The following is a 56,670-nucleotide window of genomic DNA, read 5'->3' as shown; positions in this document are numbered from 1 at the left end:
GCCAGCAAACCGTGCCGGATCGCGGTTGGCGTTGAGCATCAGCGTGGCGACCTGCAGTGTGAGACGCGCGGCGACATGCTCGATCAGCCTGACCTTGCCCAGCGAAAGCAGCGTCTTGTCGCCGCCGCCCATGCGGCGCGACTGGCCTCCCGCCAGGATGATGCCTGCAACGCTTCGATCCATCGGGCCTATATGCCGTCCGGCGCCATGTCGGGTCCAGCGCTTTCGGCGGCAGGCTGGCGCCTGCCGACGACACGCTCGCGGTAGAGCGCGTAGAGGCCGGAGCCGATGATGATCGCGGCGCCGACGATCATCGGCAGGTCGGGGATATCGCCGAAGATGACGAGGCCGAGCACTATCGACCACAGCAGCGCCGTATAGCGGAAGGGCGCGATGAAGGAGATGTCGCCCGAGCGCATCGCCATGATGATGAACTGATAGCCGATGAGCACGAGCACGGCGGCCAGCGCCAGCAGCGCCGTCGCCTTGGCGGTCATGGGCGTCCAGCCGCCCATCGGCGGGAGCAGCAGCGCACCCAGGATCGTCATGGCCAGCGCAGTCGCGGTCGATACCAGCATGGTCGGGATCGCTTGCGGGATGCGCTTGGTGGCGAGATCGCGCACCGCGCAGCAGCCGACGCTCGCCAGCGCCAGCAACGAATAGGCGCTGAAACCCTCGAAGCCCGGCCGCACGATGATCAGCACGCCGGCAAAGCCGGCGGCAATGGCGAGCCAGCGGCGCCAGCCGACGCCCTCGCCGAAGAACAGTGCGGCGCCCATCGTCACGGCCAGCGGCAGCGCCTGCAGAACGGCGGAGACGTTGGCGATCGGCAAATGGGCAAGGGCGATCAGGAACGACACGGTCGCGCCGGCTTCGCCGGCGACACGCAGCGCGACCATCGGCTGCAGCATGGCGCGTGGATCAGCAAGCGCGCCGCGCCGCCAGGCGAGCAGACCGACGAAGAGCGAGGCGAAGGCGCCACGCACCAGCATGACCTGCGCCATATTCATCGATTCGGATGAGAATTTGGTGATCGCGTCGTTCAAGGTGAAGCCGATCATGGCCACGACCATGAACAGTGCGCCGCGAAGATTTGGCGAAAGAGGCAAGGGCGCTTCCGGGTTATGTTCTCTCGCAAGCGTCTAACAGCCGGCGGCAAGACAGCAACGTCAAAGAAATGGGCCACAGGAGGTTCCTGCGGCCCTCAATATCGGCTGCAATCCGGAGCGATCATTTCGGCGTCAGCGTCTCGGTGCCGTTGCCGTTCTGGCCGGCGATCGTCCACAGCCCGTGCAACGAGCCGTCCTTCTCCACCTTGTAGACGACGAGGCCGATTTCCTTGCCCATCACATAGCCGGCGGAAAAGGCATCATCGTTGCGCATGCAAATGCCGTCGGAGGACGAGCCGCCGGTTTCCCAATGGATCGTGCAGGTTGTGTCGCTGGTCAGCGTGATGGTTGCCTCGCCGCCATATTTCGATCCGTCGAAATTGGTGCCGGCGACAGTGTAGGTGCCACCGATCGACTGAGCGGCCGCAGGCACCAAGGCAATCCCGAGCATTGCAAGCGAAGCCAAGAATTTGCGCATGAGAATTCCCCCTGAATGCGAAAATCGCTTCATGAGGCTAGGCCGGAACAAGTCGGCGGTAAATCGGGTGGAAGTCGGCGCGGATGGTTTATTTCCAGTGCGCCGAGCGCAGCTCAAGGGCCGCGCAGGCTGGCGGCGATCGCCCCGGTCAGCGGATCGTATTTCGCCTTAAGCGAGGAAGGATACTCGATCCAGACGGTGCGGATGACACCATCCTTTCCGAACAGGCGCCGTTCGTAGAAGACCTTGTCGCCCTTGATGCCAGAAACCACCGCCCAATTCTTCCCGGACTTGCTGTAAGTGATCTTGTAGCCCGGCCCGGTGTTTGCCTTTTCGTCGGCGACGAAGCCCTTCGGAGTGTCGTTGTCGATGTTATAAATGCCCGAGCAGGTCAGGCTGGCGCCGTCGGGCGCGCTCCATTGCTGCCCATCGCCGTTTTCTGGCTCGGGCAAGCGGTCGCTGAAAATCTCGTCGGGAAAGGTGCAGGACGTGCCGAAGCGCGCATTGACGTAGGTGAACGGCTTTGCGATTGCCGCTGTCGTCGCAATCGTGAGCAACGAGAAGGCGATCACCAAAGGCGCGCCCTGGACGAGATGAACACACTTCATGATGCCCCCAAGGTCCGTGACCGAGGGTGATCCTGCACCAAATCGGAAAAAAATCAGCCGCCCGTGACGCTCATATGGCGCGATACCGAGGGTCGGCTGGTGCGGCGGTCGATGACGAAATCATGGCCCTTCGGCTTGCGCCCAATCGCCTCGTCTATGGCCTCGCCGACCAGCTCATTGCCTTCGGAGGCGCGCAGCGGCGCTCTCAGGTCGGCGGCGTCCTCCTGGCCGAGGCACATATAGAGCGTGCCGGTGCAAGTCAGCCGGACGCGGTTGCAGCTTTCGCAGAAATTATGCGTCATCGGGGTGATGAAACCGAGCCGACCGCCGGTCTCGGCGACCTGGACATAGCGGGCAGGGCCCCCGGTCTTATAAGGAATGTCGGTCAGCGTGAACTGGCGCTCAAGCGAGGCGCGCAGCAACGACAGCGGCAGATACTGGTCGGTGCGGTCGGCGTCGATCTCGCCCATCGGCATGGTCTCGATGACCGTCAGATCCATGCCGCGACCATGCGCCCAGCGCAGCATCTCCGGTATTTCAGCGTCGTTGAAGTCGCGCAGCGCCACGGCATTGAGCTTGACCTTCAGGCCTGCCGTTTGCGCGGCGTCGATGCCTTCCATGACCTTGCCGAGATTGCCCCAGCGGGTGATCTGGCGGAATTTGCCGGCATCGAGCGTGTCGAGCGAGACATTGATGCGCTTCACGCCGCAGTCGGCGAGCTCGGCGGCAAAGCGCGACAGCTGCGAGCCGTTGGTGGTGAGCGTCAGCTCTTCCAGCGCGCCGCTCTCAAGATGCCGCGACAGCTGGCGAACCAGGTGCATGATGTTCTTGCGCACCAGCGGCTCGCCGCCGGTCAGCCTCAGCTTCCTGACGCCCTTTTCGATGAAGACGCTGCAGAGCCGGTCGAGCTCCTCGAGCGAGAGCAGATCCTTCTTGGGCAGGAAGGTCATGTCCTCGGCCATGCAATAGGTGCAACGGAAATCGCAGCGGTCGGTAACCGACACGCGCAGATAGCTGATCGTGCGACCGAAAGGGTCGATCATGTCCATTGCAAGCGCTTCCGTGGCCTGAGCAGCGTCGTTATATACGGCTATGTGATACGATCCAACCGCGCATTCAAGATAGAAGCTCTCGATCTTTGGTAACATTCCCCGACCGACATTCTCTGTCGGCTGCCTTCTATCACCTTTTCGCACTGCGCGAACCGGCGTAGGGAAGGGCGCAACGCATATAGGAAGAAACATGACGGCGCCGAAGGAACTCAGGGTCTCGAAGGACCGCAAGCTGCTCACCGTGACCTTTGCCGGGCATCAGCCGTTCGAACTGCCGGCGGAGTTCTTGCGCGTTGCCTCGCCTTCTGCCGAGGTGCAGGGCCATTCGCCGGATCAGCGCGTGACTGTGCCCGGCAAGCGCAATGTCGCGATTCTTAAGATCGAGCCGGTCGGCAATTACGCGGTGCGCATCACCTTCGACGATTTCCACGACACCGGCATCTTCACCTGGAACTATCTTCACACGCTCGGGCATGAAAAGGACGAGCGCTGGAACGCCTACCTCGCCGAGCTGGCCGAGAAGGGGCTCAGCCGCGACCGCTAGCCTGGCGCCAAGACGTTCGACTGGGTGTCGTCAAAGCGTCATGGACATAAAGTAGCGCCGGCAAAAGGTCAGGAGGCGAAAAGATGTCGCTCATCACATCGGTCGAACAGCTCGAAGCCCTCTACGGCCTGCCTGGCGAGGCCTCGGTCGCCAAGGAACTCGACCATGTGATCCCGCAGTATGCAGCCTTCATCGAAGCCTCGTCTTTCGTGGCGCTGGCGACCTGCGGGCCGGAGGGGCTGGACTGTTCGCCGCGCGGCGATCTCGCCGGCTTCGTGCGCCTCCTGGACGAAAAAACGCTGATGATGCCCGACAGGCGCGGCAACAACCGCGCCGATTCGCTGAAGAACATCATTCGCGATCCGCGCGTCGGGCTGCTCTTCCTTGTGCCGGGCTCGGGCACGACGCTGCGCGTGAACGGTCGCGCCCATATCACAGCCGATGCCGAGCTTTGCGCGTCCTTCATGGTCGATGGCAAGCCGGCACGGTCGGTCACCGTCGTCGCCGTCGACGCGGTCTATTTCCAGTGCGCACGCGCCATCGTGCGCTCGGAGCTCTGGAACCCGGCAAAGCATGTCGACCCGAAGTCGCTGCCGACGCCCGGCCAGATCCTCGAGATCACCAGCCGCAGAAATATCAATGGCGCCGCATATGACAAGGAATGGCCGGAGCGGGCAAAGCAGACCATGTGGTAGCGGCCTCGAGAGCGCCCGGTCAGGCCTCCTTCAGGACATCGGCGATCTTGCGCATCTGCTCGCCGATCATGTCGCACTGCTCCGCTGTCGACTGGCTCATCGCCTTCTCGATGAGCGCCATATGCACTTTCAGCGCCCGCATCAGCAGGGCCTCGCCGGCTTCGGTGAGGTTCAACCGCAGCACGCGCTTATCCTTTTCGTCGCCTTCGCGCCGCAACAGGCCGCGGGCTTCCAGTTGCGGCAACAGCATCGTGATGTTTGAGCGGCCGACCAAGAGCTTGCGGGCAAGGTCGTGCTGCGACATCCCGGGATGACGGTAGAGGTTCATCAGCACGTCGAGCTGCGCCGGTTTGAGGTCGAGCGGCGCCAGCTTCACCGCCAGCGTGCGCTCCAGCACATGGCAGGCGCGCGCCACCGCAACCCAGTTGCGAAAGCGCGGATTGTCCCAGGGCAGCTCTTGCTTAATGTTCATGTTTGAACTATTATGTTCATGCTTGAACGAATGGTTGGACCGACACTATGGCATCATTTGTATTGAAGGTCATCCGAGGCGTCTTCGGCGCGGCCGAGCATGTCGCGCCGCGTCTCAGTGGCCGCGCCGCGTTCGAATTGTTCTGTCGCACGCCAAACGTCAAGGCCTTGAGCGATGGCGAGCGCCGCGCGGTCGAGCGCGCTGCAGGCTTCATGGCCGAGGCGCGCCATCACCGGCTGAAGACGAAGGCGGATTGCGTTGCGGTGCATGAGTTCCGGCCGGGGCCGGGCAGGGGCTCCCGCGGCACCGTGCTCGTCATCCATGGCTGGCGCTCGCGCACCGAATACATGCGAACTCTGATCGATGGGTTTCGCGACGCCGGCTACAAGGTGGTCTCGCTTGACCTGCCGGGCCACGGCCATTCGCTCGGGCGACATCTCAATATGGTGACCGCGGTCGACGCCGTGCGAGTCGCAGGCGAATGGTTCGGCCCGTTTGCCGCCGCTGTCGGCCATTCCTTCGGCGGCGCTGTCGCGGCCAATGCGGTTGCCGCTTCAGTGAAAGGCATGCCGCCGCTTGCGGCCGAGAAACTGGTTCTGATCGCGGCGCCGAGCTCGCTGCCGGCGATCTTCGACGATTTCAGCCACCGGCTCAATGTCGGGCCGCGCTCCCGGGTCGCCATGGCGGATCGGGTGAAGCATTTGTCAGGACGGCCGCTCAGCGATTTCACGGGCGACCGCCAGCTCGCCGAGGCTCCGGTGCCGACGCTGATCATTCATGCGCCTGACGACCGCGAAGTCCATGCCGATCACGCAAAACGGTATGCGGGAGCCGGCGATCATGTGAGCCTGCATTGGGCCGAAGGGCTTGGCCACCGCCGCATCCTTGCCGACAAGGTTGTGGTCGCGCGCGCCGTGCGCTTCGTCGCCGAGGAACGCCAACCGGCGCTGCATTGAGAATTAACGCGGGAGAGGCCTGCTGCCGTCTTCCGTCCGGAGTTGCGAATGGCTCAGTCGGCCTTCTTCTTCTGCCCTGGCTCGACCGGCAGGCCGGCAGCCTTCCAGGCTGTGTAGCCGCCAAGGATGTGTTTGACCGGCGCGAGACCCATGTCCTGCGCCGTCTTGGTCGCCAGCGCCGAACGCCAGCCGCCGGCGCAGAAGAAGACGAAGGTCTTGCCGGAGGCGAAGAACGGCTTGTGGTAAGGGCTTTCGGGGTCGATCCAGAATTCGAGCATACCGCGCGTTACATGCTTGGCGCCGGGAATTTTGCCGTCGCGCTCGACCTCGCGGGGGTCGCGCAAATCGACGAAGATGGTGCCGTCATCCTCCAGGAGCCCGGCCGCTTCCTCAGGCGAAACCACCTCGATCTCGGCATTCGCCTCGTCAAGAAGTTCGCGATATCCCTTCCTCACTGCGCATCCTCCAGGCCATGGCTCGCGCCCGCCGGAATTTCGATCACAAAGACCGCTGTTTGTCACGGGCCGATGTTTGTCAGGCGGGAAGGCCGGTCATGGTGGCCCAGGCCGCATGGCGCCAACGCCTGATTGTTACCGAGGCCTCTGAAACCGGGAGCCGCCCTGCCGCATTGTGTCTCACACGGATGTGAAACTGTTCTGCAACACGGTCGCGAAAATTTATGGAAGCTTAACGGAATCAGTATGAATCGGTACAGTCGCGCATTACATCCGCCATGCGGAGGGCGGGACCGTCTAGCGGCGCGGAACGGGAAACCGGTTTCAACCGGTGCGGGTGAAGCATGAAAATCCTCGGGAACAAAAAGGCCGTCATGCCGATCGCGATCGCGGCGGCACTTGCCTTCGGCCAGCAGCCGGCGAGCGCGCAGGGGCTGTTCGACATGCTGTTCGGCGGCGGCATCCGGCACAATTCCCAAGGAGAATTTCCGCCGCCGCCAAAGCCGCGCAAGGTGCAGCCTGGCACAGGCGGTAGCGTCAGGATCAGCAGCCCGACCTACAATACCTACAGGGCCGACAAGCTTGTGCGCGTCGACTTCAAGTCGCTGCTGCCCGCCCCGCCGCCCGCGACCGCGCAAGATGCTGCCTTTGTGCCCTCCGTGAGCGGAAGCGCGTTCCGCGATGCGCTGGCAGGCCTGAGCGATTATGAACTCTTTGCCGAGCCCGATATCGCCAAGGCGCTCATCGCCTACTATTCGGCCAATCCGGATTTCATCTGGGTGACAGGGGATGCACCCAACAGCAGGGCGCAGGATGCCGTGCGGGTGCTTGGCGAAGCGGCGAGCTACGGCCTGACGCCTGCCGATTACTCCGTCGATGTTCCGGCGGCGGCCACGAATGCCGCCTTGCCCGAAGCGCGGACCAAGGAACTGGTTCGCTTCGAGATGGCGCTATCGGCGCGCGTGCTGCGCTACGCCCATGACGCCCAGAGCGGCAGAGTCGATCCGAACCGCATGACCGGCTATTACGATTTTCCGGCCAAGCCGCTCGATCTCGAAGGCGTGCTGAAGACGCTGGCGCACACGCAAGAGGTGCGCACCTATCTCGAATCGCGGCACCCGCAGAACCCTGAATATCAGGCGCTGCGCGTCGAGTTGGAGTCGCTCCGGGCAAGCGAGGAGAACGAGATCGTCGTCGATCCGAAGCTGCTCCTGAAGCCCGGTGAAAGCAGCCCGGAACTGCCCAAGCTTTTGACTTTGATCGCGCGCAACCTCGATGACGAGATGGGCGGTGACTTCGGCGAGACCCTCGCCCGGCTCGGCAAGAGCGAGCTTTACGATCCTGACCTGGTGCCGGTGATCAAGGCGGTGCAGAAGCGGGCCGGCATGAAGGGCGACGGCGTCATCGGCCCGCGCACCGTCGCCTCGCTCGCCGGAACGTCCAAGGCCGACAAGGTCGAGAAGGTCATGGCGGCGCTTGAAGAGCTGCGCTGGCTCCCCTCCGATCTTGGCAGCCCGCGCGTCTTCATCAACCAGCCGGCCTTCACCGCAAGCTACATCGACAATGGCGAGGAGAAGCTGAAGACCCGCGTGGTCATCGGCAAGGTCACCAACCAGACCGCATTTTTCTACAACCAGATCAAGCAGGTCGACTTCCACCCCTATTGGGGCGTGCCGCAGTCGATCATCGTCAACGAGATGCTGCCGAGGCTGCGCAGCGATCCGGGCTATCTGGACCGTGCCGGCTATGAGGTGACGGATTCCAGCGGCAGGCGAGTTCCCTCTGCGGCGGTGGACTGGGGCGCCTACGGTGCCAAAATCCCGTTCAGCGTGCGCCAGCAGCCGAGCGAGGCCAATGCGCTTGGCGAGTTGAAGATCCTCTTCCCCAACAAGCACGCCATCTACATGCACGACACGCCGCAGAAGTCGTTCTTCGGGCGCGACATGCGCGCGCTGAGCCATGGCTGCATCCGCCTGCAGGATCCGCGCGGCATGGCGGCCGCTGTGCTCGGCACGTCGGTCGACGACATCGCCGAGAAGCTGAAGCACGGTCATTCGACCGAGAATGTCACGCGCGTCATCCCGGTCTATGTCGCCTATTTCACCGCTTGGCCGGACATGTCCGGCAAGGTCGAATATTTCGACGACGTCTACGATCGCGATTCGAAGCTGATGCAGGCGCTGGATGCGACCGAAGCGGTGCGCGCACCGTCAACCTAAGCGCTCGATGAGCGGGCGCCTGAAACCGGCGTCACGTCCGGCAATGAGCCAATAAACGAAACCGGCCACCAGCCCGGCCGCGACGATGATGCCAAGGTCGGCCCAGCGTTCCGGATCGTGCGGCGCGTCCCGAGAGAGCAGCATGAAACCGGCGGCCGCAACCACGCCGCCGGACAGCATATGCAGCCAGAAGCTCCGCAACGAGAAGACCTCGGCAATAAGCGCAAAGATCAGAGTCGGCATGCCGGTCGCCACAATCGTCAGGAAATAGACGAACATGCCAAGCGGCGGCACGACCAGCACGGCGACGGGCGTGAACTGCATCAGCTCGAAATAGCTTGGGGCGTTGGGCAGCGAGCTCAGCGCTGCATAGATCGCGACCAACGCGACCAGTCCGACGAGCACCGCGACCAGATAGCCGGCGAGCACCATCAGGATGCGCTTTAGAACGTAGCCAACCATTGCCATGCACCCCCGTGCCCGCAATCATGGCGCGCAGTCAGCCATCAAACGTGCATCGACGCAAGTCTCGGATAGGGAGGCGCGGCCCAGCTGCGGGCGGCCGTATCAGGCGTTACTTCGGTTCGCCGGTGACCGGATCGTAGGTGATTTCGACCTTGGCCTTGTCGGTCGTGTAATAGGTGACGGTATAGCCGTCGCTGCTCCAGCCGACCTCCTTGATATACTGGAAGTCGCTCCGCTTCTCGACCTTGGTCAGGATTTCCGAGAGCTTCTTGGCATTTTGCGGCGGCAGCGCTTGCGCTTCGGCCGCGAAAGCCGACCCGCCGACAAGGAAAAACGCGATACCGCTTGCCAAAAGAACACCGCGCATGACTGCCCTCAATCTCTCGTGGTGGCATGAACGCGCTGACAACTCGAATCCTGGCCCGTTGGTTCCGCCAACGGCGGGCAACGCCTTGCTCCACAGTTGGTCCGTCACGCCCGGCGCGACCTCTATGCGCGAAAGCTTAAATAAGTAAAACGGCGCGAATCCAACAAGTAAGGAGGCTTCTGCAACATCGGACTTCAGGTAACGAACGACTAACCATGGCTTGCGCCGAAACCGCCTTCCATTAGCTGTTCGTGGTAGAGCTTTTGGCCAGACCCTGTTAGAGTCCCGGACCAACAGGGTGGCAACGGCGCGCCGAGCCTGCCGGGGATCTTCCATCGGCAAACGGCGAAGTGTTTTTGGGAGCGGAAGTCGCCTGTTCTGGACCGAAAACAGGGACCGGGGGCTCAACCATGGCTGAACGGAACTATACCCGTCAGCTTGCGACAATCATTTCTATCGACGCCGTTGGTTTTTCGCGGCTGATGGGCATCGACGACGAGCGCGCCGTCGCGGCCTTCGAGGAAAGGCGCGATATCATCACCGACAGCTGCGGCGCCTTTGGCGGCCGCACGTTTGGTGTTGCCGGCGACAGCATCATGGCCGAATTCGGCAATCCAATCGAAGCCTTGCGCGCGGCGTTCGATTTCCAGGACCGGATCATGGCACTCAATGCCTCGGCCGCGGATGAGATGCGCATGCCGTTCCGGGCCGGGATCAACACCGGAGACGTCATCGTCCGCGAGGGCCGCCTCTATGGCGACGACGTCAACATTGCCGCGCGCCTCCAGGAATTCGCTCCGCATGACGGTCTAGCTATCTCAGAGACGACCTGGCACCACGTAAAGGACAAGACGGCGGCGGTTTTCACCGATCTTGGCGAGTTCATGCTCAAGAACATCGCCCTGCCTGTACGTGTGCTGATCGCCGGACGCGGCGGCAACGGCGCGGCGATGGCTGCGCCCCTGGCCGCCATCCCTACCGCTCCCGTCCATGACAGGCTCGCATCGAAGGGACCGCCGGCAATCGCGGTGCTGCCGTTTCACGGCAGCAACGGAGGCGAGCCTGACGTCGGCTACATGGCCGACGGCATTGCGGAAGACATCATCTACGGCCTGTCCAACACCCGCTGGCTCTCGGTGATCGCGAAGGGCTCCAGCTTCCAGTTTCGCGACGACCAGCTCGGAACCAGGCTCATCGGCAATGCGCTTGGCGCGCGCTACATCGTCGGCGGCACGCTGGCGCGCCACAGCGGCCAGATACGCCTCAACGCCTCGCTGACCGACACGTCGAACGGGCGCCTGGTCTGGTCGCAGCGCTTCGACCGCGACCTCATCGACATCTTTAGCCTGCGCGACCAGATCGGCAGCGAGATCGTTTCGATCCTCGACAAGGAGGTCGACCGAGCCGAGCAGGTGCGCACCTTCCAGGTGCCGTGGGAAAGCCTCGAGACCTGGCAGCTGGTGCGGCGGGGCCGCTGGCACATGAACAGGCGCACGCGCAAAGACACCGAGATCGCGCTCGAATTCTTCGAGAAGGCTTACCAGGAAGATCCGAATTCCAGCGCCGTGCTGAACGAGCTGGCATGGTGGTATTTCTGGCGGGCATGGCTGCGCTTCGGCGACAGCGACGACCTGGCCAAGGTCGAAGAATTTGCGCGCAAGTCGCTGTTGATGGACAGCCTCGACGCGCGGCCGCACGCCTATCTCGGGGCGGCCGACATCATGCGCGGCCAGCCGGCATCGGCGGCGGAGCATCTGGCCGAGGCGATCCACATCAATCCGAGCTTTGCCTTCGCCCGCTCGGCAATGGGCAGCGCGCGGCTGCTGCTTGGCGATGCCGCCGGCGCGATCCCGTTCTTCCTGGATACCGAGCGGCTGAGCCCGTTCGACCTCTACCGCTTTCACAATCTGGGCGAGCTGGCTGCCGCATACTGTTTGGTCGAGGACTGGCCGGCGGCAATTGCGGTTGCCGATCGCTCGCTCAACCTTTCGCCGGGCTATTTCTACGCCAGGTTCCTCAAAATCGGCGCCTTGATGCGGAGCGGCCGTCTTGAGGAGGCCGAACGCGAACGCGCCATTCTGGCAACCAGGCATCCCGATTTTTCCGAGCAGCGGATTCGCTGGATACCGTTCGTCGATCCTGCGAAGAACAACTTCCTGATCGCGAATTTCGGCCAGGCCAAGTCCATCGCATGATTGCTGGAACCGAACACCGATGATTGTGAAAAAAATCACATACGCCGGACCGAACCAAACCTAGGCCAGACAATAGCCGGCATCGCAGTGACGTGGACAGCCGGGGGGCTCGAACGCGCATGATCAAGTTGAAGTATTTCGCTGCTGTCCGCGCTGCCCAGAAGAGCCAGCGCCCTGTCGCCGAAATGCCGCCCTTCGATATCGACCGGCTCCGCGCCAAGGGGCTTGCGTCCCGTATCGCCGGCTTCCTTTTCAACGACCCGCGCTGGCTGCTGGCGCTGCTGCGCCGCTTCTGGCCGAACCTGGCCTTCGGCAATTTCCTGCTTGTCACCAAAGGCGTCGATGTGCGCGACATTTTGGAGCGCGGCGACGAGTTCGAGACACCGTACGGGCCGGAAATGGCAGAACTGGCCAGGGGATCGAACTTCATCCTCGGCATGCAGGACGGGGCCGCCTACCGGCAAATGAAATCGGCCGTGCTGAGCGCCTTTCCGCCGGCGGAAGTCGAAGCCGCCGTCAGGCCGATCGCCGAGCGTCATTCGCGCGACATCATGACCCGGGCCAGCCCCGGCTTCGACGCCATCGGCGGGCTGATGAAGATCGTTCCGGTACGCATCTGTCGCGACTATTTCGGCCTCGAGATCGACGATGAAACCGAATTCGCCGACTGGTCGATCGCGCTCAGCGCGCTGTTCTTTTCCGATCCGACAGCGAGCCCAACGACACGTCAGCTCGCGATCGTCGGCGGCGATCGTCTGATCAAGGTCATCGACCGCTCGATTGCCGCGATCAGGGAAAGGGGAGGGAAGGACGAACGGCCGCTGGCCCGCCTCGTCGCGCTCATGGATCAAGGGCGCCTATCGCAGCCCGATATCCATTCGATCATGCTCGGTATGATTGCCGGCTTCGTTCCGACCAATGTGCTTGCCGGCGGCAATTGCCTGGACGTCATCCTGTCGCGGTCAGATGCAAGGCAGGCTGTCGACGCAGCCATTGCAGCGGGCGATACCGGCAAACTCGATAGGGCGATCCTGGAAGCCATGCGCTTCAAGCCGATCTGGGTCGGCCCGTGGCGCTACACCGCCCGTGACGCGGTCATCGGACAGGGCACCCGGCGAGAGCGCCTTGTGAAGGCCGGAACGGTCGTCATGCCGGCGACCCTTTCCGCCATGTTCGATCCCGAAATCGTGCAAAGGCCAAACGAATTCGACACCTCGCGGCCTCATCGCGATTACATGGTGTTCGGCCACGGCATTCATCTATGCATCGGGGCCGAGATCGCCCGCATTCAGATCGGCGAATGCGTTCGCGCCCTGTTTAGCAAGCCCAAGCTCCGCCGCGCGCGTGGCAGAGCCGGCAAGATGGTCAATGTCGGCGCCTATCCGGCCAGCCTCAAGGTCGATTTCGAGCGCTCGCCGCTTTGCCGCACGGTCGACCAGTCGATGGTCACCGTGGTTTGCCCGATCAGGCGTGCAGTGCCGCTGGATGCCGTGCGCGACAAGGTCGGCGCACTTGGCAACCCGGCGATCGACGAGGTGGGCGATGCGCTCGACAATGTCGGCACGGTCCACTTCGCCAGCCTGGCTGTCGCCGCCACCGGCAGGGACGAGAAATCGGACCTCGAGACGGGCGCGCTCGTACTCGAAATCTCCGGCGACGGCAGCACCGACGATGTCATCGGTGCCATCACGCAGGCCATAGGCCACCGGCTGCGGCCGATCTTCAGGGCCGTATGCGGTCTGCCCGACGACGCTTCGCTGCAGGACTTCCTGAAGAAGCATCACATCGAGATCTCGCCGTCCTTCGGCAGCACGGCAGGGCTGGTTTTTTCCGGAACGCCTGGCCATTCGGTGCGCCGCATCCTGGCCGAGGCAGAGCTCGCCGACAGCGTGCGCGAGATCGTCGAAAAGCCGCGCGCGGGTACTGGCAACGCCCCTGCTGTGCTCACCGAGGCGCGCCGGCATGCCCAGTCGCTAGGACAGTTCGGCTGGGCCTTCGAGCCGGCTGAGAGCCTGCTGGAGCGGCCTCCGGGCCGCTGGTGGCGAGCCTTGACGACGACGCTGCTTGCGCCGGCTGTGCTCGCCACCGTCGCGATCGTCATACTTGCCTGCTGGCGCATGACCTATGTGCTCGTGTTCGGCAATCCGCACGGTGTCACCTTCACCAACGTCGCAATTGCCGGCACCGCGCTTCTGCTGGCGGTGCTGGGGCTGCTCGCGATAGCCCTGCTGTTCATCGGCTTGTGCTTCCTTAGCCTGCGGCGCCTCGAGGACAAGGACCGGCCGCAGAACACGCCGGTCGATCTCGGCGCGCTGGACAGAATCCTCGCCAATGAGGACCACTGCGCGCAAAACCATCTCACCGCGATATCGACGATGAAGGCCGGCACCTTGCGGCGACTGGCGCTGAGGCTTTCCTTCTACCTAATCTCGATATCGGCGCAGAAAGTGTTCAAGCCGGGGTTCCTCGCCACCATAAACACCATTCACTTCGCCCGCTGGGTGCTGCTGCCGGGCACCGACAAGCTGATGTTCTTCTCCAACTATGGCGGCAGCTGGGAAAGCTATCTCGAGGACTTCATCGCCAAGGCCTCAGAGGGCCTGACCGGCGTATGGAGCAACACGGAAGGCTACCCGCGCACGCGTTGGCTCTTCCTCGACGGCGCGCGCGACGGGGACCGCTTCAAGCGCTGGGCGCGGCGTCAGCAGGTGCCGACGCTGTTCTGGTACTCTGCCTATCCGCATCTCAACACCGCGCGCATCCGTATCAACTCGAAGATCCGGCGCGGCATTGCTTCCGCCACCGGCAGCGAGGCCCGCAACTGGGTGAGCCTGTTCGGCTCGCTGCAGCGGCCGCAGGCAAGGCCGGCTGCAACCGTCGGCCGTGAACCGGCGCCTTCGCCCGTGGAAGAACTGGAAGCCGGCGAGATCCAATCCATTTTCTTCGGCCCGTTCGGCGCGCTTGGCCACGCGCATATGCTGGCGATCCGGGTGCCGGAAGAACTGCCGGCCATGCAACGCAGAGCGTGGCTGGACTTCGTCATCGACAAGACCAGTTTCGGCGACGGCGTGCCGGCCGGACGCGCCATGACGGTGGCCTTCGGTCCCGACGGTTTGCGCCGTCTTGGGCTGAAGGGCGGCGTCGACGACGATCCGCTGGACACATTCCCAGCTGCCTTTCGCCACGGCATGGGCAATCCAGAGCGCAGCCGCATCCTCGACGACACCGGCCCCGATGCGCCTGACAAATGGCAGTGGGGTTCGGCCACGGCGCCGGTCGACGCAGTCGTCATCTGCTACGCCGCGGAGCCGGCGGTACTGAAGGGGGAGGTTGCGGCCGCGAAGCGAAAGACGACAGGCGCAGGGATGAAGATCGTTGCCGAATTGCCGCTTGTCGTGAACCGCGAGCCAAAGAAGGACGGTGGGACAACGCAACATGCCGGCAACGACGGCAAGCCGGAGCGCGCCCGCGCCTACGAGCATTTCGGCTTTGCCGACGGCGTCTCGCAGCCGATCGTCAGGGGTACGTCGCGCGCCAGCAAGGGTGCCGCGCCGATGCACCTGGTCGCGCCGGGCGAGTTCCTGTTCGGCTATCGCGACGAGCATGGGTTCTATCCAGCCTCGCCCTCCGTCCGGGCAGCACAGGATCGGACCGGCATCCTGTCTCAGGTGCGGCGCAACCGGCAGATCCCCGGTCAGCCCCCGCCGCCGCGCGATTTCGGCCGCAACGGCTCGTTCCTGGTCGTGCGCCAGTTCGAGCAGCATGTCGAGTTATTCGATGACTATTGCAAGCATGCCGCCGCGCGGGCTGCGCGCGAGACCGGCGACAACGCCATCACGCCGCGCTGGGTCGCGGCCAAGATGCTCGGCCGCTGGCAGGACGGCAGTTCGCTGGTGCGCAACCCCGATGGCCGCCCGGGTCGTGGCGTCGACAACGACTTCGCGCTCGGCGCCGAGGACCCGCAGGGGCATCGCTGTCCGATCGGCTCCCATATACGCCGTTCCAATCCGCGCGACTCGCTTGGCGAGGATCGCGAGACGCAGATCAGGATCGGCAAGCGCCACCGCATCCTGCGCGTCGGCCGCACCTATGTGAAGAAGGACCGCAGCGGGAAGGTCGAGAAGGGGCTTCTCTTCATGTGCCTCAACGCCGACATCGAACGCCAATACGAGTTCATTCAGCAGACCTGGGTCTCGTCGAGCTCGTTCCAAGGCCTTGTCGGCGAAAAGGATCCGACGATCGGCGCGCGCGACGGCGGCGGCCGATTCTCGATTCCGTCCTGGGAAAAGGTGACGGTGCTCAGGGACATGCCGCAATTCGTCACCACGAAAGGCGGCGGCTACTTCTTCATGCCGAGCCGGTCCGCGCTGCGCTACCTGATTTCGCGGCTCTGATTCGGGTCAGAATCGTTCAGTCGTCGTCCTGCGAAGCGGCGATGTGGTTCAGCGCGGCGGCATTGGTGATGCGCAGCCCGCCGCGTTTGATGTCGATCATGTGCCGGTTGCGCCAGTCGTTGAGCGTCTTGTTGACCGACTCGCGCGTCGCGCCGAGGAATTCGCCGAGTTCCGATTGCGAAATCGGGATCCAGCCGGCGGGGTCGGCCATGACGCCGCTGAGGAACACCAGCCGTTTCGCCAGCCGGGCCTCGATGCCGAAGAAGGCCTGGTCGCCGAGTTCGCCGCTGACCCAGCGCAGCCGCGTGCACAACAGCTCGATCATGGCGCGCGCCAGCGGTGAATTTTTTTCAATGCGATCAAAGAGTTGCGCGCGACTGAGGGAAACCAGCTCGCATGCGGTGAGGCAGATGGCGGTAGCCGTGCGCGGGCGTCCGTCGAGCGCGCCGATCTCGCCGATCAGGCTGCGCGACAGCTCGATATTGGCCACCAGCTTCTGCCCGCCCGGTGAATAGAGCGAAATCTCGACCGTGCCGCTCATCACGCCGTAGATGCGGTCGGATGCGTCCTCCTGGACGAACAGGTGCTGACCGGCGGCATAACGTTCGACCTTGCAGCCGCCGAACAGCAAATCGAACTGGCGCGGATCGATCCGCGCCAGACGCGGCAGGGTCCTCCTGTCGTCTGCGCTGGCTGTGGACATGATGCGGTTCCGCCTCTCGTTGAGCGGAAATTGTATGACAAGTGCATGCTCGATCAAGGCCTGTCTCCTTTGGTGCGATTGCGGCAACACACGACGGCCTTTGTAGATCGGGCGCCAGACGTGCGCTGCCGGCATCAAATTGTCCGGCAACTGTCCCTTGCAGCGGGAAACCGGAGCGCGCTGGCGAACGCGAACCGAACTACGAAACGCCGTTCGCGCGCGTGGTGGGAGGCGACCGACGCGCGCGAACAGCAAATCTGAAAATGGCTAGGTGATCGAAACTCCCTGCCGAGCTTTCAGGCCCGGAGGCCGTTGGAGCCCATGCATTGAAGCAGAAGCCAGTACCACCGGTGCAATATCTGTGCGCGATGCCTCCGCGGCGTATGTGAAGGCGATCACAGAAGCGTCGCTATTGTCCAGCAGCGGCTTGCCGCCACCCTGCATGGACCAGGCCGACGACCCCGACCGAACTCAGCGCCTTCGAATGCAATGTCGGCAACAAGGGCAGCGGCCCGGCTGTCGACACCGCCCGCAGCAGGCACCACACTGCGGCAGTGCTTCAAAAGGCAATTGCGGAAAATCGAAAACCGATCTATGGAGCACGCGGCTGATTGAGGGCGGCTATCCATCCTATTTGCATAGGTTCGCTGCCCCATGCCCGATAACTTCTCGCGTGTAATCGCATTTCTTGCCGTGGTTATGGCCCTGCTGTTTGCCGGGCTGCATTTCCATCAGGGCAACATCATAGCCACGCTCTACTTCATGACCGGCGCCATTCTGGTGACGGGAGTAACGCATTTGAATGTGCGCCGAGGCCTGATCTAAGCGGCCTCCCGGACGCGAGCTGCCCCACTGCACGACATTGAAGAGGTTCATCGCGGCCGGATCATCCAACTTTCGGGAAGTTGGATGGTGGGCGATGCAGGGATTGAACCTGCGACCCCACCCGTGTGAAGGGTGTGCTCTCCCGCTGAGCTAATCGCCCGCTCGTTGCCCGAAGGCCGAAGCGAGCCGCGATATAAGGGAGGCGGGTGCGCTAAGTCAAGGCAATGTGCCGACGTTATCCTGCGGATCGATCTCAGGTTCCTGCCGGTTCGATCTGGGCAGGCGCTCAGCGCGCCGCCGCGATCAGACGCTGGGCCAATTCCGGCGTCAGCGTGTCGAAATGCGAGATCACCAGCGTCGGTTCGAACTCGCGCACATGACGATCCGTATAGCCGAAATCGACCGCCACCACCGGAATGCCGGCCGCCTTGGCGGTGTCGATGTCGGTCTGCGAATCGCCGACCATTAGGGCATTGTGCGGATCGCCGCCAGCCAGTTTGATGGTTTCGGTCAGATGGCGCGGGTCGGGTTTGCGGAAGGCAAAAGTGTCCTGGCCGCAGATCGCGGCAAAGTATTTGTCGAGACCGAGCGCGCCGATCAGCGTCGCCGAATTCGCTTCATACTTGTTGGTGCAAACCGCCATCAGATAACCGGCGGCCTGGAAGTGGTCGAGAGCCGCGACCACGCCGGGATAGGGGCGGGACTTGCCTGGAATGTTGATCGTGTAGTGGTCGAGGAAAAGCTTCAGCAGCCGGTCGTGCTCTTCCGCCATCAGCGCCTTGTTTTGCGCCGCATGCGCGCGTTCGATCATCACGCGGCCGCCATGGCCGACGTAGCGCTTGAAGCCGGCTTGGTCGACCGCGGCAAGCTCCGCGGCCGCCAGGCTGTGGTTGAGGCTGTCGAGCAGATCCGGCGCAGTGTCGATGAGCGTCCCGTCGAGGTCGAACACGATGATCGGTCGGGTCATGGCCAGTCCTGAATAATTGAGGTTCCGCAGCCGATACAAGCTGGGCGGTGGTCAAGCAAGCCGCCTCCATCGGTCCACAGGCAGAGCCTTTGACGGGACAGGCAAAAATGCTAGGAGGCGCGCCAAACCATGGAAATCGGGGACAGGAGCGGCATGGACGCAAGGCAGTTGAAGGTCGAGGCCGCGCGTGCGGCGCTCGCCCATGTCAGCAGCGGCATGCGGCTCGGCATCGGCACGGGCACGACCGCCGACGAGTTCGTCCGGCTGCTCGCCGAAAAGGTCGCGACCGGCCTCAGCGTCATCGGCGTGCCCACATCCGAGCGCACCGCGGCACTCTGCCGCGAGCTTGGCGTGCCGCTGTCGACGCTCGAGGAAACGCCGGAGCTCGACCTCACAATTGACGGCGCCGACGAGATCGATCCCGCGCTAACGTTGATCAAGGGCGGCGGCGGGGCGCTGCTGCGCGAAAAGATCGTCGCGGCGGCGTCGCAGCGCATGATCGTGATTGCCGACCGGTCCAAGATGGTCGAGACGCTCGGCCGTTTCCCGCTGCCGATCGAGGTCAACAAGTTCGGCCTGCGCGCAACCGAGATCGCGGTCGGCGCGGCGGCGGCAAGCCTCGGCCTTGCCGGCCCGGTGACATTGAGGATGACGGGGGGGCAGCCATTTGTTACAGACGGCGGCCACTTTATCCTCGATGCATCTTTTGGCCGCATTCCGGATACAAGAGCGCTTTCGAATGCTCTCTTCGCCATTCCAGGCGTCGTCGAGCACGGTCTATTCATCGGGCTGGCGTCAACCGCCGTCATCGCCGGCGGCGACGGCATCCAAACCGTCCATGCCGCCCGAAAACCAGGGAGTTCTATCGACCATGATGTTGCATAAACGGGTTCGCCGCCTTTCGACCATTCTGGCGGCCTCAGCGGTGCTTGCGCTGTCCTCGCCGGCGTTTTCGCAGGATATCAGCGAATCGCATCTGAAGGCCGCACGGGCCGCAGTTGCGGCTATCCACGCCACCGACCCGTTCGACAATATCCTGCCGCAGGCAGCGGCAGCGCTTGAGAACCAGCTGATCCAGAAGAATCCCGACATGCAGGAACTGATCGGCAAGACGGTCACCGAAAAGGCCATGGGCTTGGCGGCGCGCCGCGCCGACCTGGAGAAGGAGGCGGCGCTCGCCTACGCCAAGGTGTTTTCCGAAAAGGACCTCAACGATATCGCCACTTTCTACAGCTCGGAAGCCGGCAAGAAGCTGCTCGACAGCGGCCCGGCGGTCACGCGCGACCTGGTGAAGGCGGCCGACATTTGGCAGAACGGTGTCGCCCGCGACCTGGCCCAGCAGGTCGGCGAAACGCTCGCCGCCGCCGCAAAGGCCGCGGCTCCGGCCAAGCCTGCGAAGGATGCGGCCGCTCCTGCCGACGGGTCCGCTCCTGCCGATAATTCGGCGCCTGCAGACGACCAGGCTCCCGCCGACAACTCGGCCCCTGCCGACAATTCGCAGAACTGATCCGTTTCAAGCGGCCGACGGCCGACTGGACCAGAAGAGCCCGGGTTTCCGGGCTTTTCTTTTGCCTGCTGTCCGCCTACCTGTGACACACTTCCATTGCGCAGGAGTCCTTTCGATGGCCGGTTACGACTATGATCTCTTCGTCATCGGCGGCGGCTCCGGCGGGGTGAGGGCGGCCCGTGTGGCTGCCTCGCTCGGCAAGCGCGTCGCCATTGCCGAGGAGTATCGCTATGGCGGTACTTGCGTCATCCGCGGCTGCGTGCCGAAGAAACTCTATGTCTATGCCTCGCAATTCCCCGAACATTTCGCCGATGCCGCCGGCTATGGCTGGATGGTCCCCGAGGCAAGCTTCGACTGGCCGACGCTGGTCGCCAACAAGGACAAGGAGATCGCCAGGCTGGAGGCGATCTACAAGAGGAATGTCGAAGGTGCGGGCGGCGAGGCCTTCCATTCGCGCGCCGTGCTGGTCGATCCGCATTCCGTCTATCTCACTGCCGAAGACCGCATCGTCAGCGCCGACCAGATCCTGATCGCCACGGGCGGCCGTCCGGCTCCGCACCCGGCGCTTTCCGGCCACGAATACTGCATCTTCTCCAACGAGGCCTTCGATCTCAAGGAATTGCCGAAGGCGATCATGATCGAGGGCGGCGGCTATATCGCCGTCGAATTTGCCAACATCTTTCATGGACTGGGCGTCGACACCACGCTGGTCTACCGTGGCCAAGAAATTCTTTCGCGCTTCGATATGGACCTTCGCCGCTCGCTGCACGAGACAATGGAGAAGAAGGGGATCAGGATCCTCTGCCGTTCGATCTCGGAATGGGTGCGCAAGACCGCTGAGGGCAGACTGGACGTGCTGCTCTCCAGTGGCCAGACGCTGACCGTCGACCAGGTCATGCTGGCGATCGGCCGCATCCCGAACACGGAGAATATGGGATTCGAAGGCATCGGCGTGGAGCTCGGCAAGACCGGCGCGATCATCGTCGATGAATTTTCCCGCACCAGCATCGACAATATCTGGGCGATCGGCGACGTCACCCACCGCGTGCAACTGACGCCGGTGGCCATCCACGAAGCGATGTGTTTCATCGAGACAGCCTTCAAAGGCAATCCGACAGCGCCAGACCATGATACCATTCCGACGGCCGTGTTTTCGCAGCCCGAGATCGGCACCGTTGGCCTATCCGAGGACGAGGCGGTCAAGCGCTTCCCCGACATCGAAATCTATCGCGCGTCTTTCCGTCCCATGCGGCACACGCTGTCGGGCCGTGACGAAAAGATGCTGATGAAGTTGGTGGTCGACGGCGCGTCGCGGAAAGTGCTCGGTGCCCATATCCTGGGACCTGACGCCGGCGAGATGGCGCAGCTGCTCGGCATTCCGCTGAAGGCGGGGCTGACCAAGGACGATTTCGACCGCACCATGGCCGTCCACCCGACAGCGGCGGAGGAGCTGGTCACCATGTACAAGCCGACCTATCGCGTGAAGAACGGCGAGCGCGTTTGAAGCCAGTTGGGAAGGCGCCGCCGGCCATGCCGGCGGCACGAAGTTTCTTGGCTAGAGGAGCGTGCCGCGCAGGATCACCAGAGCCACCGAGAAATAGATCACCAGCCCGGTGACATCGACCAGCGTGGCGACGAACGGCGCCGAGGCGCTTGCCGGATCGAAGCCGATCCGCTTCAGCGCGAAAGGCAGCATCGATCCCGACAGCGAGCCGAAGGTCACGATGCCGACCAGCGCCGCGCCCACCGTTGCCGCGATCAGCATCCAATGCGGGCCATAGTCGTAGAAGCCGAAATACTCCCAGAGCGCGATGCGGCAGATGCCGACTATGCCGAGGATCGAGCCGAGCACCAAACCGGTCGGCAGCTCGCGCAAGGCGACACGCCACCAGTCGCGAAGGCCGATCTCGCGCAGCGCCAGCGCGCGGATGACGAGCGAGGTCGCCTGCGAGCCGGAATTGCCGCCCGAGCTCATGATCAGCGGGATGAAGAGGGTGAGCACGATCGCCTTCTCCAACTCGCCCTCGTAGCTCTGCATGGCGTTCGCCGTGAGCATCTCGCTGAGGAACAGTGCGCATAGCCAGCCGGCCCGCTTCTGGATCATGGCGAGAAAGCCCATCTTCATATAGGGCTCGTCCAGCGCCTCCATGCCGCCGAAACGATGAACGTCTTCGGTCGTTTCCTCGACCATGGTGTCGATGATGTCGTCGATGGTGACGATGCCGAGGATCTTGCCGTGATCCACAACCGGCAGGGCGAGCAGATCGTATTTGGAGATCGTCTGCGCCAGCGTTTCGCGATCGGTCAGCGGCGTGACCGTGACCGGCATGCGATCCGGCGCCACCGACAGGATCGAGTCCTGAGGCTCGCCGGTGATCAGCCGGCGCAAGCCCGTCGCCCGCAGCAGGAGCTGCGTCTCCTTGTCGGTGATGTAAATCGCATAGACGGTCTCGCGCGTGCGCTCGACTTTGCGGATGTAGTCGAGTGTGCGGCCGACGGTCCAGTCCGAAGGCACGCTGACGAACTCGGTCGTCATGATCGAGGCGGCGCTGTCTTCGGGATAACCGAGAATCGAAAGCAGCGTCGCGCGCAGCGGTGGGGCAAGCGCGCCAAGCAGTTCCGAGCGCGCAGGCTCATCGAGCTCGCGCAGGATGTCGGCTGCGCGGTCGACCGACATGGCGGTGAGCAGCTTGCCTGCTTTCGCACGCGGCAGGGCTGCGGCGAGTTCCGGCGCGCTTTCGAGCTCCGGCTGGTCGAAGATTTCGACCAACCGCTCGAACGGCACCGCGCAGAGCAGCTCGATGGCCGTCTCGCGAGGTTCGCGGTTGAGGGCTTCGACGACGTCGGCGACGTGGTCGTTGGCAAGAACACGGGCAACGGCGACCGCTTCGTCGTCCAATACGGATGCGAATTCATTCATGGCTCACTCCTTGCCGTCCGGCAGGACGTGAGCCGTCAGGTCACGTCAAGGCGGACGGCGGTTGCGTTCGACTGTGACTGTCGCCAGGCATGGCGGGTTTGACCTTTCTGCTCGCGGGGTAGCGCATGACCCCCCGAAAATCGGCTTCGATTTTCGGAAAGGCGCATGGCGCAATTCTAAGATTCTACAGCGACCGCGTCCGAAGGACGCGTGCCGCAGGTTGGAAACCTGCGAGCGGGCGCAACATAGGAGCGCGTTTTGCCGAGTCAATCGCGACGAGCGCTGAAAATGAGCGAAGCATTGCCGGATCGCGAGACTGTGATCGACAGTGGCCGCTGCCGAGGCGACGGACCAGGGCTGGGCTGATTGCTATTTCTGCTTGAGCCGCCGGAAGCGCAACCATTTGTCCTCGGCCGGCCGGGGCTGCGCGAGGATCGTCGTGAGCTCGCGCGGCAGAGCGGGAGCGAGCGGCTTCTTGGTCGCGACGCCATCGGAGATCGCCACGACGCTATGATAGAATTCCTCTCCGGAAAGCGACCGCGGCGGAACGGCCTCGTGCATCACGCTGATCACGGTTACATCGGGGCAATTGACCTTGATCGCTTCGTGGAAGGCGATCTTGCCTTCGGGGTCGAGAGCGCCGGTCGCTTCGTCGAGGAAGAGCAGTCCCGGCTGCTGCAGGATGATGCGGGCTACCACCAGCTTCTGCTTCTGCCCGCCTGACAGGACCTGATCCCAGAGCTTGCCTTCGCGGCTCTCATCGGCCAGGTGGCCGATGAATTCGCCGAGTCCGGCCTTGTGCAGCGCGGCCGCCACCAGCACGTCGGTGTGATCGTTTTCCGAACCCGGCAGACAGACGAGCTGCTTCAGCGAGACCTGCTGCAGCTTGACCTCCTGGGCGGCATAGAAGCTCGTCACCCCTTCCGGGAACACGATGGTGCCGCGACCATAGGGCCACAGACCATTGATTGCCTTGATCAGCGAGGTCTTGCCGCAGCCGGACTCACCCTTGAGGAATGTCCACTCGCCGCGGCGGAAGCGCAGGTTGGCGGCGCTCAGGAAGGGCGTCGCATCCTCGCCCTGATGCGCCAGCTCCAGCTTCTGGATGGTCAGGCCGAAGACGGGATTTTGCGTGGCATAGCTGAAGTCCGAGCGGCCGGTCTGGCGATAGAACTCCTGCGGCTGCTGGACGTTCTCGATGGCGCTGGCGAGCTCGGTCACACGCTGGCTGTTGGCTCTAAGCGTGGCGATCGCGGGCATAACATGGATGAACCACGAACACTGGCTGATCAGCTGCGCGACCATTTCGGAGCCGGTTATGTAGCCCTTGAGATCGAAGCCGTTGTGAATGAAGGGCACGAGACCGGGTCCGTAGGAAACGATGCGGGCGCCGATGAAATTGTAGATCAGCTCGAACGACATGTAGCTGGTGTTGACGACGTTCAGCCGCCCCCAGGTCTTGTCGATGTCGACATAGAGCTTGTCGTGCATCGTCTTCTGCACATCCTCGCCGTGTGAGGCGGCGACGTGGAAGCTGCGGCGCAGGAAGGTCGTCAATTCGCTGCGATAGCTGCCCTCGGCCTGTTGCATGCGGATGTTGAGACGTTCGAGCAGGCCGCCGAGCTTCACCGCAATCCAGGTGTTGAGCGGCACGTAGGTCGCGACCGCCAGAAAGGCCAGCACGGCACTGCCGTAGCTGCCGAGGAACTCCAGCCCTTTGACCTCCACCGAGGCCCCGATCAAATTCTCGCCGACGAAGTAAAGCGAGGTCGCCACGCCCAGCACGCCCATGGCGAGGCCGATGGCGCCGCCCGTCATGTCCTTGATCGATTCCTGGATGCGCTGGTCGATGTTGTCGGGAGCGACGATACCGCCGGCAACCGAGCCATGCTGGGCATGGAAATGGGTATGGTTGCCGTCGAGCAGCGCCCGGTTGAATTGGCTGTTCAGCCAGCCCCGCCATTTGCGATGCAAGGTTGCGGAAACGAGATTTCGCACTCCGGTGAAGCCGGCGTCCTTGAGCACGACCAACAGCACCAATATGCCGGCATTGGTAAGAAGCGTCTGGAGCGGATTGATATTGGCGGCGTCGTGGAAGAAGGCGATCGAATTCACCAGCTCGCCCGATGCCATGGCAAACCACACGCCGGCCTTGCTGGAGAGCGCTGTCAGCAGCGCGATGACGAGGGTGAGGGTCCAGGCTTCCTTCCACCGGTCGGAGAACCAGTAGGCTCGCATCAGCCCCCAGAATGTGCGCATCGACGATACCGGCGTCAGGCGCGAGGGCCTTGCCGCCTCGCTGGATGTTTGCTCCGGTACTGTACGTCGCGGTCTACCGACCCGAATCACGATCCCGCCCGAACCTTTCCTGTTTTGTTACACATGGTAACACCAATTGATCATTTTCCATTAATTTTCTTCCTCCGAATGGGAACAGGGTTACCGGCCGTGGCATGAAGGCAACAGAAAAGCTTTGCCGGCTGATATCTATCGGAGGGGAATTCGTATTTTGTTTCAGCCGTTTGGGAACAGAGTTTCGGCTGGAAAGGACTTTCCCCTAGGGAAGCCAAAAACACGGTTTTGTGAAGGAATATTCAGCCCGATGCGCGGCTGGTTCACGGTTTAAGGGGCTCGAAAAGTGCCCGTAAGGAGACCTAGCTACCTCGAATCAACCGCCGTGGACCGTGTTTGGTCGGGGAATGTCTTGCTCTCAGCAGTCATCACGGGCTTCCGCGTCCGCTAGGCGGAGGGGTGATGCGAACTTGGTTTAGCCCGCCGTTTCGAGCTCACCGCGCGCCTTGGCCGCAGCGACCTGGCGGATAGCATCGGCCAGCGTGTCGGCGTCCTGCGCGCCCATAACGGCATATTTGGCTTCGAGCAGGAAACAGGGCACGCCGGTGATACCCATGCGCGAGGCGGTGGCGATTTCGTTGCGCACCGCCTCGACATCGGCATCCGTGGGCAGCAGCGTCTCGACCACGGAACCGTCCATGCCGGCTTCGCGGGCGGCGTCGGTTAGGACGGCATGGTCGCCGAGATTGGCGCCTTCCTCGAAATTCAGCTGGAAGAGGCGTCGCACCAGCCGGTTCTGCACGTCCTCGCCGGCAGGCCCCGCCCAACGGATAACGCGGTGGGCGTCCAGCGTGTTGGGAGCGACCTTGATGGCGCCGAAGGCGAAATGGATCCCTTCCGCCTCGCCGAGCGGCTCAATGCGCGCATGGATCTGCTGGATGCGTTCCTCGCTGCCGAATTTGCCCAGCATGTATTCGCGGCGATCCATGCCGCCTTGCGGAATGGTCGGATCGAGCTGGAACGGCCGCCAGCGCACGTGCACGTCCATATCGCCGGCAGCGGCGATCGCCCTGTCCAGCCGCTTCTGGCCGATGAAGCACCAGGGACAGACGACATCCGACACCACATCGATGGTGATCGAGTTCTCCGCGCTCATGCTCGTCTCCTTGCTTGGTCGGTGTCAGGCGGGGGATCGCGTCAGTTGGGCTTTCGCCACCATGTCGGCAGCTGATAGCCGAATATGGGCGTCTTTTGCGGATGTTCCAGGTAGCTCCAGTAAGCCAGCCACTGCTGCGTGTTGTATTGCATGGGCACCATGTAGTTGCCCGATATCAGCAGCCGATCGAGAACGCGCACCGCGGCGACATAGTCTTCCTTCGTGCGCGCATTCAGCATCGCGTTGATCGCCGCGTCGACCGCGGGATCGGCGACGCCGGCCAGGTTGAATGAACCCTCCTGCTTGGCGGCGACGGATCCCCAGCGTCCCATCTGCTCGCTGCCGGGCGAGAGCGAATTGTTGAAACCGCTTGTGCCGATCAGTACCTCGAAGTCGAAGCGCTGCTTGCGCGACTGGATTTGATCGCCGTCGAGGCCGCGGATGGTTACATCGATGCCGATCTTCTCCAGCGTGCGCTGATAGAGAGCCGCAAGCCGCTCCTCGTCCTGCGATGACGTCATGATCTCGAAGCCAAAGGGATTGCCTTCAGGGTCGCGCATCCGGCCGTCCTCTACGTGATAGCCAGCGCTTTTCAGGAGCTCGAAAGCCGCTCGCAGCACCTTGCGGTCCTGGCCGGAGCCGTCGGTGACCGGCGGCCGCCAGGTTCCGTCCATCACCTCGGCAGGGACGCGGCCGGGGTAGGGGGCAAGCAGCGCCTTCTCCCGCTCGTCGGCGGGATGGCCGAGCGCGGACAATTCCGAGTTCTGCCAGAAGCTCATGGTTCGATTGAACTTGCCGGCGAACAGGTTTTTGTTGGCCCATTCGAAGTCGTAGAGCATGCCGAGCGCACGCCGCACGACCGGATTGGAAAACTTCGGCAGCCTGGTGTTGAACAGGAAGCCCGTCACCACCGGCGGAATACCGGTGTCGAAATATTCCTGCTTCACATCACCCTTGCGAAAGGCCGGGAAGTCGATATCGCGGTCGCGCTTGACCGGATCGGTCTCGTCGTCGAGGGCACAGATGCCTTTCTTGAACGCTTCCGTCTTGGCGTTGGCGTTGAGGAAATACTCGATGGTGATCTGGTCGAAATTGTCGAAGCCGCGCTTCGATGGGATGTCCTTGCCCCAATAATTGGGATTGCGCTTGAACACGATGCGCTGTCCAGGCTGCACCTTGTCCACGGTATAGGGGCCGCTGCCGGTCAGCGGCTTCAGCGTGGTCTTGTCGAAAGTCTCCTTGTCGAAGGCGTGCTTGGGGATGATCGGCGTCAGCGCGACGATCAGCGGAAATTCGCGATTGGCCTTTTCGTTGAAGGTGAACTTCACGCTGTGGTCGCCGGTCTTCTCCAGCGTGGCGATCATGCTCATGCGATCGCTGTAAGGCGGGCGGCCCTTGTCCTTGAAGACATCGTAGGTGAACAGCACGTCCTCCGGCGTCACAGGCTGGCCGTCCGACCATTTGGCCTTGGGATTGAGGTGGAACTCGATGCTCTTGCGACCCGGGTCCATGTCGGCGCTGTCGGCGAGCAGGCCGTAGAGGCTGAAGGGCTCGTTGTAGTTGCGCTGCATCAACGGCTCGAAGACCAGGTTGCCGTAGACCGTGTCGATCATGCCGCGCGCGGTGGTGCGCAGGCTCTTCAGGATGAAGGGGTTGAGATTGTCGAAACTGCCGACGACGCAATAGGTGACGCTGCCGCCCTTCGGCGCATCGGGATTGACGTAGTCGAAATGCGTATAGTCCGCAGGCAGCGCCGGCTCGCCCTGCATGGCGATGCCGTGCTTCGGTTCCGACAAAGCCGGAAGCAGCGAGAGGGCCAGAAACGAGGTCGCGGCGATCAGCCGAACGAGAACGCGGTCCATGACCGTCTCCTTGCCGGGCAGCTTGGTGATTCGACATGCACCCTAGAGCATTTCGCTCCCCGATTGAATCGGCGCACGCCGGTCGCTTGGTTCAGTCGGCGCATCGCCGATGGAGGTTCGTCCAGGGCAGGAGAAGCGGCAAGAAAACGCGGAAACCGGGCTGGATTCGGCGTCGCTGGCAGTGTAACACGCGCTCCGAAGTCATGCTGTTGCCTCATTTGGGCAACAGGTAGCGGGACCACACGGCAGGAAGAAGCCGGTCCCCGGGATCATTTGAGAGGAAAGTGCACCATATGACGAGCAACGCGTATCGCCTTTCGGTGCTGGCCGCAGGCGTGGTCGGCGTTCTGGGCGCCGGGCTTTTCACCGCTTCCGCCCAGCAGCCGCCGCAGATTCCGCAGGGCTGGTTCAAGGCCTGCACCAAGCAGGAAGACGTCGATATCTGCAACGTGCAGAACATCGTCACCGCCGGCAATGGCCAGCTCGTCACCGGCGTCAGCCTGATCGAGCTCAAGGGCAAAGTGAACCGTAAGGTGTTCCAGGTGACGGTGCCGACCGGCCGTCTCGTTCCTCCGGGCATCGGCCTGCAGATCGATTCCGGCAAGGCGCAGAAGCTCGACTATGTGATCTGCTTCCCGGATCGCTGCGTGGCCGAAGTGCCGCTGACCGACCAGCTTGTCGCGTCTTTCAAGAAGGGCCAGCAGATCACGCTCACCTCGGTCAATTTCCAGAACCAGCCGAACCCGATAAAGGTTGCGCTGACGGGCTTCAGCGGCGCCTATGACGGCCCGCCGCTGCAGCAGTCGGACATCGAGGACCGCCAAAAGAAGCTGCAGGACTTCGTCGCCAAGAACAACCAGGACTTCGCCAAGAAGCTTAAGGAAGAGCAGGACAAGGCGAAGACCGCCAACTGATTGTTGGAGCGTTTCTCCAGCATGCAAAAAGCGGGGCAGGCGCCCCGCTTTTTTGTTGTCGCTTGTCCAGCCGTCAGTGTTTCGAGTGACCTTTCGGCTCGTAGCGCCCGTCGGGCAGCTTGTCGAACATCTCGCCGATCTGCGGGTGCCGCACCGGCTCGCCCGACCGATCCTCGAGCAGGTTCTGCTCCGATACATAAGCGATGTACTCTGTCTCGGAGTTCTCGGCGAGAAGGTGATAGAAAGGCTGGTCCTTGCTTGGACGCATGTCCGCCGGGATCGCTTCATACCATTCTTCGGTGTTGGCGAATTGCGGATCGACGTCGAAGATCACGCCACGGAACGGAAACAGCCGGTGGCGAACAACTTGTCCGATCGCGAATTTGGCCGTCTTCATCGCACTCACCACTTCGGTCCCGAGGCGCCGCAGCGGCTTGCGCGCACAGGGCGCCTAAGGTCTTGAATCTACACGTCACGCGCTCAAAAATCGACCCCGACTTTCGGCTTGGTACGATTTGGCGCAGACGTTGCTCCAATGCAATGCTTTACCGACGCCCTGGCCACCAAGCTACCTATCAGCAGGCGCAATCCTCGGCCGAAAGCGGTAGTTTGCAAATGTGCCTCAGCGCGCGGCCTGTTTCCTGAAGCCGCCGGCGAGCGCCCGAAACCCGCTTCCCGGCCGCAGGCCTTCGCGCATGAAGAAGGCGCGCAGCGGCGCGAAGCTGCCCAGCACGTTGAGGCCGGCGCTGCGCGCAAGCTGCGCCGGGAGCATGTCGGATAGCAGCGACATGTTGAGCAAGTTCACCGCACTGCTGCGCGCCAGGATGTCCGGACGGCGCCGCGTGTCGTAGGCGGCAAGGCTCAGCCTCGACCCGGGATCGTCGCGATTTTCGCTGGCGATTCCAATTAGATCGTCGATATCCCTGATGCCGAGATTGAGGCCTTGTGCCCCGATCGGCGGGAAGACATGAGCAGCCTCGCCGACAAGCGCCACACGGTTTTGCGCGAACCGACCGGGCGAGGCCGCCGAAAGCGGGTAGACTTGGCGGCCGGGCTCGACCGAGACCCGGCCGAGCATGGACTGCATTTGCTCTTCGACCCGAACAGACAGCGTGGCATCGTCGAGCGCGGCCAGTTCCTGTGCCGTTTCCGGCTTCACCACCCAGACGAGACTGGAGCGCTTGCCCGGCAGCGGCACCTGCGTGAACGGCCCGGTCTCGGTATGGAATTCGGTCGAGATGAAGCCATGCTCGCTGCGATGGCTGAAATTGAGAACGAGCGCCGACTGAGGATAGGGTCGGGCGGAGGCTTTGATGCCGGCGGCCTCGCGCGCCGGCGACAGGCGCCCGTCGGCGGCAACCGCCAGCGATGCCGAGACCTCACTGCCATCGGCAAGGCTCGCATGTGCGTGGTCGGCGTCGAGCCGCCAGGCATCGACCATCGACTTTCGCCACTCGATGCCGGGATTTGCGGCGACCTTCTTGGCAAGCACCGGGATCAGGATTTTGTTCGGCAGGTTGAGCCCGAACTGCTCCTCGCCGATTTCGCTGGCGCGGAAGGTGACGGTCGGGCTGCGGATCAGCCGGCGTGTTGCGTCGACGATGCGCATCATTTTCAGCGGCGCCGCCTGCGGTCTGAGTTCGGCCAGCACGCCCAGGCGGTCGAGCACCTTGAGAGCAGGGTTCATAAGGGCGGTGGTGCGGCCATCGCCGCCGGCGGCCTCGGGGCCAGCCAACGTCACGGCAAAGCCTGCCTCGGCAAAGCCGAGTGCCGCGATCAGGCCGGCCGGGCCGCTGCCGGCGATCAATATTCGGGCTTTGTCACTCTGCTCCACGCCAGGCTTCCATGTTGATGGCGGCCCGTCGGCCTGCATGCGGTATAGGGCAGATCGGCGGACTTGATCAACGCGGCGATTCGGCCCATTCGATTGGCATGAGCGCCCAGGAGCACGATTTCCGCCATCTCGACCGCGCCGGCCGCGCCACGGCGGGACTGGCGCGCAGCCCCCGCCTTGCCGTGATGCTCACTATCGGTGCGGGCGTCGTGCTTGCCTGGTGGATCCTCGCTGCCATGGCTATTCGCGGCGCCGAAAGCCGCGTTGCCGGCGGCGCTCCGGGCGATGCGCTGCTGAAGAACCTGCCGCCATTGCCGCTGCCGGATTTCCTCGACCGTTTCTTCGCTTTGTGCCTTGCGCCGGCGCCGCTTTCAGGCTCGTTGGCGGCGTCGGCGCTCGTCCTGATGTGGTTCATAATGGCGGTGGCGACGATGCTGCCCTCGGCGGCGCCGATGATCCGCACCTATTGCGAGATTGCCGATACCGCCCGGATCAAGGGCGAGCCCGTCGTCCATCCGCTGATTCTGGTGATGGGATTTCTCGCGACCTGGCTTGCCGCCTCAGTGCCCTTCGCCGCGCTGACGCTCATAATCTATGGCTTTGCCGCCGCGGGACAGGTGCTCGATCCCGTCGTCGGGATTGCCGGGGCCGCCGCCTTGGCGATCGCCGGCCTCTATCAGTTCAGCGGCTTAAAGCAGGCGTGCCTCAAGAGATGCCGCAACCCGTTCTCGATCCTGTTTGCCAACTGGAGCGCGAAGCCGGGGCGTGTCTTTCGCCTGGGAGTGGAGCAGGGCGTCTGGTGTCTCGGCTGTTGCTGGGCGCTGATGCTGGTCATGTTCGCCGTGGGCGCGATGAACATCTTCTGGATGGCGCTGATCAGCCTGTTCGCTTTGATCGAAAAACAGACCGCGGGCAGGGTGGCCAGCCAGGTTTCCGGTGCGATACTGCTTGTGTGGGCCGCCGCCCTGCTATTAGTTTCCGCGTGAGGGAGATTTCGATGGCCGATCAGAGCTGGGCGATGAAGGGAGAGCTGGTACTCTCCTGCAATTGCACGGTTTTCTGCCCCTGCGTTCTGTCGCTCGGCAGCCATCCGCCGACCGAAGGCTATTGCCAGACGTGGGCCGGGTTCCGCATCGACGCCGGCCATTTCGGCGAGGTCGATCTTTCCGGCCTTAATCTTGGTCTGGTCATGGAAATCCCGGGCTATATGAGCCGCGGCAACTGGAGCGCCGGCCTGTTCATCGACAAGCGCGCCTCCATCTATGCCGTGAAAGCCCTGACAAAAATCTTCACCGGCAAGGCGGGCGGGACCACTTCGCTGCTGTCGATTCTGGTTGGAAACTTCCTTGGCGTGGAACAGGTGCCGATCACCTATGAGACGCGTGACAGGACGCGCGTTTTCCAGATACCGCGGATTATCGACGGCGCGGTGACGCCGATACCCGGCAAGGACCGCGATAAAGACACCGTCATTACCAATTCCGAATACTGGATCGCACCGGAAATCATCGTGGCGAAGTCCGACAAGAGCAAGATGCGCGCCTTCGGCCGCAATTGGAATTTCGCCGGCCGTTCGGCCGAGATATGTAAGCTGGATTGGCGAGGCCCGTGAGCAAGAACACAGCGGCCCGGAATGCGGCCAAGAAAATCGCGGAGCGGATTCCGCGGCCGAAGAAGAAAGTGACGTGGCCGCAGGCGCGGGCGTTCTCCGTGCACCTGCTGACTGCGTCCGGCTCGTTCCTCGCCTTCCTCTCGCTGGTGGCGGCGAGCGAGGGACGCTGGACGGCAATGTTCTGGTGGCTGGGGCTGGCGCTCTTCGTCGACGGCATCGACGGCCCGATCGCTAGGAAACTCGAAGTCAAGGAGATCCTGCCGACATGGTCGGGCGAGCTGCTCGACAACATCATCGACTACGTGACCTACGTGCTTATTCCGGCCTTCGCGCTCTACCAGCGCGGCTTGATGGGCGAGAACCTGTCGTTCCTGTCGGCGGCGATCATCGTCGTCTCCAGCGCGATCTACTACGCCGACACCGGCATGAAGACGAAGGAGAACTTCTTCAAGGGGTTCCCGGTCGTCTGGAACATGGTGGTGTTCACGCTCTTTGTCATCGAGCCGGGGCAGTGGGTTTCCTTCGCCGTGGTCGTGGTCGCCGGTATTCTCACCTTCCTGCCGATCAACTTCATCCACCCGGTACGGGTGGTGCGGCTCAGGCCGGCCAATCTCGGCATGACGCTGTTATGGTGCGCCTTCGGCGCGCTTGCATTGGCACAGGCCGCACTTGCCTCGTTCTATGACAAGATCGGGGTTCTGAGCGAGCAGGTCAGTATCTTCACCAAGGCCGGCATTACGGTAACCGGCCTCTATCTCGCCTGCATCGGGGGCATCATGCAGATGTTCCCCAATCTTGGCGCCAGGAAATCCTGACTCGATATCCAGCTTCCGTCCTTTTCCGAGAAAGTTGAGCAATGTCCAAAGCGATCCGCATTCACGCCCATGGCGGCCCCGAGGTCCTGACCTATGAGGATTCGGATCCCGGCCAGCCGGGCGCCGGGCAGATTCTGATCAGGCATACCGCGATCGGCCTCAACTTCATCGACGTCTACCATCGCTCGGGCCTCTACCCGCCGCCGGGCGGGTTTCCGCTGATTCCGGGCGGCGAAGCGGCGGGTGTGGTGCTGGCCGTTGGCGTCGGCGTCGACTGGCTGAGGCCCGGTGATCGCATCGCCTATGCCGTCAATGTCGGCGCCTATTCGGAAGAACGCGTGATCGCCGCCGACCGCGTGGTCAAGGTGCCGGACGGCATCAGCGACGAGCAGGCGGCGGCCATGATGCTGAAAGGCATGACGGCCGAATATCTGCTGCGCCGCACCTATAAGGTGAAGGCGGGCGACACGATCCTCTACCATGCCGCGGCCGGCGGTGTCGGCCTGATCCTGGGCCAATGGGCAAAGCATCTCGGCGCGACGGTGATCGGCACGGCGAGCTCCGTCGACAAGGTCGAGCTCGCCAAGGCACATGGCTTCGACCATGTCATCAATTACAAGGAGCAGGATTTCGTCGCCGGCGTCGCCGCCATCACCGGCGGCAAAAAGTGCGACGTCGTCTATGATTCCGTCGGCAACGACACTTTTCCCGCTTCGCTCGACTGCCTGAGGCCGCTTGGCATGTTTGTCAGCTTCGGCCAGTCGTCCGGGCCGATCCCGCCTTTCCCGATGTCGCTTCTGGCGCAGAAAGGCTCGCTCTATGCGACCCGCCCGACAATCTTCGTCTACAACGCCAAACGCGAGGACCTTGTGGCCTCGGCGCAAGCGCTGTTCGAGGTAGTGCTGAGCGGCGCCGTCGAGGTTAAGATCAACCAGCGCTACGCGCTGAAGGACGCGGCACAAGCGCAGTCCGATCTCGAGGGCCGCAAGACGACGGGCACAACCATCCTCATCCCCTAACCCGCCTGCCTTGTTTTTCAGCGCCTTGCCGCGCCTCAAGGCAGTGGTTTCCCCGACAAGCTTACTGGTTTCCCTCTTGCCCTGAACAGGCCTATCTTACCCCTTGAGTTTCCGCTGGAATTCTTGAAGCTCTTTCAAGTTGCGTGCCGCTTTCCGACCGAAGCCGGCCGCGCATACGATACCAGCGGGAACACAGAACATATCCGGGTAACTGGATGGGAGGCACTGTGAGTGCAAATCATGACAGGGCGAACCTGCTGGAGGTTCGTGGCCTTACGAAGATTTTCGGCACGCTGGCGGCGTGCAACCATATCGACCTCAACATCGCGAAGGGCGAGATCCACGCCCTGCTCGGCGAGAACGGCGCCGGCAAGTCGACGCTGGTGAAGATGCTGTTCGGCTCGCTGGAACCGAATTCGGGTGAAATTTTCTGGAACGGCCAAGCCGTCAGGATCACCAGCCCCGGCCTCGCCAAGAAGCTTGGCATCGGCATGGTCTTCCAGCATTTCTCGCTGTTCGAAGCGCTGACGGCGGCCGAGAACATCGCGCTTTCGCTGAACGACGGCTCGCCGATCAGCGCGATTGCCGCGAAGGCGCGGGCGCTCTCCTACAGCTACGGCCTGCCGCTCGATCCGGAATCGCTGGTCGGCGATCTTTCCGTTGGCGAGCGCCAGCGCATCGAGATCATCCGTTGCCTCTTACAGACGCCCCAACTCATCATCCTCGACGAGCCGACTTCGGTGCTGACGCCTCAGGAAGCCGACAAGCTGTTCGAAACGCTGGAGCGGCTTCGCGCTGAGGGCAAGTCGATCCTTTACATCTCGCACCGGCTGGAAGAGGTCAAACGCATCTGCGATCGCGCCACGGTGCTGCGCCACGGCAAGGTCGTCGGCCACTGCAACCCGCGCCAGGAGACGGCCGCGTCGCTAGCCCGCATGATGGTCGGCAATGAGGTCAAGGCAGTGGTGCGCGCGCCGGCCAAGGGCATCGAGACCGCGCCGGCATTGCTGGAGATCCACGGGCTTACCCGCAAGCCCGCGACGCCGTTCGCCATTCCGCTCAAGAACATCAATCTTTCGGTACGCGCCGGCGAGGTGATCGGCATCGCCGGTGTCGCCGGCAACGGCCAGGGCGAGTTTTTCGAATCCGTCTCCGGCGAGGTGCTGCAGCAGGATCCCGGTTCCGTGCGCATCCGCGGCAAGGATGCGGGCGGCGTGTCGATCACCGGCCGGCGGCTGATGGGCGCCGCCTTTGTGCCGGAGGAACGGCTCGGTCACGGCGCGGCGCCGCGGATGAAGCTTTCGGAGAACCTTTTGCTGTCGCGCCATGCCACCGACGGCAAGTCCTTCGTCGGCTCCGGCGGCATGGTCAGGAACGGTTCCGTCTACAGTGCCGCCCAGCGCATCATTGCCGCGATGGACGTGCGCAAGAGCGCTCCCGATCCGGAGGCCGCGGCGCTGTCCGGCGGCAATCTGCAGAAGTTCATCGTCGGCCGCGAGCTCGACCGCAAGCCGAGCGTGATGGTCGTCAACCAGCCGACCTGGGGCGTCGACGCCGGTGCCGCCGCCCATATCCGCCAGGCGCTGATCGAGCTTGCCCGCAGCGGCTCGGCGGTTCTGGTCATCAGCCAGGACCTCGACGAATTGTTCGAGCTATCGGACGCGATCGCGGTCATGCACAACGGCGAATTGTCCGCGCCGCTGCCGATCGCCGAAGCCACCTTCGAGAGGATTGGCCTGTTGATGGGCGGGGCCGAGCCCGGCCACGCCGAACACAGGATGGAGACGGCATGATGCGCCTCGAACTGGTCAAACGCCCGCAGCGCTCGGCGCTGTTTTCGGTGCTCTCGCCCTTCATCGCCTTCGCGCTGACGATGATTGCCGGCGCCATCATGTTCGCGTTGCTCGGCGTCAATCCGCTCAATGCGTTCAAGGTCTACTTTGTTCAGCCGATCAGCGAGGTCTGGCAGCTGCATGAACTGGCCATCAAGGCGGCGCCGCTGATCCTGATCGCCGTCGGCCTGTCGGTTTGCTACAAGGCCAACATCTGGAACATCGGCGCCGAAGGCCAGTTCATTCTGGGCGGCATCTTCGGCTCGATCATCCCGGTGCTGTTCCCCGAATTCGAAGGTCCGCTGGTGCTGCCGCTGATGCTCTTGCTGGGCATGGTCGGCGGCGCCCTCTATGCGGCCATCCCGGCGCTGCTGAAAACCCGCTTCAGCACCAACGAGATCCTGACCAGCCTGATGCTGGTCTATGTGGCGCAGCTTTTCCTCGACTGGCTGGTGCGCGGACCGTGGCGCGACCCGCAGGGCCACGGCTTCCCGCAGACCATCCAGTTCGGCGACTCGGCCGTCCTGCCGGAATTGATGCCGGATGCCGGCCGCGCCAATTGGGGCTTCGTCTTCGCGCTGGTCGCCGCTGTCACGGTCTGGCTGATGATGAGCCGCATGCTGAAAGGTTTCGAGGTCCGCGTGCTGGGCTCGAGCCCGAGGGCAGGGCGCTTCGCCGGCTTCGGCCTCAGCAAGATGGTCTTCTTTACTTTCCTGCTGTCCGGTGCATTGGCTGGCCTTGCCGGTATCTCGGAAGTCTCAGGCGCCATCGGCCAGCTACAGCCGGTGATCTCGCCCGGCTATGGCTTCACCGCCATCATCGTCGCCTTCCTCGGGCGGCTCAATCCGCTCGGCATCGTCGCGGCAGGCCTGGTGCTGGCGCTGACCTATCTCGGCGGAGAGGCGGTGCAGAGCGCGCTCGGCATCTCCGACAAGGTGGCGCGCGTGTTCCAGGGCATGCTTTTGTTCTTCGTGCTCGGCTGCGACACGCTCATTCATTATCGCATTCGTCTGATCGGCTTTGCCGCGCCACAACTCGAGGCCGCGCCCAAGCTGGAGGAGGCACGCTGATGGACATCACCGTCAACATCCTTTTGACCATCGCGACCGCGGCGACGCCGCTCTTGATCGCGGCGATCGGCGAGCTGGTGGTGGAACGCTCCGGCGTGCTCAACCTCGGCGTCGAGGGCATGATGATCATGGGCGCCGTCGGCGGCTTCGGCGCGGGCTATCTTACCGGATCTCCCTGGATCGGGCTGCTTGCCGCAATCGTCGTCGGCGCGCTGTTTTCGCTGCTCTTCGCCGTCATGACGCTTTCCCTGGCGACCAACCAGGTGGCGACCGGCCTGTCGCTTACGCTGCTCGGGCTTGGCCTCTCCGGCATGATCGGCACCAGCTTCGTCGGCCAGCCTGGCGTCAGGCTGCCGAACCTCGACATCCCCGGCCTGAGCTCGATACCGGTCGTCGGCAAGCTGATCTTCGGCCAGGATCCGTTGTTCTACGTCTCGATCGGGCTCACCGCCGCCGTGATGTGGTTTCTGTTCAGGACGCGCACTGGCCTGACGCTGCGCTCGATCGGCGACAGCCACGTGTCGGCGCATGCGCTCGGCATCAAGGTCATCCGCTACCGTTACCTCGCCGTGATCTTCGGCGGCGCTTGCGCCGGGCTTGCCGGCGGCCACCTGTCGCTCGTCTACACGCCGCAATGGGTCGAGAACATGAGCGCGGGACGCGGCTGGATCGCGCTGGCGCTGGTGGTCTTTGCGTCCTGGCGTCCGTGGCGGGTGCTGGCCGGCGCTTACATCTTCGGCGCGGTGTGGATCGGCCAGCTTCATGCACAGGCTTTCGGCATTCCTGTGCCCTCGCAGTTTCTTTCTTCGCTGCCCTATCTGGCAACCATCGTGGTTCTCGTTCTAATCTCGCGGAACAAGCGGCTGACGATGATGAACACGCCGGCTTCGTTGGGGCAGCCATTTGTTCCGGATCGTTGACGACAACAAAAAGACGGGAAGCTCCAAGGCTTAACTCAGAGAGGTAACACGATGAAGAAACTGCTTATTGCGCTGATGACCACGGCCGCGGCCCTGTCGCTGGCGGCAACCGCCGAGGCGGCCGACAAGCTGAAGGCCTGCTGGGTTTACACGGGGCCGATCGGCGACTTCGGCTATTCCTATCAGCACGACCAGGGTCGCCTCGAGGTGGAGAAAGCGCTCGGCGACAAGGTCGAGACCGCCTATCTCGAGAACGTCTCGGAAGGCCCGGACGCCGACCGCGCCTTTGAGCGCCTGGCGCGGGAGAAATGCAAGATCATCTTCGGCACATCGTTCGGCTTCATGGACGCCGAGGTTAAGGTCGCCAAGAAGTTCCCGAAGGTGATGTTCGAGCACGCAACCGGCTACAAGACCGGCGACAATCTCGGCATTTACAACGCGCGCTTCTATGAAGGCCGCTATGTGCTCGGCCAGATCGCGGCCAAGGAATCGAAGAAGGGTCTTGCCGGCTATATCGTCTCCTTCCCGATCCCGGAAGTGGTGATGGGCATCAACTCCTTCATGCTCGGCGCGCAGTCGATCAATCCGAACTTCAAGGTGAAGATCGTGTGGGTCAATACCTGGTTCGATCCGGGCAAGGAAGCCGACGCCGCCAAGGCGCTGTTCGACCAGGGCGCCGACATCATCGTCCAGCACACCGACTCGACCGCCCCCCTGCAGGTCGCCGAGGAGCGGAAGCTGCATGGGTTCGGCCAGTCGTCGGACATGATCAAATTCGCGCCGAACGCGCAGCTGACCTCGCTCACCGACGAGTGGGGCCCGTATTACATCAGCCGCGTGCAGGCTGCCCTCGACGGCACATGGAAGCCGGACAATGTGTGGCTTGGCATCAAGGATGGCGCCGTCAAGCTCGCGCCCTTCACCAACATGCCTGACGACGTGAAGGCAATGGCGGAGGCGACCACCAAGAAGATCGCCGATGGCTGGAACCCCTTCACCGGCCCGGTGGCGAAGCAGGACGGCTCGCCCTGGCTGAAGGACGGCGAGGTCGCCGACGACGCCACGCTGCTCGGCATGAATTTCTACGTCAAGGGCATCGACGACAAGCTGCCGCAGTAAACAGCAGCCTGGCATCAAAACAAAAAGGGCGCCCCACCGGCGCCCTTTCATTTTCAGTCAATCCGCTTGTCAAACGGCCGAGCCGTAGAGATCGTAGGCGTCGGCGCGCTCGACCTTGACCGTGACGATCTCGCCGGCGCGCAGCGGCCGGCGCGACTGGATATGCACGGAGCCGTCGATCTCGGGGGCGTCATATTTGGTGCGGCCCTTGGCCGAGGTGCCATGCGCCTCGTCGATCAGCACCGGCAGCCGCTTGCCGACCTTCCTGGCCAGTTGCGTCGCCGAGATCTTCTGCTGGCGCTGCATGAAGCGGTGCCAGCGGGCTTCCTTGATCTCATGCGGCACTTGTTCCAGGCCGAGGTCGTTGGAGCGCGCGCCCTTGACCGGCTCATATTTGAAGCAGCCGGCGCGATCGATCTTCGCCTCGTCCAGCCAGTCGAGCAGCATCTGGAAGTCGTCTTCCGTCTCGCCGGGGAAACCGACGATGAAGGTGGAGCGGATGGCGAGATCCGGGCAGACCTCGCGCCAACCGCGGATCCGCTCCAGCGTCTTTTCGCCATGAGCGGGACGGCGCATGTTCTTCAGCACCTGCGGCGAGGCGTGCTGGAAGGGGATGTCCAGATAGGGAAGGATCTTTCCCTCGGCCATCAGCGGAATGACGTCGGCAACATGCGGGTAGGGGTACACATAGTGCATGCGAACCCAGATGCCGAGCTTGCCGAGCTCCTCTGCAAGGTCGAGGAACTTCGCTCGCACCTCGCGGTCGCCGAACATGCTCGTCTGGTATTTGATGTCGATGCCATAGGCGCTGGTGTCCTGCGAGATGACGAGGATCTCCTTGACGCCGGCCTTGGCGAGCTTTTCGGCCTCGCGCAACACGTCGGCCGCCGGGCGCGACACGAGGTCGCCGCGCAGCGCCGGGATGATGCAGAAGGTGCAGCGATTGTTGCAGCCTTCGGAAATCTTCAGATAGGCGTAATGCCGCGGCGTCAGCTTCACGCCCTGGGGCGGCAGAAGATCGATGTAGGGATCATGACTGGGGGGAGCCGCCTCATGCACCGCCGCCATCACGCTCTCATAGGCCTGCGGGCCGGTGATCGCCAGCACATTGGGATGCTTCTCGCGAATGACTTCCGGCTCGGCGCCGAGGCAGCCGGTGACGATGACGCGACCGTTTTCGGAAAGGGCGGAGCCGATCGCGTCGAGCGACTCGTCGCGCGCGGAGTCGAGAAAGCCGCATGTGTTGACGACAACGAGGTCGGCGCCATCATGCTTGCGGGCGATCTCGTAGCCTTCAGCGCGGAGCCGCGTGATGATGCGCTCGGAATCGACGAGCGCCTTCGGGCATCCAAGGCTGACGAAACTGACACGAGGGGCAGACATAAGCTTTTCCAGGTTTTTCGGGATCGGCGGCGCCATACCACACTAATTGCGGCATTGGTATGGGCTGGTCCTTGCTGCGGCAAAACGCAATGCCAGGACCCAGATCACCGGCCGGCCCAACCCGCGTCAGGTGGCGGCAGTCAACTCACCGCGTTGTTGACGTGCGGCCAGATTTCCATCGCGCCCCTGTAGACCATGTCGAGCGCGACATAGAGGATGATCAGCAGGCCGATATAGGCAATCCAGCGGTAACGGTGCAGCAGCCGCGCAATGAAGCTGGCGGCAAGGCCCATCAAGCCGATCGACAGCACGAGGCCGACGATCAGCACCCAGAAATGATCACGCGCGGCGCCGGCGACGGCCAGCACGTTGTCCAGCGACATCGACACGTCTGCGACGACGATCTGCAGCGCCGCCTGGCCAAGCGTCTTGCGCGGCGCCTTGCCGGCAACCGCCTTGTCGCTGTCGAGATCGGAATTGGCGAGCGCCTCCGTCGCCTCGTGCTCGTCGGCATGGGAGGTGCGCAGCTCGCGATACATCTTCCAGCATACCCATAACAGGAGGATGCCACCGGCGAGCAACAGTCCGACGATTGCAAGCAGCTTGACGGTAACCGCCGCGAACAGGATGCGCAGCACCGTCGCTGCCACCACGCCGATCAGAATGGCTTTTTTGCGCTGCTCCGTCGGCAGGCCGGCGGCCGCCAGTCCAATGACGATGGCATTGTCGCCCGCAAGCACCAGGTCGATCGCGATGACCTGGACAAGGGCAGTCAGGCTTGCGGCGCTGAAAATATCCATCGTCTGGAGCCTTCCTGTTTGCGGAATGTCGATCTTCGAATGTTCTAACGCCGGAGCGATTCACCGTTTGATGCGATCGCGTTCTAAGTCTTTGTTTCCACGCAATTCCAGCGGGAAAAACAGCTGCGCGCTTTTTCCTGGAATTGCTCTACGTGCATGGTTCCTGCACGTCAAGAGAACTCACGAAACAAGCGGTTGCCGCTCGTCTGGTTCCATTGGGTTCAAATGAGTTTGCACTCGAAAGGCCGGTTTGCGCGCAGCCGACCGCGGCAGTCGGTCAATCGTAAAGGTTGTATTTTGCCCAGTCGGTTTCCGGGATCTCGTCACCGATCTTGTAGAGCAACTGCAGCACCTGCATATGGTCGGGCGCGGTCTGGCACTTGAACTTCAGCCGGAACCATTGACCCTTGCTGCGAAAGGCGGCGCCGGGGCTCCTGATCGCGTCGGCGCTCATCTGGGGCGTGGCGAAGGCATAAGCCACCACACGGTCGGCCTTGAATTTGCGATCGTCGTGGCTGATCCGGTCGAGCACCTCGGCGTCGCAACGCTGTTCGAGACGAGTCTGCGGATCGAGTTTCAGCAGGCCGGCACGAAGTGCGTTGTCCATCGCCTTGGCCGGCCAGGCCAGCGCCAGAGGCGCCAGAACCATCAGGCAGAGCTTTTTCATGGGCGCGACAAGCAGCATATTCTGTCTGAGAAATCAACCAAACGCACGCGCTTGTGACATGGGTGCCGGGCCGGCCGGGCCAGCCTTGGGCTCAGGCCAATCTCGGGCGTCGGCGACTGGGCTACTGCCTTTGTTCCGGGGGTTCCGCGATGAAACGATCTCCGCTGCCGAAGAACTGTCAAGCAGCCTGTCAGACTTGCGTCGTATACAGCAGGGACTCTAGAGCCTCTTTTTCTCCTCGTCGGGCAGCACTATTGTTCCTTGAAAGTGCTGGAGCACAATCCTGCCCGGTTTCGCAGGCTCAGCCGCCGAACAGATTTGCGTGGGAATACTAAAACGAAGAACCGTCAGCGATGAGGTTTACCTGCTTGCCGGATCCGTGTGACCAATGGATGGTCTATGATGTATTTTTCGACCTTCCGGCGGAATTGTCGGGCCGACTGCTGCTTGGATTAACGCGAAAGGGCGCAGAGCATTTAACTGAGCAAGCGAACATAAAAACTGTGTCGACGTGCCTGACGATGGAAACCGGCCCCGGTGGGAAGGCCGTTAGCCCGAAAGCACTTTACCAAAAATGTTTCGCTGCAGGGTAGCGCTATAGGTTCCGTGGTTTGCAAGATGATCCCATACGGAGAAACAGGCCGTGAGCGCGGCCAGAGCAAGAATCATGCGCATTGGAACTCCCCACGGCGCCCGAAAACGTCCAATGGTAAGTTCGCGTCAGATTGGAGGCTATTGCCAATATAGTGGGTGACCCTACACCGATCGCGGTATACTACAGCAAGCGGATAGCAGGGCGAGCCACGCGGACCTTGCGCAGCCGCCGGTACTTTCCTGGTGACTTAGCGAGCGATAGCTAGCCCGATACCGATGCCAACCCCCACGGCGACTCCTAAAAAGAGCTTGCTGGCGAAGTCCAGGGCGAACGCGCGCACAGCCGTATAAATATCTGCTCGGGGCTGCCTGACAGCAGCCGCAAGGTCATCGAACATCGCTTCCATAGGTTGCCACCCGCGATTTCTTCGACCTGCAAGACTAGATCAGTTCTGGTGAGATGGGAATTCCTCCGATCCATCAAAATTTAATGATCACGAAAGCTCGTTGGTAGGCACGTGTGGTAACGGTTGATTCAACCATTGCTGGTATAAAACAAGCCAGGTGGCGGCCCCGACAGAGGGCGGGGGGTGCTGGGCCTGCCGGAGCCGCCGGCGCGGGAGTGGGCGCTACCCGCGCTGTCCCAGAATAGGACAGCGCGGGTCTACAATTAGTTAAAGCTAATAGAATTTTGCCGGCGTACCGCCGCTTTGTGTCGGCTGTCCGCCAGCGGTGTGTCCGCCCCCCGCCCGGCAACGTGCGGCTGAGGGGCGCAAGCCGCTGACCCGTGAGGTCATGAGTCTGGTGCGCTCCTGAGATCGGTCCGGACAAGAAACCTTGGACGCCATGTGCCCTGACGCGGGGCGGCCCAGCAGGCTGGCGGGGTAGGCCAGCAAACGCCGGGCCTGACCGGTGGGCTCGGGGGCGAGACACAGCACCGGCTGCCGATAAATATACGCTTGTGCTGATATGGCCGGTACATATCAAGAAGATGATGCCAAAGCAGCCTAAAGGGGCCTCAGCGCACGAAAGGATGCGGCAGAGCCGCCAACCTGCCGTAGCCAGCTAGTGAAGCTTGCCCTTCGGAGGCTTGGCGGTCAGCCACTTCAATTTGACGTTGTTAAGCTCTTGTTCGAGCTCCAGCGCGAGCCGGACGATGGGGTCCGGAATGGAAATCACGTCTCTCCCGCCCTTTGCCACCTGCGTCTTCGCCGAAAGCTCCGAGACTGGTTTGGATCCGACCGATTTCGACAGCAGTCGGGACAGGTGCTCCCGCTGCAAAGCATGAACCTCTTCCAACAGGCTCAGGAACCTCAACGCATCCACTGTCGGCAGCCTGTTGGTTCTCAAGCGGGCAATCCGCTCGTGCTGACGCGCGATGTGCCGCTCGCCATGTCGAACATGACGCTGCGCCATACTGATGTGGTCTTCGAGAGACATGGCGCACAACGCGAAAACAGGCATCTCGTTCCTTCGGCAGGATCTTGCAGGACAATCGGATGGGCACGGGACGCACCCAAGGCTCGCCGGACCAATAACGCAAAGCAGGATTGGCGCAGATGGCCGTCCACAGCGAAACGGTCGCCGCGCAGGAGATGATATGCCGATGGGGTTAGGACTGTGGCGGAGGGAGTGGGATTCGAACCCACGGTGAGCTTGCGCCCACGCCGGTTTTCAAGACCGGTGCCTTAAACCGCTCGGCCATCCCTCCATCATAGTCATTCAACCACTTACGATCGTCGCTATCGGTCAATTTTCAATGGTCGGCGCCAAATTGACGCCGAGGCATTTGCGACCGGCTCGCGCTTCATTGCTGTAGTGCGGCGGTCAGGGCTGCGTCAACCACCGCGACGTGCCTTCCTGCGGTCGGGACAGACGATGCATTGCCCGGCTGCCCGGTTGGCCGGGCATTTTTATGTCTGTGGCGAAAATGTCACGCAACCAGAATATGCGGCGGCTCAACCTTAGCGCGCTTATTATCCAGCCAAACGAGGCGTACCGTCCTTAGCGGGCAAGGGGACGACCCAGACCGCAAGCGTCTCTCACTTCCTCCCGAACTAGCGCCCGCTACGGAAAACGTGGTGGGCGTCTTCTTGTCCAGTCCGACGGCAACGCCTCCGGCTAGGCGCGAAAGCGTCTCCCAACTGATCCGTGAAACCACTGCTCATATGGATGAACCGAGTTCATCCCTTCGATCTAGGCAGGCCTTGCGGACGCCCATGCTAAACTCCTGGTTGGCGCGGGCAATTCCAGCGCTGTGAGCGCCGGTTGGAAATGGAAGTCCCCCTCCAAAAAGCTGCCCCTCCATCCGGCGCTCATCCACGCAAGGCTCACCCTCTGGCAGTTTTTTCCCCGCCATAATCTCGCCCGGTTCCGGCCGTAATCGATTAACATCGTAATAAACATTTCCTGTGCACAAAGATATTGGGGATCAAGGTGTTGCTGCATTCGGGGGCGCTTGGCTCCGATTGATGGCGGCGAGACTGTAGGGGACAATCGAAAACATGCAGACTTCGGCGCGCCCGCGTCTTCGTCGCGCTCCTGCCTTCGTGCTGTGCGCCCTCTCGGCGGTGCTGCTTGCCGGCTGTACGTCGACGCCGCAACCGAAAGGCATGGTCGACAAGCGACCGCGTTCCAAGGAGTATTTCGCCGAATCCGAATATGGCGTGAAGGCGAGCCCGCGCGTTGCCTTCATGCGGCGCGGCGGCGGCCGCGACCAACTCGGCAAGCCGTACCAGGTGCGTGGCAAGTGGTACTATCCCAAGGAGGATAAGAAATATGCCAAGGTTGGCCTGGCTTCCTGGTATGGCGATGCCTTCCACGGCCGGCTGACCGCCAACGGCGAAGTCTATGACACGATGCAACTGACGGCGGCGCACCCGACCATGCCGCTGCCGAGCTATGCCCGCGTCACCAATCTCGAGACTGGCAGTTCGATCATCGTGCGCGTCAACGACCGCGGCCCATACCATGAGGGCCGCATCATCGACGTCTCGGAACGTGCCGCGCAAATGCTCGACTATGGCAAGGTCGGCACGGCAAGGGTGAAGGTCGAATATGTCGGCCGGGCGCCTCTCGACGGCAATGACGACCAGTATCTGATGGCTTCCTACCGTCCCGGCAGCAGGCGGCCCGATCCGTCCGACGGCCTGCCGACGGGCGTGATGGTGGCCATGAACGGCCCGTCGCCCAGCCTGTCGATGAGCGATGCACCTCCAGCGGCCGTGCCGTTCCCCGGCCAGCTGACCAGTTCTGGGCAGGCTTTTGCCACGCAGTCGGGTCTGTCGGAGCAGCCTGCCGCGCAACCGGCGATGTCAGGGCAGGCGCAGGGCGCCAGCGAAGTCGTGCTGCCGGATTTCGGGCCGATCGTGCCGGAGCGGCCGCAGTTCAGGCTGCCGCCGAACTCGCCTTTTGCCATGGCGTCGCTGTCCTACGCGGATGAGCGCGTCAATAGCGCCGACGTCTTTGCCGCCCTCGACGGCAGCGGCATGTCGCCGGCCGACATCCTGCAGTCGTGGAAGAAGTCGAACGGCCAGGAACAGACGCCGGCCTCCGATTATGTGGCCGCCGGCTCCTTTGACAATGCGGCGCAGGCAAACCGCGTGGCGGCGGCGCTCGAGCCGTTTGGCAGGACTGAAATCCAGCGCACCGAGCTCGACGGCAACGACTGGTACGCGGTCAACGTCTATCCGGATGGCCATAGCAGCATCGACGACCTGCTGCAGGCGGCCTGGTCGCACGGCGCGCCGGACGCATTGGTTGTGCGAAACTGATCAATTTCGCGCGCGCCGTTGATCCGGCGGAAAGAACCCTGATAACTTGTCGACGCCAGCACGGCTAAGTGGGTCGATATTTCATGCAGTTCCGCATCTTTCAGCCTTTCGCCGGATTGCTAGGCCTGGCGGTGATACTGCTTTGGGCAGCCCCGGCCGGCGCGCAGCTTTTCGAGACCAAGGCGGCCCAGGCCTTCATGATCGACGCCGATACCGGCACGGTGCTTTTCGCCAAGGATGCCGACAAGCCGATCCCGCCGGCTTCGATGGCCAAGCTGATGACGATGGAGGTGGTCTTCAACGCCATCAAATCGAAGCGGATCACGCTCGACGATACGTTCGTGGTCAGCGAAAACGCCTGGCGCACCGGCGGCGCGCCGTCGGGCACCTCGACGATGTTCGCCAAGCTCAAATCGGCGGTCCGTGTCGAGGATCTGATCCAGGGCGTGACCGTGCAGGCCGCCAATGACGGCTGCATCGTGCTTGCCGAAGGCATGGCGGGCTCGGAGGCGAATTTCGCCGCGCAGATGACCGAGCGTGCCCGCGAGCTTGGTCTCTCGAAATCGACCTTCGTCAATTCGACCGGGCTGCCGGCAGATGGCCAGCAGACAACAGTGCGGGAGCTCACGACGCTGGCGCTGCACATCTGGCGCGACTATCCTGAGTTCTTCCACTACTACGGCCAGCCCGACTTCACCTGGAACAAGATCTCCCAGCGGAACCGCAATCCGCTTTTGGCCATGGGCATCGATGCCGACGGCTTCGTGGCCGGGGCGAGCGAGTCCGCCGGCTTCGGCATTGTCGGCACGGTCAGCCACAACGGCATTCGTGTGATCGCGGCGCTGAGCGGTCTGGCGAGCGACCGGGAACGCTCCGAGGAGGCGCGCAAGCTGCTAGACTGGGGGTCGCGCTCCTTCCAGAAGACGGAGATCTTCGCCAAGGACGAGGTCGTCGGCGAAGCCGAAGTCTTCGGCGGCGCCCAATCAGGCGTGGCCTTGAAAGCCAAGGGCCCGGTGGACATCTTTCTGCCGATAACCAACCGCGACAAGCTGACCGCCAGGATTGTCTATGACGGCCCGGTGGCGGCGCCGGTGGAGGAGGGGCAACCGGTCGGGGAGCTGCGCGTTTGGATAGGCGACACGCTCAGCCAGCGAACGCCGCTTTTCGCCGCCGAGGCGGTGAAGGTTGGGACGTTGCCGCAGCGTGCGCTTGACGCCGCCAAGGAACTGGCTGTCGGCTGGCTGCGTCAGAAACATTTGTGATCGGGCAGGCTCGTGGACCTTTTGCCGGACGGGAGCTATGACAGCGGCCAGCACGGGCGAAGGCATTCACGATTGGCGAGCGGATTTTTCATCACCTTCGAAGGCGGCGAAGGAGCCGGCAAGTCGACGCAGATCGAGCGGCTGGCACGGCGCATGCGCGCCAAGAAATACGACGTCCTGGTGACACGCGAGCCAGGCGGCTCGCCGGGTGCCGAGGCGGTGAGACATGTGCTTCTGTCCGGCGCCGCCGAGCCCTTCGGCCCGAAGATGGAGGCGATCCTCTTCGCCGCCGCACGCTCCGACCATGTCGAGCAGGTGATCCGGCCGGCGGTCGAGCGCGGCATGATCGTGCTTTGCGACCGTTTCATCGATTCCTCGCGCGTCTATCAGGGCGTCACCGGCGGGCTCGATCCGGATTTCATGGAAGCGCTAGAGGCGGTCGCCATCAATGGCATGGTCCCCGACATGACGCTGATCTTCGACATCGATCCAGCTGAAGGTCTCAAGCGCGCGGCGGCACGGCGCGGCGCCGGCGACAGCGCCGATCGCTTCGAGAAGGAGACTTTGGCCATCCACCAGCGCCGGCGGGAGGCTTTCCTGGCGATCGCCGAGGCGGAGCCGGACCGCTGCATTGTGATCGATGCGTCGGCCGATCCCGAAACGGTGGAAAACGTCGTCACCGCGGCCGTGTTCGCGGTGCTGGAAAAGCGGATGCCGGTGCAAAGGAAGCAGACGGCGCCGGCATGATCTTCGAACGCATCGCCCCCGAACAGCACGACACGCTTGACGGCGTTCCCGAGCCGTCGGAAACGTCGCGACTGATCGGCCACGCGCAGACGGCGGGCATGCTTGCCACCGCTTACCGCGCCGGCAAGCTGCCGCATGCGCTGATCCTCGCCGGGCCGCACGGCATCGGCAAGGCCACATTTGCCTTCCACCTGGCGCACCACCTTCTCAGACATCCCAATTTTGCGGCTGCGCCCGAAGCGCTGGCCGTTCCAGATCCGGCCTCGTCGCTGTTTCGCCAGATCGCTACCGGCGCGCATCCTTCGGTGCTGCATCTCACCCGTCCGGCCAACGACAAGACCAAAAGCTTCAAGACGGTGCTAACCGTCGACGAGATACGCAAGGTCAGCCGCTTCCTGTCGATGACCTCGCATGACGGCAGCTACCGCGTCGTCATCGTCGATCCGGCCGACGACATGAACACCAATGCCGCCAATGCCTTGCTCAAGAATCTTGAGGAGCCTCCGGCGCGCACCCTGTTCATCCTCATCGTCCATGCGCCGGGCAGTCTGTTGCCGACGATCCGGTCGCGGTGTCAGATGGTGCGGCTGACGCCGCTTGCGCCGGACGAATTGATGGCTGTGCTGGAAGGCATCGAGCCGCCGCCGCCGGTCGATCCGGCGGCGCGCGCCGCTTTGGCCGAGCGGGCAGGGGGCAGCGCGCGCAACGCGATCCTGCTTACCCAGTATGGCGGGCTGGAAATCGCCGGCGCGCTCGACGCGCTGGTGGCGGCGCAAAAGCCGGACATTGCCGCTGCCCACCGGCTTGCCGAAGCCGTTGCCGGCCGCGACCAGGCGATCCAGTTCGATATCTTCAACCGCCGCGCGCTCGATCTGCTGTCGGCCGCCGCCAGCGAAGCGGCTTTGACCGGCAACCTCGCCAGGGCCAAAACGCTGTCCGACGCTTGGCACGAGGCCGTGAACACGATATCTGAGGCAGAGACCTACAATCTCGACAAGAAGCAGCACGCCCTGACCATGATCGACCGCCTGAATTCTGTGATGCGAATGTGACGGTTTTCTTGGTGCATGCCGCTGCCCCGAAATCGGGCACCACTTTTGGGCGGCATGCATCGGGATGGCAATCGCCATGCCGATAGTTTATCCACCGCCACAACTCACATTCAGACCTTCATGACGGTTCATTCATGTCACGCGAAAAATCCTATCTGACCACGCCGATTTTCTATCCGAATGGCAAGCCACATATCGGCCATGCCTATACGGTCATCGCCAGCGACGCGCTGGCCCGCTTCCAGCGTCTCGACGGCAAGGATGTGTTCTTCCTCACGGGCACCGACGAGCACGGCCTCAAGATGCAGCAGACGGCCGAAAAGGAAGGCATCGCGCCGATAACGCTCGCCGACCGCAATTCGGCAATCTTCCGCTCGATGACCGAGACAGTCGGCGGCTCAAACGACGAATTCATCCGCACGACCGAACAACGTCACTACGCATCCTGCCAAGCGATCTGGAAGGCGATGGCAGCCAATGGCGACATCTATCTTGATCGCTACAGCGGCTGGTATTCGGTCCGCCAGGAAGCCTATTTCGACGAAAGCGAAACCACGCTCGGCGACGACGGCGTACGCCGCGAGCCGCTTGGCTCGCCGGTTGAATGGAACGAGGAGGAAAGCTATTTCTTCCGGCTATCCGCCTATCAGGACAAATTGCTGGCACTTTATGAGAGCCGGCCAGACTTCATCGGTCCAGCGGAGCGCCGCAACGAAGTGATCAGCTTCGTCAAGTCCGGCTTGAAGGACCTGTCGATCTCGCGCACCACGTTCAAATGGGGCGTGCCTGTACCGGGCAACGACAAGCATGTGATGTATGTCTGGGTCGACGCATTGACCAACTACATCACGGCCGCTGGCTATCCCGACACCAAATCCGAGCAATGGCACTACTGGCCGGCGACGCATATCATCGGCAAGGACATCGTGCGCTTCCACGCGGTCTACTGGCCGGCCTTCCTGATGTCGGCCGGCATCGAATTGCCGAAGCGCGTCTTCGCCCACGGCTTCCTGTTCAACCGCGGCGAGAAGATGTCCAAATCGGTCGGCAATGTCGTCGATCCGTTCGCCATGATCGAGCATTACGGCCTCGACCAGGTACGCTATTTCTTCCTGCGCGAGGTGCCGTTCGGGCAGGACGGCAGCTACAGTCACGAAGCGATCGTCAACCGCACCAATGCCGATCTCGCCAACGGCCTCGGCAATCTGGCGCAGCGCTCGCTGTCGATGATCGCCAAGAACTGCGGCGGGGCGGTGCCGAAGCGCGGCGAGCTCACCGAAGCCGACGCGGCGATCCTCGACCAGGCGGTGGAGGCGCTTGCGGTGGCACGCAGAGCGATGGCGGAGCAGGGCATCCATCTGGCGCTGGCGGCGATCTTCGGCGTGGTGGCCGACGCCGACCGCTACTTCGCGTCGCAGGAGCCCTGGGCGCTGCGCAAAACCGATCCGGAGCGCATGGAGACGGTGCTGTGGACGACGGCCGAGCTTGTCCGGCGCGTGACGGTGCTTTGCCAGCCCTTCATTCCCGGATCGGCGGCGAGGCTGCTCGACCTGCTGGCGGTGCCGGCGGACAAGCGCAATTTCACGCATGTCCACGCAGACCATGCGCTAGTGCCCGGCACGGCGCTGCCGGTGCCTGAGGGCGTGTTTCCCCGCTACGTCGAGCAGGACACCAAAGCCTGATGCTTGTCGACAGTCACTGCCATCTCGAATTTCCGGATTTTGTCGAGGAGCGGGCGGCTATCGTCGCCCGCGCTCTCGCAGCCGGGATCGGCCGCATGGTGACCATCTCAACGCGCGTGAAGCGTTTTCAGCAAATCCTTGAAATTGCTGAAGCTTTTAGTGAGGTCTATTGCTCAGTTGGTACTCATCCGCACAATGCGGCGGAAGAGCTCGATGTGACCGCAGAGGAGCTGGTACGGCTTTCCGACCATCCCAAGGTGGTGGCGATCGGCGAAGCCGGCCTGGACTATTTCTACGACCGCGCGCCGCGCGAGGCACAGGCGCAAGGCTTCCGCACTCACATCGCCGCCGCGCGCCGGACCGACCTGCCGCTGGTCATCCATTCGCGCGACGCCGACGGCGACATGGCGGCGATTCTCGAGGAGGAGACAGGGAAGGGCGCTTTCCCCTTCATCCTGCATTGTTTTTCGTCCGGGCGCCGGCTGGCGGAAGTCGGCGTGGCGCTGGGCGGCTATGTCTCCTTCTCAGGCATCCTGACCTTCAAGAACTCGACCGAGTTGCGCGCGATTGCCGCAGATGTGCCGCGCGAACGGCTGCTGGTCGAGACCGACGCGCCTTATCTTGCGCCAATCCCGCATCGGGGAAAACGCAATGAGCCCGCCTATGTCGCGAATACGGCGAAGGTGCTGGCCGAGACCATCGGCGTCAGCGAGGCGGAGATCGCCGACATCACCACCGAGAATGTCTTCCGGCTGTTTACCAAGATGCCGCGACCGGACGTGACGGCGGCCTGACATGGGCGACCAGCTGCGCCTCACCATTCTCGGCTGCGGCTCGTCGCCCGGTACGCCGCGCATCACCGGCGACTGGGGCAATTGCGATCCGGCCAATCCGAAGAACCGCCGCATGCGCACGGCTGCTCTTGTCGAGCGGATCGCAGGGAATGGCAGCCGCACCACCGTCGTCATCGACACCGGACCGGATTTCCGCGCCCAGATGCTGCTCGCCTCGGTCAAGCACATCGACGCGGTGGTCTATACCCATCCGCATGCCGACCACATTCACGGCATCGACGATCTGCGCGGCTTCGTGCTCGAGCAACGCCGTCGTATCGATATCCATGCCGACCAGCCGACCATGCTGCGGCTGCGCCAGGCGTTCGGCTACTGCTTCGAGACGCCACCGGGCAGTTCCTATCCACCGATCGTCAGGCCGCATCTCATAGACCATGCCAGGCCGGTGATGATCGAAGGCGAGGGGGGTCCCCTCACCCTGGAGCCGCTGCCGCAGATCCATGGCGACATCATTTCGCTCGGTTTCCGCGTGGGCGAGCTCGCCTATTGCCCCGATATCAGCGACTTTCCAGCTGCCACAGCAGGAAGGCTTGAAGGCCTTGACGTGCTGGTGATCGACGCGCTGCAGTACAACAGCCATCCAAGCCATCTGTCGCTTGCCGAGGCACTGGGCTGGATCGAGAAGCTCTCGCCGAAAAACGCGGTGCTGACGCATATGCATGTGCCGCTGGACTATGCCGCCGTGATGGCCGAGACGCCGGACCACGTGGTGCCGGCCTATGACGGCATGATTATCGAAATTCCTTGTGAATCAGAGCGATAGAGACGCCTGTTCACTTTGGCGCTTAGTCGTCAATCCGATTCCGATTCTCTTTGGTGCTTCGGAAACTGATTGATGGTTCAGAATGTGTTTGTTCTGCTGCTCGGTTTCCCTGGCGTCGGCAAGCTGACGATCGCACGGGAACTCGGCACGGCACTTTCCGGCCAGGTCATCGACAACCACTGGATCAACAATCCTATATTGGCACTGCTTGCCGATGACGGTCGCCGCACATTGCCTGATGCCGTCTGGGAGCAGACCGCCAAGGTCCGCCAGGCTGTCTTGGACACCGTGGCAACACTTTGTCCTCCCGTCGCCAACTTCATCTTCACGAACTCCGGCATCCAAGGAGACGCGAGAAGCCTGGCGTCCTACCAGCAGATGAAAGATGCGTCGGATCGACGAGGCGCTCACTTCGTGCCTGTGCGCTTGCTTTGCGAAGAGGCCGAACTGGTTCGTCGCGTGATGTCGCCAACGCGACGTGACCGTCTCAAGTCGATCGATCCGGAAGCCGCGCGCCACCGCAGCCGGACAGTCGCTGTCCTTGACCCGAAGCACCCGAACAGCCTGACGATCGACGTAACAGCGATCAGCGCGGCGGAGGCGGCTACAAGGATTCACGAACACATCAAGGACCGCGTTGACGCCTTTGAAGCGCGCACGGAAAGCCCAGGAGAACCGTAGCAAAACCAGCTTCGTGCCACATACGTAAGTTCCATAATCTATCTTATGCGACTTTCATCAAAGGAGATCCGGAAGCTCTCTCAAGCTTTAACGCTACGGTATGACAAGGTGCTTTTCATCCTCGATCCGACAGACATTGCGAGGCGCGCGGCTGGCTCGAAGGTTGTTGTGTGTGACTACCCTGATGGTCGCCTAGAGATTATGCATGACGGCACTGCCCTGCCCTACACGACATTTGACAAGCTGCAGGCGGTCAATCGCCCTGAGATCGTTGAGCACAAACGTCTGGACGAGGTTCTAACCTGGATCGCCGATAGACAAGACGAGCGAGAAGTTCACCGCAGCCAGCACGCCCCTCGGCGCACCGGCCAGGACAATCATCTGTTTGGCATTCCTGATGGTGCAGTTAGCAACGGCTATGAGAAACGTGGACGCAAACCTGGCAGAAGAACGGACTTTATGAACGATCCGGAGGTCATTGCTAGAAGACAAAAGGCGTTGGCGCGGATCGAGGCTGCGGAGTAGCCTACCACCCGCTTGCACATTTTAGCCAGGAAAGGCCGATGACAACATTCTACGTGCGTTTCTCTGCCCACCTTGGCCAAACGCAAATATCCAACCTCAAAGGTATACTCCTCGGCAAAGGGATCGAGGGAGACGCATCGGACACAACTTTGGTCCTATTGGTTTCACGGCCCAATCGCGTGTCGGGTATCGCTATCACCCTTAACAACTGGATCGCCAGTGGATGGGTAGAAGAATGGACTTCAACGCCACCACTAGCTCAGTGACGCTGGTTGCCTGAAGGAATCTCAAAGCTAAAGCCGGGAGTCTCGCTGGAACCGCCCCCGATCGGGCTGCGCAACCCCGACCAGCTGACGCCCGATCGGGTGCTCCGCTGACGCAAAAGAACCCGAACCAGCTGGTCACTGATCGTTCGGGTTCGATTGGTCTTCTAAGCCAACGGGAAAGAACTTTCCCACCAAAGTCTCATTGTAACGCATCGGCTTTGAGACGCAATGGCAGAGCAGTGTCGCATCTCTAACTTGCTGGCGCTGTCGCATCCCTATTGTGCTTCATCATCTGATATGGATCACGTAGAGGCGATAAAGCGATCCTATCGACGTGCCCTCGCCGCGAGAGCTCACATTCGGACCGTTGAACAATGACCTCTTCATCTTCCTTTCTTGGTTTTCCCGATTGCCTCGCCGGAGGCTGCGCGCCTCGCATGGTGATCTACGGTGCCGGTCATGGCAGCACCTATCCGGGAAAGGACAGCAGCGGCTATGTTCTGGCCGCCGACGCCATCCGCGCTGCGAGCCAGGACGATGCGCCGCTGGTCGAGCATTGGGATTTCGATCTCGGCGGTCCATTGTTCGACGGCAAGGCGGTCTGCTGCGTCGATGCCGGCAACATCTCGACCGTCATGCATGACAATGAGGGAAACCGGGCGCGGATCGAGGCGAAGACGCGCGAGGTCCTGGCCGCGTCGGCCGTGCCGATCCTGCTCGGCGGTGACGATTCCGTGGTCATTCCCTTTCTCGCCGGCTTTGCCGGTCACGGGCCGGTCTGGATCCTGCAGATCGACGCGCATATCGACTGGCGCGACGAGGTCGATGGCGAACGCTACGGCTATTCGAGCCCGATGCGCCGGGCGAGCGAGATGCCGCATATCGCCGGCCTCGTGCAAGTCGGCCTGCGCAGCGTCGGCAGCGCACGCCTGGCTGAAATCGAAGCGGCGCGACGCTATGGCAGCCGCTTTGTGACTGCCCGCGAGCTTCATGCCCAGGGCGTCGACGCAGCTCTCAGCCACATTCCGGACGGCGCGCGCGTCGTCGTGACCTTCGACTGCGACGGCCTCGATCCCAGCATCATGCCGGGCGTGGCGGCGCGCACGCCAGGCGGCCTCACCTACACCCAGGCGATCGACCTGATCGCCGGCCTCGGCAAGCGGGCCAGGATCGCAGGATTTGATCTGGTCGAATTCTATCCGCCTGCCGATATTGACGGCCTGTCGGCGCTGACTGCAGCCCGGCTTCTCGTCAATGTCATGGGCACTGTCGTCCGGCAGGTTTAACTCAGATGGCCCGAAGCCGCGACGAGATTCCCGGTTATGGCCGCCCGATGTCGCTTCGAGCTCATGCCGGACCTCCCTACCCGGTGGGACTGCGCTGCCGGCACCAACGTTGACGCCACATCCGCGTTTATCTTTGCCAGAAGGGCAGCTTGGCGATCTCTTCCTCGGCCTGCTGTTTCGTCAGTCCGATATCGTCGATCAGATGCGGGTTGGCCTCTGATATCCGCTTGAGATCCCAGCGAAACCGTATCTGCTCGCGCCGGGCTGCGATCATGCCTCGTAGGGTCTGCAGGCTGTAGCGCCGCCGCGATGCCTGCCCGACCAGCGTTGCCAGCTGCGGGATCGATGCAAACGTGTCGTTCATGGCAACCTCCTATGGTTTGCGGCCCCATGCTTTTCGTTGGAGGCCTTCCACCTGAATGAGGTTGGATTCTGCAGGATGCGGGCTGCGCCGTAATTAAGCGCATCCAAATAGTTCTCAAAACTTCCAAATCGGCCCGAGCGGTTCATCGGACATGACGAACTGCTCTACCCGTCTCACACTTTTCCTGGAATTGCTCTATAGATGCGCCGCATGCAGGGATCGCGCTTTGCCTTCGGCCCGTACGTGCTTGATTCAGCTGCGGGAACGTTGCTTCGGAACGATGTCCCCGTGGCCGCCGGCTATCGCGGGCTGAAGCTGCTTGCCGCGCTCGTGGAACGTCCAGGCGAAATCCTGGCCAAGGCCGAGCTGATGGACGCGGCATGGCCGGGCACGGCCGTCGAGGAAGGCAACCTCACCGTCCAGATCGCGCAGCTCAGAAAGCTGCTCGGTCCCGCCGCCGACGGCGGTGAATGGATCGCCACGGTGCCGCGCGTCGGCTATCGCTTCACGGGGGTCATCGAACAGCTTGGCGAGACGAAACGAAAACCTTTGCCACTGCCCGGCAAGCCGTCGATAGCCGTGCTGCCCTTCGTCA

At 62.8% G+C, this 56,670-nt stretch carries 52 protein-coding genes, 2 tRNA genes and 1 pseudogene (2 of these 55 running past the window's edge); 31 read left to right on the top strand and 24 right to left on the bottom strand.

What is annotated here, in order from left to right:
* The 5 genes from mobA to moaA all read right to left on the bottom strand — a co-directional run.
* Window positions 1-183: the start of a molybdenum cofactor guanylyltransferase MobA gene (mobA, locus tag CK221_RS10745; protein ID WP_095777696.1), read on the bottom strand. The gene continues 450 nt to the left of window position 1, outside the view; only the first 183 of its 633 coding nucleotides appear in the window; the start codon lies at window positions 181-183; its stop codon lies off the left edge, out of view.
* Window positions 184-188: 5 nt separating this feature from the next.
* Entirely contained in the window at window positions 189-1,109 is a 921-nt protein-coding gene (locus CK221_RS10740) for a DMT family transporter (RefSeq protein ID WP_095777695.1), read from the bottom strand.
* A gap of 121 nt (window positions 1,110-1,230) precedes the next feature.
* On the bottom strand, window positions 1,231-1,587 hold the full coding sequence (locus CK221_RS10735; RefSeq protein WP_067320009.1) for a hypothetical protein: 357 nt from the start codon (window positions 1,585-1,587) through the stop codon (window positions 1,231-1,233).
* Window positions 1,588-1,700: 113 nt separating this feature from the next.
* A complete protein-coding gene (locus tag CK221_RS10730) occupies window positions 1,701-2,195 on the bottom strand; it encodes a hypothetical protein (protein WP_095777694.1) in 495 nt (164 codons plus the stop codon).
* Between the two features lie 53 nt (window positions 2,196-2,248).
* Window positions 2,249-3,244, bottom strand: coding sequence for a GTP 3',8-cyclase MoaA (moaA, locus tag CK221_RS10725; RefSeq protein ID WP_095777693.1), 996 nt, complete (start codon window positions 3,242-3,244; stop codon window positions 2,249-2,251).
* 193 nt (window positions 3,245-3,437) lie between these two features.
* Here moaA and CK221_RS10720 point away from each other — a divergent pair, with 193 nt between their 5' ends.
* Entirely contained in the window at window positions 3,438-3,791 is a 354-nt protein-coding gene (locus CK221_RS10720) for a DUF971 domain-containing protein (protein WP_066989863.1), read from the top strand.
* An 83-nt stretch (window positions 3,792-3,874) separates the two neighbouring features.
* Window positions 3,875-4,486, top strand: a complete 612-nt coding sequence (locus CK221_RS10715; protein ID WP_095777692.1) for a pyridoxamine 5'-phosphate oxidase family protein — start codon at window positions 3,875-3,877, stop codon at window positions 4,484-4,486.
* Window positions 4,487-4,505: 19 nt separating this feature from the next.
* Here CK221_RS10715 and CK221_RS10710 read toward each other — a convergent pair whose 3' ends face one another.
* Window positions 4,506-4,958 (bottom strand): MarR family transcriptional regulator, encoded by a 453-nt coding sequence (locus CK221_RS10710; RefSeq protein ID WP_095777691.1) that lies wholly within the window; start codon window positions 4,956-4,958, stop codon window positions 4,506-4,508.
* A 47-nt stretch (window positions 4,959-5,005) separates the two neighbouring features.
* Between CK221_RS10710 and CK221_RS10705 the strand changes: the two genes are divergently transcribed.
* Window positions 5,006-5,914, top strand: coding sequence for an alpha/beta hydrolase (locus CK221_RS10705; RefSeq protein ID WP_095777690.1), 909 nt, complete (start codon window positions 5,006-5,008; stop codon window positions 5,912-5,914).
* Window positions 5,915-5,967: 53 nt separating this feature from the next.
* On the opposite strand, the gene CK221_RS10700 is transcribed toward CK221_RS10705, so the two are convergent.
* Window positions 5,968-6,369, bottom strand: a complete 402-nt coding sequence (locus tag CK221_RS10700; protein ID WP_095777689.1) for a rhodanese-like domain-containing protein — start codon at window positions 6,367-6,369, stop codon at window positions 5,968-5,970.
* Window positions 6,370-6,713: 344 nt separating this feature from the next.
* Between CK221_RS10700 and CK221_RS10695 the strand changes: the two genes are divergently transcribed.
* Window positions 6,714-8,588, top strand: a complete 1,875-nt coding sequence (locus CK221_RS10695) for a murein L,D-transpeptidase (protein ID WP_095777688.1) — start codon at window positions 6,714-6,716, stop codon at window positions 8,586-8,588.
* Here CK221_RS10695 and CK221_RS10690 read toward each other — a convergent pair.
* On the bottom strand, window positions 8,580-9,020 hold the full coding sequence (locus CK221_RS10690) for a hypothetical protein (RefSeq protein WP_245430611.1): 441 nt from the start codon (window positions 9,018-9,020) through the stop codon (window positions 8,580-8,582). The genes CK221_RS10695 and CK221_RS10690 overlap by 9 nt on opposite strands.
* Before the next feature lie 142 nt (window positions 9,021-9,162).
* Window positions 9,163-9,420 carry a PepSY domain-containing protein gene (locus CK221_RS10685; RefSeq protein ID WP_066989847.1) on the bottom strand — a complete coding sequence of 86 codons (258 nt, stop codon included), beginning with the start codon at window positions 9,418-9,420 and terminating at the stop codon, window positions 9,163-9,165.
* A gap of 410 nt (window positions 9,421-9,830) precedes the next feature.
* Here CK221_RS10685 and CK221_RS10680 point away from each other — a divergent pair, with 410 nt between their 5' ends.
* Window positions 9,831-11,615 carry an adenylate/guanylate cyclase domain-containing protein gene (locus CK221_RS10680; RefSeq protein WP_095777686.1) on the top strand — a complete coding sequence of 595 codons (1,785 nt, stop codon included), beginning with the start codon at window positions 9,831-9,833 and terminating at the stop codon, window positions 11,613-11,615.
* Between the two features lie 119 nt (window positions 11,616-11,734).
* Window positions 11,735-16,009 (top strand): cytochrome P450, encoded by a 4,275-nt coding sequence (locus tag CK221_RS10675; protein ID WP_095777685.1) that lies wholly within the window; start codon window positions 11,735-11,737, stop codon window positions 16,007-16,009.
* A gap of 16 nt (window positions 16,010-16,025) precedes the next feature.
* Here the strand turns inward: CK221_RS10675 and CK221_RS10670 are convergent, their stop codons facing one another.
* Complete coding sequence (locus CK221_RS10670; RefSeq protein WP_095777807.1) at window positions 16,026-16,712, bottom strand: Crp/Fnr family transcriptional regulator; 687 nt, start codon at window positions 16,710-16,712, stop codon at window positions 16,026-16,028.
* A 654-nt stretch (window positions 16,713-17,366) separates the two neighbouring features.
* Between CK221_RS10670 and CK221_RS30205 the strand changes: the two genes are divergently transcribed.
* Window positions 17,367-17,537 carry a hypothetical protein gene (locus tag CK221_RS30205; RefSeq protein WP_164746760.1) on the top strand — a complete coding sequence of 57 codons (171 nt, stop codon included), beginning with the start codon at window positions 17,367-17,369 and terminating at the stop codon, window positions 17,535-17,537.
* A gap of 85 nt (window positions 17,538-17,622) precedes the next feature.
* On the opposite strand, the gene CK221_RS10665 is transcribed toward CK221_RS30205, so the two are convergent.
* Window positions 17,623-17,697 (bottom strand) — tRNA-Val (locus CK221_RS10665).
* Between the two features lie 126 nt (window positions 17,698-17,823).
* Window positions 17,824-18,504 carry a phosphoglycolate phosphatase gene (locus CK221_RS10660; protein ID WP_066989841.1) on the bottom strand — a complete coding sequence of 227 codons (681 nt, stop codon included), beginning with the start codon at window positions 18,502-18,504 and terminating at the stop codon, window positions 17,824-17,826.
* 153 nt (window positions 18,505-18,657) lie between these two features.
* Between CK221_RS10660 and rpiA the strand changes: the two genes are divergently transcribed.
* The 3 genes from rpiA (at window position 18,658) to gor (ending at window position 21,515) form a co-directional block, all read left to right on the top strand.
* Window positions 18,658-19,389, top strand: a complete 732-nt coding sequence (gene rpiA, locus CK221_RS10655) for a ribose-5-phosphate isomerase RpiA (RefSeq protein WP_095777684.1) — start codon at window positions 18,658-18,660, stop codon at window positions 19,387-19,389.
* Window positions 19,376-20,011, top strand: a complete 636-nt coding sequence (locus CK221_RS10650) for a DUF2059 domain-containing protein (RefSeq protein WP_095777683.1) — start codon at window positions 19,376-19,378, stop codon at window positions 20,009-20,011. The genes rpiA and CK221_RS10650 overlap by 14 nt, the downstream gene beginning before the upstream one ends.
* Before the next feature lie 115 nt (window positions 20,012-20,126).
* Window positions 20,127-21,515: a glutathione-disulfide reductase gene (gene gor, locus CK221_RS10645; protein WP_095777682.1), complete on the top strand. Its 1,389-nt coding sequence runs from the start codon at window positions 20,127-20,129 to the stop codon at window positions 21,513-21,515.
* Between the two features lie 51 nt (window positions 21,516-21,566).
* On the opposite strand, the gene mgtE is transcribed toward gor, so the two are convergent.
* From mgtE to CK221_RS10625, 4 genes are all read right to left on the bottom strand, one after another.
* Window positions 21,567-22,931 (bottom strand): magnesium transporter, encoded by a 1,365-nt coding sequence (gene mgtE / locus CK221_RS10640; RefSeq protein WP_095777681.1) that lies wholly within the window; start codon window positions 22,929-22,931, stop codon window positions 21,567-21,569.
* A 369-nt stretch (window positions 22,932-23,300) separates the two neighbouring features.
* Window positions 23,301-25,190 carry an ABC transporter ATP-binding protein/permease gene (locus CK221_RS10635; RefSeq protein ID WP_066989828.1) on the bottom strand — a complete coding sequence of 630 codons (1,890 nt, stop codon included), beginning with the start codon at window positions 25,188-25,190 and terminating at the stop codon, window positions 23,301-23,303.
* Between the two features lie 508 nt (window positions 25,191-25,698).
* On the bottom strand, window positions 25,699-26,379 hold the full coding sequence (locus CK221_RS10630) for a DsbA family protein (RefSeq protein WP_095777679.1): 681 nt from the start codon (window positions 26,377-26,379) through the stop codon (window positions 25,699-25,701).
* A gap of 41 nt (window positions 26,380-26,420) precedes the next feature.
* Window positions 26,421-28,241, bottom strand: a complete 1,821-nt coding sequence (locus tag CK221_RS10625; protein WP_095777678.1) for an extracellular solute-binding protein — start codon at window positions 28,239-28,241, stop codon at window positions 26,421-26,423.
* Between the two features lie 284 nt (window positions 28,242-28,525).
* Between CK221_RS10625 and CK221_RS10620 the strand changes: the two genes are divergently transcribed.
* Window positions 28,526-29,155 (top strand): invasion associated locus B family protein, encoded by a 630-nt coding sequence (locus CK221_RS10620; RefSeq protein WP_095777677.1) that lies wholly within the window; start codon window positions 28,526-28,528, stop codon window positions 29,153-29,155.
* A gap of 73 nt (window positions 29,156-29,228) precedes the next feature.
* Here the strand turns inward: CK221_RS10620 and hspQ are convergent, their stop codons facing one another.
* Together hspQ and CK221_RS10610 are read right to left on the bottom strand one after the other, a co-directional pair.
* The gene (gene hspQ / locus CK221_RS10615) at window positions 29,229-29,552 is read right to left on the bottom strand and encodes a heat shock protein HspQ (protein ID WP_066989816.1); all 324 of its coding nucleotides are present in this window, start codon (window positions 29,550-29,552) and stop codon (window positions 29,229-29,231) included.
* 225 nt (window positions 29,553-29,777) lie between these two features.
* On the bottom strand, window positions 29,778-30,989 hold the full coding sequence (locus CK221_RS10610) for a UbiH/UbiF family hydroxylase (protein WP_066989936.1): 1,212 nt from the start codon (window positions 30,987-30,989) through the stop codon (window positions 29,778-29,780).
* Window positions 30,990-31,087: 98 nt separating this feature from the next.
* On the opposite strand from CK221_RS10610, the gene CK221_RS10605 reads away from it, so the two are divergent.
* The 8 genes from CK221_RS10605 to CK221_RS10570 all read left to right on the top strand — a co-directional run bounded on the left by CK221_RS10605 (window position 31,088) and on the right by CK221_RS10570 (window position 39,376).
* Entirely contained in the window at window positions 31,088-31,975 is an 888-nt protein-coding gene (locus tag CK221_RS10605; protein WP_095777676.1) for a DUF2182 domain-containing protein, read from the top strand.
* 11 nt (window positions 31,976-31,986) lie between these two features.
* Entirely contained in the window at window positions 31,987-32,601 is a 615-nt protein-coding gene (locus CK221_RS10600) for a DUF1326 domain-containing protein (RefSeq protein WP_066989810.1), read from the top strand.
* The gene (gene pcsA, locus CK221_RS10595; RefSeq protein WP_095777806.1) at window positions 32,598-33,416 is read left to right on the top strand and encodes a phosphatidylcholine synthase; all 819 of its coding nucleotides are present in this window, start codon (window positions 32,598-32,600) and stop codon (window positions 33,414-33,416) included. The genes CK221_RS10600 and pcsA overlap by 4 nt, the downstream gene beginning before the upstream one ends.
* A gap of 41 nt (window positions 33,417-33,457) precedes the next feature.
* A complete protein-coding gene (locus CK221_RS10590) occupies window positions 33,458-34,435 on the top strand; it encodes a quinone oxidoreductase (RefSeq protein WP_095777675.1) in 978 nt (325 codons plus the stop codon).
* A 215-nt stretch (window positions 34,436-34,650) separates the two neighbouring features.
* Window positions 34,651-36,228: an ABC transporter ATP-binding protein gene (locus tag CK221_RS10585; RefSeq protein WP_176477824.1), complete on the top strand. Its 1,578-nt coding sequence runs from the start codon at window positions 34,651-34,653 to the stop codon at window positions 36,226-36,228.
* Window positions 36,225-37,337: an ABC transporter permease gene (locus CK221_RS10580; protein ID WP_095777674.1), complete on the top strand. Its 1,113-nt coding sequence runs from the start codon at window positions 36,225-36,227 to the stop codon at window positions 37,335-37,337. The genes CK221_RS10585 and CK221_RS10580 overlap by 4 nt, the downstream gene beginning before the upstream one ends.
* Complete coding sequence (locus tag CK221_RS10575; RefSeq protein WP_095777673.1) at window positions 37,337-38,257, top strand: ABC transporter permease; 921 nt, start codon at window positions 37,337-37,339, stop codon at window positions 38,255-38,257. The genes CK221_RS10580 and CK221_RS10575 overlap by 1 nt, the downstream gene beginning before the upstream one ends.
* A 51-nt stretch (window positions 38,258-38,308) precedes the next feature.
* Window positions 38,309-39,376: a BMP family ABC transporter substrate-binding protein gene (locus CK221_RS10570; RefSeq protein ID WP_095777672.1), complete on the top strand. Its 1,068-nt coding sequence runs from the start codon at window positions 38,309-38,311 to the stop codon at window positions 39,374-39,376.
* 69 nt (window positions 39,377-39,445) lie between these two features.
* Here CK221_RS10570 and rimO read toward each other — a convergent pair whose 3' ends face one another.
* From rimO to CK221_RS10545, 5 genes are all read right to left on the bottom strand, one after another.
* Window positions 39,446-40,759 carry a 30S ribosomal protein S12 methylthiotransferase RimO gene (gene rimO / locus CK221_RS10565; protein WP_095777804.1) on the bottom strand — a complete coding sequence of 438 codons (1,314 nt, stop codon included), beginning with the start codon at window positions 40,757-40,759 and terminating at the stop codon, window positions 39,446-39,448.
* Between the two features lie 140 nt (window positions 40,760-40,899).
* Window positions 40,900-41,559, bottom strand: coding sequence for a TerC family protein (locus tag CK221_RS10560; protein ID WP_066989793.1), 660 nt, complete (start codon window positions 41,557-41,559; stop codon window positions 40,900-40,902).
* A 277-nt stretch (window positions 41,560-41,836) separates the two neighbouring features.
* Window positions 41,837-42,244: a DUF930 domain-containing protein gene (locus tag CK221_RS10555; RefSeq protein ID WP_066989790.1), complete on the bottom strand. Its 408-nt coding sequence runs from the start codon at window positions 42,242-42,244 to the stop codon at window positions 41,837-41,839.
* Window positions 42,245-43,885: 1,641 nt separating this feature from the next.
* On the bottom strand, window positions 43,886-44,284 hold the full coding sequence (locus tag CK221_RS10550) for a hypothetical protein (protein WP_095777671.1): 399 nt from the start codon (window positions 44,282-44,284) through the stop codon (window positions 43,886-43,888).
* A gap of 157 nt (window positions 44,285-44,441) precedes the next feature.
* Window positions 44,442-44,531, bottom strand: a tRNA-Ser gene (locus CK221_RS10545).
* 793 nt (window positions 44,532-45,324) lie between these two features.
* Here CK221_RS10545 and CK221_RS10540 point away from each other — a divergent pair.
* The 11 genes and pseudogenes from CK221_RS10540 (at window position 45,325) to CK221_RS10495 (ending at window position 55,711) form a co-directional block, all read left to right on the top strand.
* Window positions 45,325-46,593, top strand: a complete 1,269-nt coding sequence (locus tag CK221_RS10540) for a septal ring lytic transglycosylase RlpA family protein (RefSeq protein ID WP_095777670.1) — start codon at window positions 45,325-45,327, stop codon at window positions 46,591-46,593.
* An 83-nt stretch (window positions 46,594-46,676) separates the two neighbouring features.
* Window positions 46,677-47,855, top strand: coding sequence for a D-alanyl-D-alanine carboxypeptidase family protein (locus tag CK221_RS10535; RefSeq protein WP_095777669.1), 1,179 nt, complete (start codon window positions 46,677-46,679; stop codon window positions 47,853-47,855).
* 72 nt (window positions 47,856-47,927) lie between these two features.
* Complete coding sequence (tmk, locus tag CK221_RS10530; RefSeq protein ID WP_095777668.1) at window positions 47,928-48,602, top strand: dTMP kinase; 675 nt, start codon at window positions 47,928-47,930, stop codon at window positions 48,600-48,602.
* Complete coding sequence (locus CK221_RS10525) at window positions 48,599-49,654, top strand: DNA polymerase III subunit delta' (protein WP_095777667.1); 1,056 nt, start codon at window positions 48,599-48,601, stop codon at window positions 49,652-49,654. The genes tmk and CK221_RS10525 overlap by 4 nt, the downstream gene beginning before the upstream one ends.
* Before the next feature lie 134 nt (window positions 49,655-49,788).
* Window positions 49,789-51,336, top strand: coding sequence for a methionine--tRNA ligase (gene metG, locus CK221_RS10520; RefSeq protein WP_095777666.1), 1,548 nt, complete (start codon window positions 49,789-49,791; stop codon window positions 51,334-51,336).
* Window positions 51,336-52,130, top strand: coding sequence for a TatD family hydrolase (locus tag CK221_RS10515; RefSeq protein ID WP_095777665.1), 795 nt, complete (start codon window positions 51,336-51,338; stop codon window positions 52,128-52,130). Before metG ends, CK221_RS10515 begins: the two co-directional genes overlap by 1 nt.
* Window position 52,131: 1 nt before the next feature.
* On the top strand, window positions 52,132-52,953 hold the full coding sequence (locus tag CK221_RS10510) for an MBL fold metallo-hydrolase (protein WP_095777664.1): 822 nt from the start codon (window positions 52,132-52,134) through the stop codon (window positions 52,951-52,953).
* 72 nt (window positions 52,954-53,025) lie between these two features.
* Complete coding sequence (locus tag CK221_RS10505) at window positions 53,026-53,634, top strand: chloramphenicol phosphotransferase (protein ID WP_095777663.1); 609 nt, start codon at window positions 53,026-53,028, stop codon at window positions 53,632-53,634.
* A gap of 60 nt (window positions 53,635-53,694) precedes the next feature.
* Window positions 53,695-54,159 (top strand): annotated as a pseudogene (locus tag CK221_RS10500) (ISNCY family transposase); the annotation flags it as partial.
* A 38-nt stretch (window positions 54,160-54,197) separates the two neighbouring features.
* Window positions 54,198-54,425, top strand: a complete 228-nt coding sequence (locus tag CK221_RS29720) for a hypothetical protein (RefSeq protein WP_143749031.1) — start codon at window positions 54,198-54,200, stop codon at window positions 54,423-54,425.
* A 374-nt stretch (window positions 54,426-54,799) separates the two neighbouring features.
* Window positions 54,800-55,711 carry an agmatinase gene (locus CK221_RS10495; protein ID WP_095777662.1) on the top strand — a complete coding sequence of 304 codons (912 nt, stop codon included), beginning with the start codon at window positions 54,800-54,802 and terminating at the stop codon, window positions 55,709-55,711.
* 127 nt (window positions 55,712-55,838) lie between these two features.
* On the opposite strand, the gene CK221_RS10490 is transcribed toward CK221_RS10495, so the two are convergent.
* Entirely contained in the window at window positions 55,839-56,075 is a 237-nt protein-coding gene (locus CK221_RS10490; protein WP_095777661.1) for a hypothetical protein, read from the bottom strand.
* 201 nt (window positions 56,076-56,276) lie between these two features.
* Here CK221_RS10490 and CK221_RS10485 point away from each other — a divergent pair, with 201 nt between their 5' ends.
* On the top strand, window positions 56,277-56,670 hold the 5' end (the start) of the coding sequence (locus CK221_RS10485) for a winged helix-turn-helix domain-containing protein (RefSeq protein ID WP_245430610.1). Its footprint extends 1,124 nt past the window's final position; the window shows 394 of its 1,518 coding nt (coding positions 1-394); its start codon is at window positions 56,277-56,279; its stop codon lies off the right edge, out of view.

This window comes from Mesorhizobium sp. WSM3868 (assembly GCF_002294785.1).
GTDB lineage: Bacteria > Pseudomonadota > Alphaproteobacteria > Rhizobiales > Rhizobiaceae > Mesorhizobium.
Note: the sequence above shows the minus strand (reverse complement) of the source record. Positions and strands in the feature narration are given on the sequence as shown.

Coding starts and splice junctions, on each gene's coding strand:
- CK221_RS10735 (WP_067320009.1), bottom strand. CDS start 1,587: ATGCGCAAATTCTTGGCTTCGCTTGCAATGCTCGGGATTGCCTTGGTG.
- CK221_RS10730 (WP_095777694.1), bottom strand. CDS start 2,195: ATGAAGTGTGTTCATCTCGTCCAGGGCGCGCCTTTGGTGATCGCCTTC.
- moaA (WP_095777693.1), bottom strand. CDS start 3,244: ATGGACATGATCGACCCTTTCGGTCGCACGATCAGCTATCTGCGCGTG.
- CK221_RS10720 (WP_066989863.1), top strand. CDS start 3,438: ATGACGGCGCCGAAGGAACTCAGGGTCTCGAAGGACCGCAAGCTGCTC.
- CK221_RS10715 (WP_095777692.1), top strand. CDS start 3,875: ATGTCGCTCATCACATCGGTCGAACAGCTCGAAGCCCTCTACGGCCTG.
- CK221_RS10710 (WP_095777691.1), bottom strand. CDS start 4,958: ATGAACATTAAGCAAGAGCTGCCCTGGGACAATCCGCGCTTTCGCAAC.
- CK221_RS10705 (WP_095777690.1), top strand. CDS start 5,006: ATGGCATCATTTGTATTGAAGGTCATCCGAGGCGTCTTCGGCGCGGCC.
- CK221_RS10695 (WP_095777688.1), top strand. CDS start 6,714: ATGAAAATCCTCGGGAACAAAAAGGCCGTCATGCCGATCGCGATCGCG.
- CK221_RS10690 (WP_245430611.1), bottom strand. CDS start 9,020: ATGGTGCTCGCCGGCTATCTGGTCGCGGTGCTCGTCGGACTGGTCGCG.
- CK221_RS10685 (WP_066989847.1), bottom strand. CDS start 9,420: ATGCGCGGTGTTCTTTTGGCAAGCGGTATCGCGTTTTTCCTTGTCGGC.
- CK221_RS10680 (WP_095777686.1), top strand. CDS start 9,831: ATGGCTGAACGGAACTATACCCGTCAGCTTGCGACAATCATTTCTATC.
- CK221_RS10675 (WP_095777685.1), top strand. CDS start 11,735: ATGATCAAGTTGAAGTATTTCGCTGCTGTCCGCGCTGCCCAGAAGAGC.
- CK221_RS10670 (WP_095777807.1), bottom strand. CDS start 16,712: ATGTCCACAGCCAGCGCAGACGACAGGAGGACCCTGCCGCGTCTGGCG.
- CK221_RS30205 (WP_164746760.1), top strand. CDS start 17,367: ATGCCCGATAACTTCTCGCGTGTAATCGCATTTCTTGCCGTGGTTATG.
- CK221_RS10660 (WP_066989841.1), bottom strand. CDS start 18,504: ATGACCCGACCGATCATCGTGTTCGACCTCGACGGGACGCTCATCGAC.
- rpiA (WP_095777684.1), top strand. CDS start 18,658: ATGGACGCAAGGCAGTTGAAGGTCGAGGCCGCGCGTGCGGCGCTCGCC.
- CK221_RS10650 (WP_095777683.1), top strand. CDS start 19,376: ATGATGTTGCATAAACGGGTTCGCCGCCTTTCGACCATTCTGGCGGCC.
- gor (WP_095777682.1), top strand. CDS start 20,127: ATGGCCGGTTACGACTATGATCTCTTCGTCATCGGCGGCGGCTCCGGC.
- mgtE (WP_095777681.1), bottom strand. CDS start 22,931: ATGAATGAATTCGCATCCGTATTGGACGACGAAGCGGTCGCCGTTGCC.
- CK221_RS10635 (WP_066989828.1), bottom strand. CDS start 25,190: ATGCGCACATTCTGGGGGCTGATGCGAGCCTACTGGTTCTCCGACCGG.
- CK221_RS10630 (WP_095777679.1), bottom strand. CDS start 26,379: ATGAGCGCGGAGAACTCGATCACCATCGATGTGGTGTCGGATGTCGTC.
- CK221_RS10625 (WP_095777678.1), bottom strand. CDS start 28,241: ATGGACCGCGTTCTCGTTCGGCTGATCGCCGCGACCTCGTTTCTGGCC.
- hspQ (WP_066989816.1), bottom strand. CDS start 29,552: ATGAAGACGGCCAAATTCGCGATCGGACAAGTTGTTCGCCACCGGCTG.
- CK221_RS10605 (WP_095777676.1), top strand. CDS start 31,088: ATGAGCGCCCAGGAGCACGATTTCCGCCATCTCGACCGCGCCGGCCGC.
- CK221_RS10600 (WP_066989810.1), top strand. CDS start 31,987: ATGGCCGATCAGAGCTGGGCGATGAAGGGAGAGCTGGTACTCTCCTGC.
- CK221_RS10590 (WP_095777675.1), top strand. CDS start 33,458: ATGTCCAAAGCGATCCGCATTCACGCCCATGGCGGCCCCGAGGTCCTG.
- CK221_RS10585 (WP_176477824.1), top strand. CDS start 34,651: ATGGGAGGCACTGTGAGTGCAAATCATGACAGGGCGAACCTGCTGGAG.
- CK221_RS10580 (WP_095777674.1), top strand. CDS start 36,225: ATGATGCGCCTCGAACTGGTCAAACGCCCGCAGCGCTCGGCGCTGTTT.
- CK221_RS10575 (WP_095777673.1), top strand. CDS start 37,337: ATGGACATCACCGTCAACATCCTTTTGACCATCGCGACCGCGGCGACG.
- CK221_RS10570 (WP_095777672.1), top strand. CDS start 38,309: ATGAAGAAACTGCTTATTGCGCTGATGACCACGGCCGCGGCCCTGTCG.
- rimO (WP_095777804.1), bottom strand. CDS start 40,759: ATGTCTGCCCCTCGTGTCAGTTTCGTCAGCCTTGGATGCCCGAAGGCG.
- CK221_RS10560 (WP_066989793.1), bottom strand. CDS start 41,559: ATGGATATTTTCAGCGCCGCAAGCCTGACTGCCCTTGTCCAGGTCATC.
- CK221_RS10555 (WP_066989790.1), bottom strand. CDS start 42,244: ATGCTGCTTGTCGCGCCCATGAAAAAGCTCTGCCTGATGGTTCTGGCG.
- CK221_RS10550 (WP_095777671.1), bottom strand. CDS start 44,284: ATGCCTGTTTTCGCGTTGTGCGCCATGTCTCTCGAAGACCACATCAGT.
- CK221_RS10540 (WP_095777670.1), top strand. CDS start 45,325: ATGCAGACTTCGGCGCGCCCGCGTCTTCGTCGCGCTCCTGCCTTCGTG.
- CK221_RS10535 (WP_095777669.1), top strand. CDS start 46,677: ATGCAGTTCCGCATCTTTCAGCCTTTCGCCGGATTGCTAGGCCTGGCG.
- CK221_RS10525 (WP_095777667.1), top strand. CDS start 48,599: ATGATCTTCGAACGCATCGCCCCCGAACAGCACGACACGCTTGACGGC.
- metG (WP_095777666.1), top strand. CDS start 49,789: ATGTCACGCGAAAAATCCTATCTGACCACGCCGATTTTCTATCCGAAT.
- CK221_RS10515 (WP_095777665.1), top strand. CDS start 51,336: ATGCTTGTCGACAGTCACTGCCATCTCGAATTTCCGGATTTTGTCGAG.
- CK221_RS10510 (WP_095777664.1), top strand. CDS start 52,132: ATGGGCGACCAGCTGCGCCTCACCATTCTCGGCTGCGGCTCGTCGCCC.
- CK221_RS10505 (WP_095777663.1), top strand. CDS start 53,026: ATGGTTCAGAATGTGTTTGTTCTGCTGCTCGGTTTCCCTGGCGTCGGC.
- CK221_RS29720 (WP_143749031.1), top strand. CDS start 54,198: ATGACAACATTCTACGTGCGTTTCTCTGCCCACCTTGGCCAAACGCAA.
- CK221_RS10495 (WP_095777662.1), top strand. CDS start 54,800: ATGACCTCTTCATCTTCCTTTCTTGGTTTTCCCGATTGCCTCGCCGGA.
- CK221_RS10490 (WP_095777661.1), bottom strand. CDS start 56,075: ATGAACGACACGTTTGCATCGATCCCGCAGCTGGCAACGCTGGTCGGG.